The organism is Sphingobacterium sp. xlx-96, assembly GCF_011007365.1.
In the GTDB taxonomy this organism is placed as follows: domain Bacteria; phylum Bacteroidota; class Bacteroidia; order Sphingobacteriales; family Sphingobacteriaceae; genus Sphingobacterium; species Sphingobacterium luzhongxinii.
The window spans coordinates 230,687-288,357 of sequence record NZ_WFKM01000007.1 but is presented as its reverse complement, the minus strand read 5'-3'; the positions used below and the strand labels follow the sequence as shown (position 1 = coordinate 288,357).

Sequence of the window (57,671 nt, the reverse complement as noted above, 5' to 3'; positions counted from 1 at the left end):
TCTTATCGTACACGAACCTATCGGTGTCGTCGCTCAGATTATCCCGTGGAACTTCCCTATCCTGATGGCGGTATGGAAATTAGCCCCTGCTCTTGCAGCTGGAAATACCGTTGTATTGAAGCCAGCAGAAAGCACTCCCACCTCGATAATGGTGTTAATGGAGTTGATTGGAGATTTAATACCTGCAGGGGTTATTAATATAGTCAATGGATTTGGCTCCGAATTAGGGAGAGCACTCGTTACAAATCCTAAAGTATCCAAAGCTGCGTTTACAGGTTCTACCGCAACAGGACGTATGGTTATGCAATACGCTACGGAAAATATTATCCCAGTGACACTGGAGCTAGGGGGAAAATCGCCCAATATATTCTTTAGCTCTGTCATGGATGAAGAAGATGCTTTCTTAGACAAAGCCATTGAGGGCGCCGTACTATTCGCGCTCAATCAAGGAGAGATCTGTACTTGCCCGTCCCGCCTTCTTATCCAAGAGGATATCTACGACCGCTTTATCGCTAAAGTAATTGACCGGGTCAATCAAATCAAAGTTGGAGACCCTCTAGACCCTACTACGATGATGGGAGCACAGGCTTCGAAAATCCAAAAAGACAAAATCATGTCTTACATCCAGTTAGGCAAAGAGGAAGGGGCCGAGGTGTTGACTGGTGGGGATCAGAATAACGTAGGCCCAGGCTTTGAAGAAGGCTATTACATCAAGCCGACCCTATTTAAAGGCCACAATAAAATGCGCATATTTCAGGAAGAAATCTTCGGTCCTGTTCTTGCCGTCACTACATTTAAAGACGAAGAAGAAGCTATTGCACTAGCCAATGACACGATCTATGGTTTAGGTGCAGGCGTATGGACACGAGATGCCCATCAGTTATATCAGGTACCTCGTGCTATTCAGGCTGGACGTGTATGGGTCAACCAATACCATTCATATCCTGCAGGAGCACCTTTCGGAGGTTATAAGCAATCAGGAATAGGCCGTGAAAACCATAAAATGATGCTTGCCCACTACAGGCAAACAAAAAACATGCTGATATCCTACAATAAGGAAAAATTGGGGTTCTTTTAATATACTATATATTGTCCCTCGTTGTATCGCGAGGGACGATATATACCTAAAACTATTACATCATGATTTCACGATTAGCTATTACTAAAAAGGCGCTGCAATTGGTAGAGAGGCTTGAACAAAAACATGGCCCACTCATGTTTTATCAAGCTGGCGGTTGCTGCGAGGGAACACAACCCCAGTGTTTTGAAAAGGGAAGCTTTTACCCTCGTATGAACGATGTATTAATCGGTCATATTAAAGACTACGAATTCTGGGTAGATCGCAATTTATTTGAATATTGGCAACATGCTCACTTCACGTTGGATGTACTTGAAGGTTTTGGCCCAGGCGGATTTTCATTAGAAAGCCCTCTGGGAAAAACCTTCAAAGTACATTATAGGCTCTTTACAGAACAAGAGCTTAAAGATTTATCACCTATAATACGTAATAGTTGATCCTTGTATTGGGATGTATTGCCAAAAGCAACTATCCTTCGGCAATATCCAAACCTTCGAGTACCGGAATTGGCTTTTTATTTTCGCCCAAAGCGACAAAAGTGAATAGTCCTTGGATTGCCAGTTCCCGGCCCTCTTCATACATATGCTCCAGGTAGATCTCCACTTTTATCTTTAGACTGGTTCGTCCAATACTATCTACGCGTGCTATAGCTTCGATAATGCTGCCTGAAGGTATGGATTTTTTAAAATCTATACGATCTGTTGATACTGTAACCAACCGTTTGCGACAAAACCGCGTTGCTGCCATAAAAGATACTTCGTCCATTATAGCCATTGCTTTACCACCGAATAAGGTATCGTGATGATTGGTCAAAAAAGGAAAAACCGTTGTACACACGCGGGTTTCGGACGCATTTATCTTTTCTTCAAGTGTCATTTTCGAATAAATTTTTACAAAGGTAGCATTTTATCAACTACCGACTTCAACTCCTATTCCCTTTAATAACAAAGAAGCATTGAATATCGTACACTTTCCTTCTTTCAATTTATAATCAAATAACATCTCTCCATGTTCTACTTGAATGTCAAAATGGTAGTTCTTGAGTACCCCGGTATATTCATCCTGTAGCGATGCCAATTGCAGATCATGTGTGGCGACCATTCCTTTACCGTCCATAGCGATCAATTTCTTAATGATAGCTCTAGACCCTAAGTACTTATCAACAGAGTTTGTACCTCTCAACATTTCATCGATCAGCACAAAGGTATCGTCGCGTTCTGCGACCAGCTCTAGAATAAATTTCATGCGATCCAGCTCGGCTTTAAATGTGGAAGTACTCTCGTTGAGATCATCCTTAATACGCATATAGGACACTATTCTATAAATAGGTAGCTCCAATCTATCTGCACATACCACCGCTCCGGTATAGGCCAGTACAGCATTAATTCCTACCGTTCGCAGAAATGTACTCTTACCAGCCATATTAGATCCTGTTACCAGGGCGATCCGATGATCTTGCGAAGTGTAATCATTTGCTACAGCTTTATCTACAGGAATCAATGGATGATTTATTTTGACTGCTACCAAAGCATCTTTGTGAATATCATCTAGTAAGATCGGCGTGGTCCATTCTGGATGATTACGCTTTAAAACAGCTAAACTGACCAGTGCCTCGAAATCAGCTACGATATCAAACGTATTCAGAATATTATCCTCGTAACTCTTTTTCCATTTAACAATAGCCAAGACCTGCCTAAAATCCCATAGAAATATGATATTCAAAATGGAGCCGATCAAAATATTATTTCGTGCATCGAGCTTGTCAACCAAAGCTCCTAGACGTCTAAAAGCTACAGATAGGTTTTCGTGATTATCTGTTTGCAGACTGGCTTGCAAGGACTTATTCATTTCAGATGCAAACTCTTCTTCCTCAATCATCCGAACCGCATCGGAATAAGCTATCAAGGTAGCACCGATCTTATCTATTCGCGAAGAGAAGTAGCTCACTTTACCCGCTAAAGCGAGCGTCCAGCCTAGGTGAGCGATCCCAACTAACAGTAGAATATTCCAAATAGGAATAATAAATAATGATACAAGTACGCCAATCAATAATAAGTACGGTGCTATCGGTACATAAAACCGAAGTACAGCTGATCCAAAATTAAGCGCTCCATCTTGTAAATACCTCGACAAAAAAGTACGGATATTCGTCTTTTGGCCTAAATTGAAAAGCAGCTTTGTTTGCAATTCCTGTATCCACTCTCCCTTATTATGCAATTCTGAACTCGCTTTCTGACGATCCAAGATCTGTTGCTTACTACCTGCAGCGATAAACCAAGAAGCCAGACGTTCAACACCATCTGCCGTTGCAGCTCGGTTGATTTTTGCGAAAAGAGACTTGGGACCAAATACATCTAAATCTGAAACATAGGGGTGTTTCCCATTGTCGTATATCTCGCCATCATTATACATATTAACCCCGCTTTCATTCAGGCTCACTTCATTCTGATTGACACGTAAGAAAGCTGCAGCTTCTGCCTTAGATTTTTCCAATCGACTTTGTCGGAGTACAAGGTAAGCAAAAGACAATATGATAACGAGAACCGCAATCAGTAGAAACCAAATGTTGTTCAGTTGAAATATTTTAAAAAGAACTCCACCTCCAATCAGGATGATTGCTAATCGCAATAAGCTATTCGTATTTATCTTCTTCTCTAAAGAAGAGAGCTCTACCTCAGCTCGTTTTATATTTTCATGATAAAGATCTTTCATATGTATACAATTTGATTTTCAATGGTCATATGGAATATCCAAAGTATTTTCATTCTTGTTTGTGCAGCATGTGCTATATGGATATTTCATATTTAATTGCTTTTACCAGGCTTTGTCCCCCACCAGAGGAACAAATCTAAAAGTATCTAATTCAATGCGTTCGAAGTCGTTTTCACCGACCCGAAGTATGGTTACCATTTTCTGAGTTTTCTCGTCTCCAACCGGTATCACCAAAAGGCCGCCTAACTTAAGTTGCTGCAACATCACTTCCGGCACAAATGGAGCTCCTGCCGTAACAATGATTTTATCATACGGCGCATGTTGCGGGATGCCTTTGGAACCGTCACCGAGGAAAAAACTAGGCTTATATCCCATATAAGGAAGAACCTGAATCGTTCTGTTGTACAAACTTTCCTGACGTTCTATCGTAAACACAACTGCGCCAAGCTCCAACAGGATACAAGTCTGATACCCCGACCCTGTGCCTATTTCTAATATTTTATCCCCCTTTTTGACGTGGAGTAGCTCGGATTGATAAGCCACAGTATAAGGTTGGGAGATTGTCTGCCCATCCCCTATCGGAAAAGCGATATCTTTGTAGGCTTGGTTCCAGAAAGTCTCGTCAAAGAAAAAATGTCTAGGCACCTTTCCAATGGCCTCCAGCACCTTTTTATCTTGAATCCCTCTACTTTCAAGATGCTTTACGAGTTTATTTCTCGCCCCCTTTTCCCTGTAATTATCTACGAACTTATATGCCATTATTCTTCAAAAATACCCTAATTAACGGATATTTTAAGGAATAAATACAAAATGTTTGAGGTCAGCATCTTTGTAAAAAAACAGGCTACCGTAGGATTATTTTATTTAAGTTGCGTATCTTCCTGCTTTCAAAAACACAAAAGAATGTACAGACTCTTTCTTCTTTCGCTCTTAATCTTAGGTATCTCATGCAACTCTCAATCGGGTGACGCCAATTATAACAATGACTATAAAGCCTCCTTTGACTCTATCTTAAACAGTTATGATCTGACCGGGAGTATACTCATCTACAATCCTCAACAAAAAGATTACTATTCGAACGATTTTGAATGGGCCAACCGAGGGTTTCTACCAGCTTCTACTTTTAAGATTCCAAATGCTATCATTGCTTTAGAGACTTCCATAATAAAAAGCGATACTTCAATACTTAGGTGGGATGGCAAACAGCGAGATTTTGACAGTTGGGAAAGAGATCTGACTTTACGTGAAGCTTTTCAGGCATCCTGCGTTCCTTGTTTTCAAGAAATAGCAAGAAAGATCGGCACCACGCAAATGAAGACATACCTCAATAAACTCCATTATAACAATATGGACGTTACAGCAGAAAATATCGATTCTTTCTGGCTCAAAGGTAACTCCCGCATATCCAGTTTTGACCAGATCAATTTTCTAGAACGATTTATCTTAAAAAAACTCCCCATTCTCAACTCCACGAGAGAGTCGATGCTAAAGATCTTTACCATTGAAGAAAATAATATCTACAAACTATCGGGCAAAACGGGCTGGTCTTACAACGAGAAAGACAATAACGGCTGGTTTGTGGGATTCCTCGAAAAAGACAACAAAATATATTACTTTGCACTAAATGCAATCCCCAAAGACCCGAACAATATGGAAAAGTTTACTGAGGGGCGAAAGCAGGCTATTTATGATACATTTAAACTTATGAAACTACTATAATAATATTATGCATAAAATCACCCTAACCCTAGTCTCTTTACTGTTATTTACTCAAATTTCATTTGGACAGCATTTAGATACGCTGAAAATATTGGCCATTGGCAATAGTTTTTCTGAAGATGCAATAGAAAACTACCTTTATGACCTCGCAAAATCCAGCAACAAAAAAATGGTAATTGGTAATCTCTATATAGGTGGAGCTTCTTTAGAATTACATGTCAATAATGCGACTGCCGACAAAGCCAGTTACAGTTATAGAAAGACCAATCTCGATGGAACCAAATCTTCCACCAAAAACACAAGTATATCGCAGGCTATAAAAGACGAGGACTGGGATTACATCAGTCTACAGCAAGCTAGTCCTACCTCGGGCAAATACGACATCATTATGAACAGTCTACCTGCCTTGGTTTCTTACGTGAACGGATTGAAAGCAGAAAAAACGAAGTTGATCTACCACCAAACCTGGGCCTATCAACACGATTCGGACCACAAGGGCTTTGCCAACTACAACAGAAGCCAACAGGCCATGTACGAAGCTATAACTAGTGCGACTAAACGTATCAAGAAATCGAAAACATTTACCTTTATTGTACCTTCAGGCACTGCTATACAAAATGCACGCACATCAACTATAGGCGACAAATATACACGCGATGGCTACCATCTACAGTTAGATTATGGAAGGTTTACTGCTGCTTGTACTTGGTATGAAATGTTGTTTGGAAAAGACGTGCGTGACACGAGTTATAAACCGGAAAAAGTAACCGCTGATCAAAGTAAAATCGCAAAAGAGGCCGCCCACAAAGCAGTGAGAAAACCATTTAAAGTGTCTAAAATAAAATTGTAATTATTTAATCCTATACAGTTCATAGAGCTCTCCACAAGGGCGAGGTGACGTTATTAAGAAGCCTTTGACCTCTTAAGAATTCGCTAATACGGATCTACATCAATCTGTATACGTACGCCTGCATTCAGCTTGTCCAATTCAAAAGAAAGGATTGCTGTGCGTACCAACTCCTTCACCTTCGCGATACTGACATTACCTCGTTCGATTTTTAAAGTGATCGTCTGTATATAGTTATTACGGACTCTAGCTACCAGGGGAGGCTCCGGCCCTAACACTCTATTTCCGAGTGAGAATCGCAACAAGCTCGCTAACTTCTGTGCTGAGTCAAGCGTTTGCTGTTGGTCCGGATGTTTTACATCCAATCGGATAAGTCTATAAAAAGGGGGATAATAAAAATTCTTACGCTCGGTCACCTCCTTCATAAACATCCCCTCATAATCATGTTGCACCACTTGTTCGATGACACGATGATTTGGCGTATAGGTCTGAATCACCACTTTACCTATTGCATCTCTCCGTCCTGCTCGGCCTGCTACCTGCGAAAACAACGAAAAAGATCGTTCATATGCTCTAAAATCCGGAAAGTTAATAATCGTATCTGCATTGATAATACCAATAAGGCTCACCCGACCAAAATCCAATCCTTTTGCGACCATCTGCGTACCGATCAACACATCATATTCATGTTCGTCAAATGCGGTGATAATCTTATCAAAACCATGCTTCCCTCGCGTCGAATCCAAATCTAAGCGCCCGATACGTAAATCCGGCATTAAGATTTCCAGTTCTTCCTCTACCCTTTCCGTCCCAAATCCTTTGCTTTCCATATGCGGCATCCCACAGGCCGGACAGACATTTATAGGGGCTTCAGAATGTCCACAATAGTGACAGTGGAGCAGGTGGGATGTCTTATGATAGGTAAGACTCACATCACAATTAACACATTTGGCCACATATCCACAGGTATTACATTGCACGAAAGGGGTATGTCCACGGCGATTTTGGAAAAGAATAACCTGTTCTTTACGTGCCACAGCCTCCTTAATCCCATTTAGTAACGTTTCACTAAAATAAGAATGCATCTTATTCTTCCGACTTTCTTCCGGAATATCGACAATTTCTATTTCTGGCAATTGTGCCTCACCGAAACGCTTTAATAACTGCACCAACCCATATTTACCGGCCTTTGCATTATAGTAACTTTCCACAGATGGGGTTGCCGATCCCAATAGTACCTTTGCTTGGTGCAAGTGTGCTAGATATATAGCCGTGTCACGTGCGTGATAGCGAGGCGCCGGATCAAACTGCTTGTAGGAATTTTCATGTTCCTCATCGACGATTATAAGGCCAAGCTCTTGAAAAGGAAGAAAAACAGAAGACCGAGCTCCAATGATAACTCTAAATTCGTTTTTCAAGACCTTATGCCATACTTCGGCCCGTTCATTATCGTTAAATTTGGAGTGATAAACACCCAATTGATTACCAAAGTGAAGACGAAGACGCTCAGTAATCTGCGCGGTAAGCGCAATTTCAGGCAAGAGGTATAATGCATTCCTACCCGTAGCGAGCACCTGCTCAATTAGCCGAATATAAATCTGTGTCTTACCAGAGGCGGTGACGCCATGTAGCAGCACCACATCTTTTTCCTGAAAGTTCGTATTAATTTCATCAAAAGCTCCCTGCTGCAGTTTGCTAAAAGCAAACTCCTTGGTCATCAAGAAATCGGTTCCTTCAAACCGACTAATCACTTTTTCATGAGCCTCAAACACCCCCTTATCAATCAACGCCGTTATTGCCCCCGCACCACAGGCGGACACCTCTATGACATCTTGCCGACTGATATCTTCTTTGGTCTTTGTCAATTGTAGGTACCCGAGCACAGCATCTTGTTGCTTTGGTGCCCTATTGAGGCTATCCAACAACAATCGCTTTCCTTCATTATCATTATAGATGGAAGCCAGGTGTAAGAAAGACTTTGTCTTCGGTTTATATCGTTCTTTAATCTCCTCTGAAATTTGAATAAATCCCTTCTCAAAAAGAGATCTCAATAGCGGAAAGACAGATTTTTGTCCCAATATCTTGGTTACATCTGCCACCCGCAGTTCACCTGCGACATCTAGAGCCTCAAGAACCAAGTAAGCTTTATCAGAAAGGGTTGTACGATCCAGTTCGGGATTTTCAGAAGCTATAATTTTTGTTTCGGAGGCCATTTTAAGCGCTGCAGGCAAAGCCGCCTGCAGCACCTCACCGAGCTGACACATATAGTAATCGGACATCCATTCCCACAAGGCCAACTGCCCCTTATCCACGATTGCAGTATCATCAACCACATCCATAATGTACTTGGCTTCGTACTTTTGAGGCGCTTCTGTGGATACTGTTTTTACAATTGCAGAATACACTTTATTCTTACCAAACTGAACGATGACACGCACCCCCACCCTTATCTTTTCATTCCATTCGAAAGGGACTCTATAGGTATAGGTCTTGGCAATCGATAGCGGCAATACCACTTCGATAAAAAGTGTTTTACGTTCGGCAAATAAATCAGGATTATGCATCTAACAAACTTAGATAAATTGCCTTTTATAAGCAATGATAATTGCGTCTCATAGCATAACAATTTATCGATCTCGCCTCTATCCTAGAAAACAACGTGATAGCGGATATATAAATTACAGTTAAGCTCTGTTTTTTACAGCGGCCACAAATAGCCCCACCCAACCGACCATAAAGCAAAGTCCACCCAATGGGGTAACTGGACCTAATAAAGAGGCTCCCTCGATACCCAATAAAGAGCGAACACTCAGTAAATATAGTGATCCTGAGAACAAAAGGATACCTATCGTAAACGCGATATAGGAGACACGTATAGACTGGCTCTTAGCCCTCGAAAAAGTGGAGAGGAATAATAATGCAAAGACATGATAGAAATGATATTGATTTGCGGTCTTCCATGTATCTAAGTGATAATCACTAATTTTTCCTTCAAGACCATGTGCGCCGAATGCTCCTAAAACCACGGCTATCAAACCAAAAAAAGAAGCAGTCAAAATTATTTGCTTATTCATGTATTTTTATTCAGAAACCACTTATGTTGAATTATTGTTTATAAATGTATAAAATATCCCCTAGAAACAAAAGATCATGAAAAGTTTTTGTTACGTTATTAACGAAATAGAAGTGAAATAAGTAGGTTTGCATTATGCGAAATACGATTATCCTTTCGGTTGTTCTGTTTGTAGCTGTCGTAGCTGCCACTTTATATTATTTCCGCAACCTCGATGGCGAACATAATCGCGCCGCAAAACCGTTACGCTATCTTCCAGACAACACGCTTCTTATCACTGCTATTAGCAACAATGAATTGTCCGATAATATCTTTAAAGATTTTGAAGTTTTTGAGGCCATGCTCGGCCATCAAGAGTTCGAGGTGATGAGCCAATTCAAGACCAAGCTACTCCGCAGCGAAGCTCTTAAAAAATTTGTTGACGATTCCGAAGTCTATATATCATTCCATCCGCAGGACAAACAGATCGAAACAATATTGACTATACCGACCTCTACGGCAATCACGCAAACAGAATTTCCGGCAATACTCAATGAATTGAACAAACAGTACAAAATTAGCACGACAGATACCTTAGATCACAAAATATACCAGTTGCAATACGGCAGTAAGGACTCTTCTCTTTATTCAATTTATTACAACAATGTTTTCTTTGCATCAAAATCTATGCACCTCTTGACCAAAATCCTGGACAAGCACAGCAAACACCTACCCGATGACCAAATCGATTTCTTCTTAAAGGGAGATTCTAGAAATACGGCCTTGAGCGTTTACTTCCCACACCAACAATACGACAGCATCGTGAATTTGTACCAACGCAAAAACACTGGCACCTTTTTGGACTTCTTCAAAAACATGCAAGGCCAGTCGGTGTGGAATATAAATTTCAAGCAAGACGCACTCATGCTTACCGGAGAAAGTGAACTGGATCAATATTCGGAAAATTATGTTTCCCTGTTTAAAAATCAAGAAAAAACTTCACAGCACCTCTATACTTATTTCCCCTCCAATACCGCTGTATATATGGAGTTCAGCATCAGCGATCGTTCTAGGTTCCAGCGAGACCTAAAAGATCTTTTTAAAAGAAGGAAGGAAAAAATTGCTGAAGAAATAGATACAACAGGTGTACAGGAGCAACTTACCACCCTATTGGGCAATGATATTGCCTTGGCAGAAACAACAGGGAGTAATTTACTAGGGTTTATTACGCTCAAGGATAAAAATACCTGGTCTACATTGGAAGGCAAGTTTTTAGAAAATCTGGAAGACTCAATTTATCGATTCAAATCTTCGGGGCTACTATATCGTCAATATGGCGATCTGTTCCAAGAATTTCCGCGTCCATATTTAACAAAAGTAAATGATGTCCTTATCCTAGCAAATAGCAGCAGGACATTGAAAGACTATCGCAACGCTTTTGAACAGCGTGATTTTTTAACAGGAACATTAGGCTTTAAAAATTTTGAAAAGCTACAGGGCAATGAAGCGAACGTCACGCTCTTTGTCCACACAAAAAATGCCAATACCAAGATCTTAAATTCGCTTAATCCACCTTTCCAGAATAATTTTAAGGACAAGGAAAACTTTGGCTTTCAGGATTTCTATTCCTGGTCGGTCCAGCTGTCTGGCAACTCTGGAAAATTCATCTCGCAGCTCTACGCTATATTTAAAAGTAAAACAGCCTTAGGTTCAACCCCTGAATGGACTTATGCTTTCGAAAACAAAGCAATAACAAAGCCGTACGTCTTTGAACAGTCTGATACGAGTCAGTTTATACTCATCCAAGAGCTTGATCACACCATGCACGCCATCAGTCCGAAGGGTCAACAACTATGGTCTACGGTATTTGCCGGTAGAGTCGTTGGGGATATTCAGCAACTGGAAGACCGCAGCCTATTACTGGTCACGGACCGCAATAGACTTTATCGTTTTGACACCAACGGGCAGACCTTAAAAGGATTTTCAATCGGCATACCAGACGAACCCATCTCGCAGCCTACTGTGGTTACACTTCAAGGCCAAAAAGTAATTGCAATCCCGACACGAAAAAAAGTCTATGCGTTTAACTTGGATGGAACACCGGTAAGTAACTGGCAAACTTTCGAAGCCGAAGGAAACCTCCTAGGCCCGATCCTCGTTACCGGCAATCAACTTGCTATAGGTACTAGTTCTGGCAAAATATATGGATTAGGTCAAAACGGACAAAAAGTACGTGACTTAACTATAAAACCCAATATACAGCTTAAGAACCCTATCGGTGTCTTAAAAGGAAATGTACAGCCCGGTGAATTTCTTGCAACAGATACTGCGGGATACCTGTACCGTATTCCCTTCGAAGGTGCGTCTACATCATTCGCTTCGGGCAATGCAGGAGGCGTAAATTTTGGCGACTTTGTGCATATAAACTCATCACCCCATGTAGCATTATTGGTTTCTATCAACAATTCGCTGCTCCGCGTGTACGAAATTGCCGATACTACCCGCGTACTATTTGAATATAACTTTACCAAGGAAATCAATGATCGTCCACAATATTTCCAAACTCCCAATAGCAGTAACTTACAAATAGGTATAGCCTCAAAAGCGACAAATTTACTTTATCTATTCAAAGAAGATGGTGCTTTACAGGATGGATTTCCTGTTGAGGGACAACCGTTATTTCATTATGGGCGGATAAATTACAATGGCGATACCTATCTGTTATGTATGCGTCGGGATCACAAGTTGTATGCTTTTAGACATCAAAAATAATTTTCTTGCCACCCGAATAATTTGTACGTTTGTAATCTTATATTTTTTATGTTACGAGGAGAAGATAATTTAGCGTTACTGACCGAGCCTAGACGTATTGTAATTACAACACATCATAAACCAGATGGAGATGCATTAGGCTCTTCATTAGCACTTTACCATTGGCTTAAAAAGCGAAATCACGATGTTTCAGTGGTCTTATCTTCTGATTTTCCAAGTTTTTTGGATTGGATGCCTGGACGGGACGATGTAATCATTTATCCTACACAGTCCGACAGGTCTAGCAAACTATTGTCCGAGGCTGAGATTGTATTCTGTCTAGATTACAGCGCTTTATCCCGCACCAATATCTTGGAGCCACTCATTGCTAGTTCCCCTGCTCAGAAATGGATGATAGATCATCATTTAGATCCAGAAGACTTTGCTTCTTTAGTTTACTGGGATTCGTCTGCTGCAGCCACGGCACAGCTCATCTATACCTTCATAGCCGATGTTATAGGAGCTAGCAAAGAAATCGATGCCGATATGGCGACATGTATGTACGCAGGTATCATGACTGATACAGGTTCGTTCCGGTTTCGCTCGACCACTGCAGCAGTACACCATATTATCGCCAACCTTATAGAAGCAGGGGCAAGGAACTGGGAGATTCATGAGCACATTTACAACAGTTCAACAGAGCGAAGGCTGAAGTTCCTGGGCTATGCTTTATTAAACTGTCTCGAGGTAATACCAGAATACAATACGGCACTTTTTGCGATAAGCAAAGAAGATCTTGCTCAATTTGATATCACCACAGGAGACACAGAGGGATTGGTTAATTACGCTTTATCCATAAAAGGCATCCGGTTGGCTGCTTTAATTATCGACAGAACCGAATTAATTAAATTATCTTTACGCTCAATTGGTGAAATACCTTGCAATGAGATCTGTAGAAAATATTTTAACGGTGGGGGCCATCTGAATGCTTCGGGAGGGAGCTCATCCGAAAGCCTAGCTGATGTTGTCAACAAATTCACATCCATATTACCGGAATATAAAGATATATTAACATAGTAAATAAGTATTAAACAATAAAATGAAACCATCACGATTTATTCCTTCTATCATCAAGAAGAATAATTCGGACAGCTTTATCACAATTAAAAAAACAAGTTTAAATAGATGAAAAAATCAGTATTATTTTTATCGGCAGCTGTTATGTTATTAGCTGCTTCATGCCAAAGCTTCAAAAAAGGTGATGGTGGTCTAGAGTACAATTTAGTGGACGACGTGGCCAAAGAAAAGGCTACTGCAGGAGATTATTTATCTGTTGATTTAACAATCAAATCAGACAAAAATGATTCTTTACTAAACAGTACATATGATTTAGGCTTACCTCAGATCGTAAATATTATGTCTGACACTATTCCTGGAGCATACAAAGGTGACTACAACTCGATGTTCAGAATGTTGGGCGAGGGTGACTCTGCCGTATTCAAATTGAACATGGATACCATGGCCGCAAAAACTGGCCAACCAAAACCAGAATTTGCAGACAAGTTCGTTACGTTTACTGTTAAGGTAAGAAAACACTTCAAAAAAGGTCAATTGACGGACTCCGCCTTGTATGCGCAAATCGATGGTTACTTTAAAGGTGAATTAGAAGGTTTGAAAAAAGCTGAAGAAGGAAAAATTTCTAAATATATCGCTGACAAAAAATTAGAGCCTAAGAAAACTGCTTCAGGTTTACAATATGTTGTCACTGAAGAAGGTAAAGGAGCTAAACCAGCATTAGGAGACACTGTAGTTGTTAACTATACAGGGATGTTGACTAATGGTACTGTTTTCGATTCTTCCATCAAAGAAGTAGCCACTAAAAACAACTTGGCTGTAGATCCAATGCGTACATTTGAGCCATTGCGTTTTAGTATCGGAAACCAACCCGTTATTCAAGGATGGACTGAAGGTCTTCAATTGTTTGGAAAAGGCACAAAAGCCACCCTTATCATTCCTTCGTCTTTAGCTTACGGAGACCGTCCTGCAGGACAAAAAATCCCTCCTTACGCACCATTGGTGTTTGAAGTGGAGTTAGTTGATGTTATCAAAGGTCAAGGAATCGCACCAGCGCCAGCTATGCCTGGTATGGGAGCTCCTACAGTAACAGAGCCTACGAACTAAGTTCCGTAGAATTCTCATAAAGTAAAGAAGAGCGTCCGAAAAAATCAGACGCTCTTCTTTATTTTATGAAGATCTGTCTTCAAAAGAATGCGGCCGATCTTAGCCAAACCTATTAAGCTTTAGTGAGAATAAAACGCAAATCTTTAACATTTTCAAAAATAAAACTCAATTCTTTTAAGGGAATCACTTTTCTTGGGCTTAGATTAGTCTTATTATTGACAATTTGCTATTTTTGAGCAATTAAAAATTAAGCTGATCATGCAATCACCCTATACCCTAACCGATACGCATACGCATTTTTACTATAATATACACACGGAAAAGATAGTGGAACAGATCCGACGATGTCTAGATCACAACATCGAGCGACTCTTCCTACCCAATGTCGATAGCGAATCTATAGCAGCGGTGATGGATACGGTAGCCGCCTACCCGGAGCACTGCTTCCCCATGCTAGGCCTACATCCTTGTAGTGTAAAGGAGAACTACAAAGAGGAATTGGCCACAATCGAAAAGGCAATAGCGAAACATAAAATCTACGCTATCGGAGAAATCGGAATAGACCTTTACTGGGACAAAAGTACTTTAGCCTGGCAACAAGATGCATTCCGAACACAGGTAGCTTGGGCGAAGGACTTGGGACTACCGATTGATATCCACTGTCGGGAGGCTTTTGATGAGACATTTGAACTGTTGGACGAGTTGCAGGACGATAAGTTATTCGGCATATTCCACTGTTTCACGGGCAACCTGGAACAAGCACATCGGGCAATCGAGCTGGGCTTTAAGCTAGGGATTGGTGGTGTGGTCACTTTCAAAAAAGCAGGACTCGATGTTGTGGTAAAAGAGATTCCACTGGATCATCTAGTCCTAGAGACAGACGCACCTTATCTCGCCCCTGTACCCTATCGTGGAAAAGAAAATGAAAGCTCGTATCTGCACTATATCGCAGAGAAAGTCGCTGATCTCCACGAAACCAGTATCGAAGAAGTAGCGCGGATAACTACACTAAACTCTAAATCAATTTTTGGCATCTAAAATAATCATGAACATATTCATTATATATACAGGCGGCACAATAGGTATGGTTCAGGATGAATCTGGGACGTTTATCCCTTTTGATTTTGATCTCATCAAAAGTAACCTACCAGATCTAAGTCGTGTAGACTATAAGCTGACAGTACACTCCTTCGACCCTATTATTGATTCATCGAATATGAATCCAGAAATATGGTTGAAGATGGCGCAACTGATCCAAGATAATTACGACCACTACGATGGTTTTGTAATCCTGCATGGCTCGGATACAATGGCTTTCAGTGCCTCTATCCTCAGTTTTCTGTTGGAAGGCCTGCAGAAGCCTGTTATACTTTCCGGATCACAGCTACCGATCGGTGAAATCCGGACAGATGCGCGCGAAAACATGATGACAGCACTTGAAATCGCTTCGACCAAACACAACGGTGTCTCTGTAATCCAAGAAGTATGTATCTTATTTGATAATAAGCTGTTTAGGGGCAACAGGGCCTTCAAATACAATTCCGCAAAGTTTGAGGCTTTCCGTTCTCCAAACTACCCCGTTCTTGTAGAAGCAGGGATACATCTTAAATATAATTTTGAGGCTCTCCTCAATAATACAGATAAACAACTGGTACGTCATCACAAGCTGGATGACCATGTCGGTGTACTCAAACTCTTTCCTGGTATCCGTCCCGAGACGATCAAGGCTATACTAAACGCAAATGTACGCTCGATTGTAATGGAAACATTCGGCTCGGGCAATACAACTACAGACCAGTGGTTTCTAGATTTATTACAAGACGCTATACAAAATGGTAAAAACATTTTAAATATCTCGCAGTGTAAAGTAGGTTCTGTCGAACTTGGTCGCTATGAAACAAGTCAGGGATTGAAAGCGATTGGTGTCCTCAATGGTTACGATATGACTTTCGAAGCCGCTATCACCAAATTAATGTATCTACAGGGCGAATTTGAAGACCAAGAACGTGTAGCTTATTGGGTAGAAAAAGATATCCGTGGGGAGCTGACTATAAACGACTAAGTACACAACACTTAGTCGTTTTTTAATTTGTATAGAAAAACAAAAAGCAGCCAATTGTTGTTATTATCTTAAAAACAGTAATATGTATAAATTAAGCATGTGTATCGCTTGCCTAATGGCAACACTACTGATAGCAAGCTGCTTTCCCAAAGCGAGCCAAGCCATCCGATCGCTTCCTGTAGAATCTAAAGAACAGATCCTAACACAGTACAACCAAGACCAAATCACGCAAGGACAAACACTATTTGCAAATAGCTGCGGCAACTGCCATAAGCTAAAGCAACCGGAAACAAGGACGGCTGAACAGTGGAATAAAATTGTAAAACGGATGATCCCAAAAGCGAAACTAAGTGACGAAGAAGGAAAATTGGTAAGGGCCTATGTCATCGCAAACTCGAAGACAATATAGAAAAATTCAACTGTTTTTTATTTAAGTTTGGGTAAACAAAAGAACCCCCATGCTCAAAGTTATTTTTTCACTACTACTTGTTATTACCATAATATCCCCGATACAAGCTCAGGACACGCTCTATTTTGATAAAGATTGGAAAGAAACAAAAAAAGGCGGGCACACTTATTATCGTCCCTTACCGATGAGAAAGGTTGGAGAGCTGCTCTTTTTACAGGATTATTACCGAAATGGTCTGCTCCAAATGCAGGGCTATGTACGTGCTGACAATCCGGAAAGCTATGTAGGAGATGCATACTGGTATGACGAAAACGGATTTGATTCGGATATACGTCAGCACCGAAATAAAAGTACGGTGAGAGAATTAGATTACTATCACACTGATGGTAGCTTATGGCAGAAGATAACGTATTCGAGTAAAGGTGAGAAAGAAAAAATAACAACCTATTTCAATGACAAAATAATCGCTGTAGGGCATATATCAACTGCCGACAAGTTTTCTGGCACATTCAGTTATGCACAACCGATAGTTCACTATGAAAGTAATTTATCGGATGAAGATCCTTTTATAGAGACAACTACGCCAGTGACATTGATGAATGAAACGAAGCAAAAGAAAACTGAACCTGACTTTTATTTCATTACCGTATTTTGGAATAATGGAAACAAAGCGAGTGAAACAAAGGTCGTATATACACCCTATGGAAGTACCACTGAGGTTTATAAAAAACACTGGGATAAGGCCGGGAAATTCCTCTCGGAAAGAAAATATGATAACGACGACCAGCCCTCATCTTATATAAAACAAGATTATTACACTAAAAACTATTTTGCGAGCAGTCTTGCGGAGAACATCCCCTACAAAGACGGTGAAAAACATGGTATTTCTATCATCTATGATACAAATGGGGATACATTATACCGTTCTGTGTTTTCACATGGCTCCCTAGAGGAGGTCAACATATATCAAAATAATAAGACGACTCAAAGGAATACCTATCGAGAGAACAAACCCTATGATGGTGTATTCACGGAAGAGATGGGGGGAGTCTCTAGAACTTTTAAATTACAGAAGGGCGTAAAAATAGATGAAGAGGTATTAATAGAGACAGAGAGTTCAAAAACTATTGCTAAAGGCACATACAAAAATGGGCTACCTTGGAGCGGGAGTTTCTATCATGAAGCTGATCTATATGAAATTCTTAGTTACGAAAATGGGCTGCAGAATGGGGTTCAACGTGTATACAGCAACCTCTATTTTGAAGACATTAAAGAGGAATATGAAATGAAAAATGGTATTCGCGAAGGATATCGGAAAATTTATGAAGCGGATAACCTCATCGAGGAAAGTGTTTATAAAAATAATCAAATCGTGTCAGGAACTATCCAAGAAGGTGATGCCAAATTAACCTATGTGGACGGAAAACTCAAAACCCGTAATCTCTTCAAACAGGGTATTGATAACAGGCCTTCAAGTAAAGAGGAATTCGAAGGTAATGCATTGAAATCTATCAGCTATTTTGATTTCAGCATAAAAGAAAACCCTAAGGCTTCCTACACAGGTTATTTTAGAGACGAAAAACCTTTTGATGGGTATTTCAAACTGGACACTTTAATAGATGAAATCCCGCTTGTAGATTACTACGAAAATGGCGTTCTGAAATATAAGTACTCGTTTGAGTTTATAGATCAACTGGAAAGTTACAACCATTATACCTATACGCAAAAAACAAGTTACCTCGACGATAAAGTAATAAGTGGTCCATTGTATAAAATGGTTGGAAGAGAAAGGCTGATCCGAATTGACTATGCCAATTCGAAACTGACAGGATTTGATGTCAATTTATTTGCAATGCATTTCTTTTCCCGTATATCATTCCAACTGGAGCAAGATATATTAACGATTTCAGCAATAGATTCCCCCATAGCGATCAAAGTATACCGCAGCAAAAATGAAAATATTGTAGCCGATCTCTATAAAGAAGGTAAATTACTAAGGAAGGGTGATGAGTTAAAACAAGTCGAGGCAGGAAGTCCAAACTCTAGAACCTTTTATTATGTACGGGATGGACAGATAAAGACCTACGTACTTTCGATTCTGCCCTTTTTAGATGCAGATATGGAACCGAATACTGTAATATCGACATTATATCCAATGTTTCCGATGCAAGGTGTGTCAGACATGTCGACACTCCTAATTCAATTATTAGACAAATTTCAATTAGAAAATATAGAAGAGGCCATGTACTCGAGTATCGGTAATAACTTTCCCTTTCAAACAGAACAGCTACTGGCATTCGTAGATTTTGATGAAAACGGCAAAATATCTTTTGGTATCCGCCCAACAGTTCAATCTGGCGGCAGTGTTCTAGTTGAAGGCATTGAAAATAATATCGTTAGAAAAAAAATAATTTTCAAAAACATAGAGGAGATGCTGGCAAATGATAAAGAAGCGCTCCAGAATCTTGAACATAAATTACTCAACGATCCAAATTAATACCTCAGCAGGAGGAATTACCACCTTCCTCCTGCACCACCACCGCCTGAAGAGCCACCACCGAAGCTCCCACCTCCGCCACTGGAAGACGAGCCTCCTCCAGATGAACCACTACCACTTGACGATCTGCTTTTCACGGGTATGGTGAAGAAACCAACATGTCTAAAATAATTACAGTTCTGGCAAGAGTCAAACTTCTCTCCTTCTCCAGACAAGGAATAAGTAGCAGAACGAATTGTCTTCGTCTTATTCACCTCTAATGTAAAATAATGACATTGCGGGCAATCTCGAAAGTGCGAACTCTTCTCCCAAGGTAATAAACGGACTTCATTACTGGATGTATTCTTCCATATCTCATACCGTAAGCTCTTTATTGATTCTTCTTTCTTTTGGCCAGGATCCAGGTATTGATTGGGCTTGGCCTTACTATCGCTACGATTGACCCTTATCCAATTGTTCGTATTATCAGGAGGTGTGAATCGTCCTACATTGCGCCGAAACCGGTTCAAGATTCCCCATAAATCAAACCAAGCTAATGGAGTCAATAACATAGGTAAGACTAAATATTTCACATAACTCTTTAAGCTTCGCTGTAGATCTTCTTCATCTTTAAAACTTTCCACGATCTTGCTTTTTCCATTTGAAATCTTCGTGGCAAGTATCAATGCAAGAAGTATAAACATGAAGTAAGGAAGGTTCTTGATTTGATAGATTTCTTCTAGATTGTTAAAGATAAATACAAAAATAAAAAGAGTTATAAACATCAATAGCAGCATACATCCCATACCCCAGAATACAGGAGCTATTAGCTGGGGTTTACTTTTGGTATCTTTTAATATACGGACTGAAATAAAGTGTACATAAAGATACAACGCGGCAAAAAAAGCGAGCATCAATAACGTATTGAGTAAGATCGCATTTCGAAAACTCCAAAAAGATACAGGCTCCGGCATCAGTCGTTCCAGTTCTGCTATAGAATCGGATGACTTCAGTACCTGTTCAATAAATTGCGAAGCTTCTATTATACCTTGATCATAATCTCCGTTCCGAAAATTCGGAACCAGGTACTTTTCACCCACACGCTTTAAATAAGCATCTGGAAAAATACCTTCCATGCCATAACCTGATATAAAGCGGTATTCATGTCTGTCTTTCGCAATAAACAACAGCAGGCCATTATCAGCACCTTTCTTGCCTATCCCCCAAATGTTAAAAAGCTCAAGTGCGAATTCAAAATCGCTATCCCCTACATAGTCATTGACCACCACAATAGCATATTCTGCTTTGGTCACGCTATCGATGCTTTGCGAAATATCATTCAGTTGGGATACGGTATAAGATTCCAAAATACCATCGGGATTACTCACAAAATGTCTTTGTCCCTCGGTCTTGGGGTTAGGTAGGTTCTGAACTGTATACTGTGCCTGCGCTGACATCCTGCACACAACAACGAATAAAAGGGTAAGCAGGGATAGTTGTAGACGCATTTAAATCAAAGTTTGTATTCTAAAAATAAGTAACAAACCTTGATTTAAAAAATGTTTTTGAGGTCAGAAACCTTCTTCCTTATTTCCTTTCCAATCCATTTGCTTAAAAATCTGAAATTTACCATCAACGTTTAACTGTTGTAATAGATTTCCCCGAAAAACAAGTTGCATATTGTTTCTTAAGGTACTCTCCACTTGAAATGTGCGTAACACTCCTGTAGCACCATATAAGACAACCTCGTATTTCAATGGCACAGCTGTAGTATGGATACCCATAAACTGATTAAAGATCAATTGCTTGTTCGTGTTAAAATCGGCTGCAATTTCCACATCACTCTGATCTAGAATAGGGTTTGCTAATTGCGGACTAAACGGCGCATAGAAAAATGGATCATGTTGTTGACTGATTCCAATTTTTTCAACGACAGATAAATCTGCCGCATCGGTAAACTCGAACTTTACCTGACTGAATAGGCGCTGCAATCTGATCTCAATCTCGGAATCTTCACTCACCTCGAGATCACCAACATAGCCGAAAATATCGGCATTAGAATTAGCAAAAGTATTTCCGACATAAAAGTTTGATAAGGTGGGAGACTCGGGCAATAGCAGATCATGAGCAGATTCATTCGAGACAAAAAAAGTCGAGTAACTTCCCTTGGCGAGGTTTAACACGAGACTTGACGCTTCTTCATAAGCAACACTCCCTGTAACAACAATGTCGGGATTATCTTTATGAAACAAGAAATAATGAAGCTTATTAATGGGGCTCCCTACCTGTGAGGGCGACATACCCACCAAGCGAATATTGTCGAAACGCCAAGTACCTGTTGATACCTTATATTCGGCTCCGCCATCCCGTCGAGTGCCTGCTTTAGGGATAAATTTAAACCAAAGCTCGGCTCCAACAATATTTTTATCCGATAGCTGATACGTGTAACTATTCTTAGGCGCACCTTCTCCATTCTTTAAAAACTGATTAGTTGCCTCTAACACTTCGTATTTTACCCCTTCATCTATTGAATAATATATCTCAAAATCTTTAGGCCCTGTATCTGAGCTCCCAGTATCAAAACCAAATTGCGTTATCTTCTCTACACCTCCTATTGGTAGTTTTACAACAACCTCGGTAGCTCCTTTTATAGAAAGAGAGCTAATAGCTTCATAATTCTCAAATGAATATCCCCCAACATAAGAATTAGTCCCGTCTGAAGTTATAATCGGGCTTAAGTCCTTCTGATAAGCTATGTCAGGGTCTAAATTCTCTGCATTAAATGACCAGAAATACAAATATCCTTCGATGTAATTCTGTACGTTTGAAGGTTTCGTATTTGATTGTGCTTGATTTTTTACACCCGAGGCTTTCAACGAAGCATCAGAGCTACTAAAACCTGAAATTTTAAAGGTAACTGATTGTAAACTCTCATTTTGTTCATCTATGGATCCTTCTTTTTTACAGGAATAAATAGTTAATAAAATGATGAAAAAAAATGAAAGTCTACCTATTTTAGAAAATAGACAATTCATTATATATTATAATTAGTTATAAAAAAACTGCGATTAGCGAACCGCCAACCGCAGCAATTTACATAAAACATTTTAAACCAACAAATTAACCTTTCACCCTATAGATTACCTCCTTGCCTTCAATAACAACGCGAACCTTGTCCCCTTTTTTACCTTTAATCTTATAGGACTGCACTTTCCCGTCTTTCCAGGTGATATCGACAAGCCTATTACCCCGAGCACGAAGCCCCTTGACTGTCCCCTCCTTCCAGGCAGTAGGTAAGGCCGGAAGTAAATGGATGTAACCATCCTGACTTTGCAACAACATCTCGGAAATACCTGCCGAGCCACCAAAGTTTCCATCGATCTGAAACGGCGGATGTGCACAAAATAGATTCGGATATGTACCCGCTCCTACTTTGTCATTCCGCAAAAAAGCCGGCTTCAACAACTGCCGCAAGATCTCTAAAGCATGGTCACCATCATGAAGTCTCGCCCAAAACAATATCTTCCATGCTCTAGACCATCCAGTACCTTCATCGCCGCGTACCTCTAATGTTTTCTTGGCCGCTGTCGCCCAATCAGGTGTCGTCACCGGCGAGATAAAAGCCGCAGGGTATAGCCCGTACAAATGCGACACGTGTCTATGCCTAGGCTCTATCTCCCGATAATCCTCCAGCCATTCCATAACACGGCCAGATGAACTGACGCGTACAGCAGGCGGAATATGCTTAAGATCTGTACGCAATGTCTGGGCAAAACTATCTTTAAGTCCTAGTATGGAGTCTGCTGTAATAACAGCACCGTAAAGTTCTCTTACAATCTGATTGTCGATGGTAGGTCCCATGACAACAGAAGCCGTCTTGCCATTAGCTAACTTAAACCCATTTTCGGGGGACACTGAAGGTGAGGTAACCAACCATCCTGTTTTAGGGTCCTTAACTAAGGTCGCTTGGTAGAATTGTGCTGCACCAGCCAATAATGGATATACTTCCCTTAGATAACCTTCATCGCCACTAAAAAGATAGTGTTCCCACAAGTGATTACATAGCCAGCCAGAGGCCGTACTGGCACCCCAAGAAGCATTCTCTCCGGGAGCAGAATATCCCCAGATGTTGGTCATCATATACACTACCCAGCCCGGAGCATTGTAATAAGCCTTGGCTGTTTTTTTGCCTTCCTTAGCTATTCTTTTAATCAACGCTATAAAAGGCTTGTGATATTCTGGAAGATTACCGACCTCTACCCCCCAATGGTTCATTTGCGCATTGATGTTTAAGTGATAATCACCATTCCAGGGTGTCTGAATCTGATGTGCCCAAAGCCCCTGTAAATTGGGAGGAAGCGCCTTTTCATATTTCGGCGCAGCACTAGAAATCATTAGATACCGTCCAAATTGATAATACAATGCGGCCATACCGTTGTCTTCTTCTGGATGTTCGAAAAAGTCTTTGATACGTTGATCGGTAGGTAGATTCGCTTTGGAAATCTGATCTTTCAGCGTTAATCCGACTCGTCCAAAGGTACGTTGGTATTCGCGCAGATGCGCAGCAAATAGTTTATTGTAGCTCCACTTATCGGCATCTCTCAAATTATTCGATACATCTGTCTTCGGGGAACTATCGTAATAACTTGTGGACGCTGTAAAATAGATCAACACCTCGTCAGCTTCTTTAATAATCACTTGATTGTCATACAACTGCTGCTTCCCTCCTTTGGCTACCACCTTAATCTTACCGACAAACTCGAGCCCGTCTCCTCCTAATCCATTTGGCAATCGGCCTGTTACGGTGATTTCATCCTGTTGTAATTGATAGTCTTTCACATCCTTGTCGCGGTAAAAGTGAAGCGCAAAACCTATAGACTTTTTCTTGCTTGCCGATAATCTCACGACACCGACATTCTTATCCTGTGACGTGAAATACTCCCGTAGATAACGAATTCCATTTGCCTCAAAGCTCGTTTCTGCTTTTGCAGTCTGTAAGTCTAAACTTCGTCTATAATTGGAAAAATCGCCTTCTATGAAATGAATAAAATTCAAAAAGCCGAAGCTCTGAAAGCAACCATACGGAACCGTCGCTCCATTTCCGAAGCCCGAACCTTTACCGCTACAGACGAAGTTTTGATTGACAAGTTTCTCGGCCTCGTCATTCTTTCCTTGAAAAAGCAGTTGTTGGATCTGTCCAACGCTTTTGTAAGCATCGTAGTTATTCGGATCCTGTTCCGAACCCGACCACATGGAGATTTCGTTGAGAACGATTTGCTCATCCTTAACCCCGCCATAAGGCATCATTCCTATACGGCCATTGCCTAAAGGCAGGGCTTCCTCCCACTTGACAGCGGGTTTGTCGTACCACATCCTAAGATCTTGTCCATGGACAATAGACAAGGTGCAGAAAACTGCAACGACTACACAGATATTCTTCATTATTGATATAAGTTAAATTCTGCTACAGCAAATGACTCAGCGATTGTTTCATTCGGTACAAATTTCAGGTATGGACTACTTAGCAAAGTATCAAATGTAATGATCTGCTCTGTTGGATTGGCCTTTATGTTCGAAAATTCTCCAGTTTTTAACAACTGCCATTTTTTACCATCTTGACTGTGGTACACCTTATATTTGGTCACCATTCCTTCTTTTACACCGTCTTGTCTAGGCATATAGCCCAATGCACGAATCGGCTCCTTCAACCGCAATATTACTTCGCTCTTGGCATTCTTTAGCGATACGGAACTATATATATCCCCATCGAAGGCTTTTTGAAAACTGTGAGATAAAAGTGTATGAGCAGCGTTCCCTAATTTGTTCAAGCCAACATTGGAGTCGCCGAAACTAAATGGCTCTTCATATTCTTTAAAAAGTCCTATATCACTCAGTGTAGGTACCACTGGAGCGTAGAGCTGTACCCTTAGTTTAGACGCCACAACGGGTTGATCTAATTTGATAAGTCTATTGGCTCCAATACTGGTAGCCGAGGCTAATCGTTGCCAAGTATCACCGTTGGGTACCGAAACGACCACACTATCCAAACGCTGGCCAAGCTTAATATTCTCCCGCAAACGAATGATATCGAATATTACAGCATTCGGCAAGGTAACTTCAATAACGGGATTTAACACCCCTTCATCGGGAGCATAATAGCTATAGCGATCATCATCAAAGAGATTGCTTAATGCAAATTCGGAGGATTTACCTCTATTACTAGACGTCGTTGCCCTTGCATTTTTAGCTAGATTACTTGAAAATGTCATTTCAATCTTCTTGCCAAATGCCGCTAATGAAAGAACATCATTAGCATGCAAAATACCTTCGGGCATAGGCGCCAGTCCTAAATTCATATTGGCCCCTCTCCCTACCGATTTAAGATATATTTCGAATAATTGTGCAGGAGTTTTGACCTTCAGATCTTGGTTCTTATGGTAAAACCATCCTGGTCGTTGTGGTACGTCACATTCCGCAGGAATCCAATATTTACCATCACGATCTCCCGTAGGAAGATTAGAATCGTCCAGTTGTCCCGGCACGGGTTTACTCCCATCTTTTGTTTTTGGTGTAATGGTCGCCCAGGAAGTCTCTGCGGCAAAGCCATGCTCATTGCCGACCCAACGCATATCAGGACCGATATCAGAGAAAATCATAGCCATAGGTTGATAACGGCGCACAATAGGCCAGGTCTTTTCTTCCCAAGCATAATAGGTCGTCCTATCTATCGTTCGCTTCTCACTCTTTCCTCCATAATAACCATCGCCCCCATTAGCACCGTCGTGCCAAGACGTAAATAGCTTACCATATCCTGTCATGAGTTCTTTCAACTGTGCCCGATATGCATCGGCATATGCTGGTGTGCCATATCTTGTATCATTTCTATCCCAAGCCGATAAATAAACACCAAATGCCATACCCTGGGCATGACTCGCCTCCATAAATTCTTTCACCATATCTCCCTTTCCATCCTTCCAGGGCGAATATGCTATATTATAACTATTCGTTTTTGTAGGCCAAAGACAGAATCCATCGTGATGTTTGGCTACCGAGATCAGCCCTTTAAAACCGGCTGATGCAGCTGCTTTCGCAATTTGACTGGCATCAAAATGACTGGGGTTAAAAATCTTGGGATCTGCATCTCCGTAACCCCACTCTTTATCCTGAAAAGTCGTAGGCGTGTAATGGATAAGACAGTACATCTCCATCTCGTGCCAAGTCAACTGTCTAGCCGAAGGTAAAGCCCCATAAGGTTCGGGCGCCTTTTGCGCGAAAGAAAACAGTGGGCTTAATAATAGTAATCGAAGTAGGTTCTTAGTGTTCATAGGTGTATGATCTGTTTTTTATCTGTCATTAACTTGTCCCGACTAGTCGAGATGGAATATCCAAACCGAGTATAACGAGCTCACGAACTAAGTATGTTCATTCGTGGATGTACAGTTCTGCTACTGGATATTTCAAATTAAACGATTTAGGTTTCGTACATAAAGATACTATATATCGGTGAATTTACCGTCAGCAACCTATACTGAAAATTAATAAAAAAACAACCCAACTATAAAGTTTAACTATACGACATCATTTTTAACGATGGGAACTTACCAATATTTTCGTATAATTTTGGAAACAAAATCAACGTTAAGATATTTATTATATATAATATAAACAGCTATGGAAGAGAACAAGAAAAAAATTACTACCGCGTCAGGCAATCCGGTGCCATTTTATCAGGATTCTATGACTGCTGGCCCAAGAGGTCCAATTTTGTTACAGGACTTTTTTCTTCACGAGAAATTAGCTCACTTCAACAGAGAACGAATCCCGGAACGTATCGTTCATGCAAAAGGTTCGGGGGCCTATGGAACTTTTACGGTAACTCATGATATTTCAAGATACACAAAAGCCAAATTCCTAAACCAGATCGGTAAAGAAACACGTGTCTTTTTACGATTTTCCACCGTGGGCGGCGAAAGAGGATCTGCTGACTCCGAGCGTGACCCACGTGGTTTTGCAATGAAATTTTATACTGAAGACGGGAACTATGATTTAGTGGGCAACAATACCCCTGTTTTCTTTATCAAAGACCCACGTAAATTTCCGGACTTTATTCATACGCAAAAAAGAGATCCATACACGAACTGTAAATCGGCTACAATGATGTGGGATTTTTGGTCATTAAATCCTGAATCTCTTCATCAAGTGACTATCCTGATGTCTGATCGTGGAACTCCTTTTGGATACCGACATATGCATGGGTACGGCTCACATACTTTTTCCATGATCAATTCGAATAACGAAAAAGTATTTGTAAAATTTCACTTCCGCACACAACAGGGGATCAAAAACCTTACGGGTGCCGAGGCTGATCAAATGAGAGCAGAGGATATGGACTATGCACAACGGGATCTTCACACTGCCATTGAGAAGGGAGACTTTCCAAAATGGAAACTGTATATCCAGGTGATGACGGACGAACAAACAAAAACTTTCCGTTGGAATCCATTTGATCTGACAAAGGTATGGTCTCAAAAAGATTATCCACTGATCGAAGTTGGTGTACTCGAACTTAATGAAAATCCTGACAACTATTTCGCACACGTAGAACAAGCAGCATTTGCACCAGCTCATGTCGTAGACGGAATTTCTTTCTCTCCTGACAAAATGTTGCAAGGGAGAATTTTATCTTATCCAGATGCGCACCGCTATCGTTTGGGAGCCAATTTTGAACAGATTCCTGTTAATAGATGCCCATTCATGGTAAACAACTATCAACGTGACGGATACATGCGCGTAGACGGAAACGGTGCCTCTTCACCAAATTACTTCCCTAATTCATTTGACGAGAGTCGTGAAGCTCGGGAATATGCTGAACCAGCTCTACACCTAGACAGCCCTATTGCTGATCATTATGACAGAAATGCAAATGACGATGATCATTATACCCAACCAGGAGATCTTTACCGTTTGTTAGATCAAGAACAAAAAAGTCATTTAATTGGAAACATTGTAGGTGCTATGTCTGGAATTGAAGGCCCTAAACGTGATGAAATTGTGATGCGTCAATTATGCCATTGGTTTCGAGCAGATATGAATCTAGGTATGGGAGTCGCCAAGGGATTAGGTTTTTCCATGGACAAACTAAGTGAATACATGCCCAAATAAAAAACACAAAAAAAAGCTACTAAAAAGGTAGCTTTTTTTTGTATAAGCAGCAAATAGGTTTTATTTTTATAAAAAAATTGATGAAGCTACCATGGTTCTCCTATTGGAGGATCATAGTAGCTTCATCACCTAAAAAACAAACCGATCCGCCAGCTGTCGGATCATGAAATAATTGTATACGGATGAAAAAAGATCAATCCCGAATAATCAGAGAACAGGCACCTCGTTCCGCTACAAGAGAACACTCTGTCCCACTTTATTTGACCTCAAGCTTTATATTTGACAACGCAGAGCAAGGTCGAGCTATTTTTGCAGAAGAAGAGGAAGGGATGGTTTATTCTCGTTATGCTAATCCAAATACTTCGGAATTTATAAACAGGGTATGCGCACTGGAGTCTGCCGAATCCGGATTAGCTTTTTCTTCTGGAATGGCTGCCGTTTTTGCTTCCTTTGCAGCATTCGTTGAAAATGGCGATCATATTGTATCCAGCCGGGCGATTTTTGGTTCCACACATCAGTTATTGACCCAGCTATTACCAAGATGGGGAGTCACAACAACTTATGTAGATAGTGCAGACATTAGCGTATGGGAAAATGCAATACAACCCAACACAAAAATACTTTTTCTGGAATCACCTTCTAACCCAGGGCTCGAGTTATATGATTTAGAGCAACTAGGTACACTAAAAGCAAAGTATCCAAATATCATTTTCTCGATAGATAATTGCTTTGCCACGCCGTATCTTCAAAAACCCTTAAAATATGGTTTTGATCTCTCCATACATTCAGCGACCAAATACATGGATGGACAAGGACGCGTATTAGGTGGGGTAATTGTTGGAAACACGACGTTAATGAATAAACTCATGTTCTTTATCCGTCACACAGGACCAGCAATGTCGCCTTTCAATGCATGGGTATTGTCCAAAAGTCTAGAAACCTTAGGTCTCCGTATGGATAGACATTGTTCTAATGCATTGGCTGTAGCGGAGGTTCTGGAAAAGCACCCTGAAATAGAAACGGTAAAGTATCCATTTCTGCCATCTCACCCGCAATACACATTGGCACAAAAACAGATGAAAGCAGGTGGCGGTATCGTCACTTTTGAAGTGAAGGGAGGCAAAGAACGTGCCTTTGAATTTATTGACGCTTTGGAAATGATCTTGTACACGTCGAACTTAGGCGACTCAAGGACCATTGCGACGCACCCTGGCTCAACAACACATTCTAAACTAACAGAAGCAGAACGCGAGAATTTAGGAATTAAGCCTGGCACTATCCGTCTCTCTGTTGGACTCGAAGACAAAGAAGACATTATCGAAGATATTCTACAGGCGATAAGTAAATCGCTGATAAAATAAAAGGCATGATGATCCACCAATTGGTGGATCATCATGCCTTTTATTTTATATTGGTTAATCTGCTCTTTTTGAAAAATTAAAAACAAGATGTCCTTTTGAACCGTTATCCAAAGGGATTGGCATTTTCAACACCATCGATTCTTGGTCTGCAAAAGATAAACCTAATCTATATCCACTCGTCACGTTTGCAGCCTTATCACCTGCGTATAACTTTTTGAATTGAAATTCTGGTTCACCCCCCATTTTCCCTGGATCATAGATAGACCAGATAATAGTACGGACAGCACCATCTGCACACAGTGTACCTGATGAATTAAATGATATACTTCCTCTATAATTACCTCCCGGCAAATGCCACACACTGCCGATAAAACATTCAACAGGAGCTTCGTCGAAAATATTTTTGATCGTATATGAATCTGGTATATCTTGACGAGTCACCGAATTTAAAACCCAGGTCCCCTTAACTCCCGAGCGCCATTGCGAAGCAGATGGTCCGGTTGATGCAGTCGCAGAAGAACCATTATTGACGTTTGATGCTCCTTTTTTCTGAGCTCCACATGAAGTGACCAACATAATCACTGTAAAAAGTGACAACAGGGAAAGAATACGTTTACGCATAATATAATTATTAAGTAATCTATGATGTATATTTGCAAAGATATAAAACTTGATATCTTAATCAGCGATGGCATCCAAAAATCATACCATAAGTAGAATAGTAGCTAAAACTTTAGTTCGCTTACTTATTATTATCCTAGCATTTTCCATTTATCTCTATTTTGCAAAGGGAGAACAAATGGCTTCTACTGTACATTTTGAGAACATGTGGTCTATAGCATTCCCGATTGTATTGTTTATAATCGTATTTGTGCTTCTATTCCTTGTCTTGAAACACAAATTTATACATGGTGATGTCAATTGGCTATTTTCACTTTCCTGTATCTTTTTAATAGTCTATCTTATTTTACTATATTTTAGAATTTATCCGCTATTATAAAGAGAACCAATACTAATTATAAAAATCAAAAAGTGATTTTACATGAAGAATAAGAACGCACAAAATGTTGCAAAGAATATATTTAAAATTATAGTAACGTCCGGCGCGCTATATTGGGTTTCAAGGAAAATTGATTTCCATGAACTTAAAAAGGCTTTGATAGACTGTGACTGGTGGTATCTTTTCCTGGCAATATGCAGTTATTCAATCTCTATTTTGATAGCCTCATCTAGATTAAATTCCTTTTTTAAAACCATAAAATTAAATCTAAGTGAGCGATACAATCTTAGATTATACCAGCTAGGGCTTTTATATAATTTTTTCTTACCAGGCGGAATCGGTGGAGATGGGTACAAGATCTATTTCTTAAAGAAAGCACATCAAATAAAGGGGAGAAAGTTACTAAGTGCAATCTTTTTCGATCGTCTTAGCGGCCTTTGGGCACTCGCTGTCATTATCTGTGCGTTGATAGTTTTCATGCCCAGATTAGCAATCCCCAATTACGTTACGATTACAGCTGCATTTGTAGGCACCGGAAGTTATTATTTCTTTTTACATTCCTTTTTTAAAGATTTTGCTAGGAGATTCCTCCAAACACACGTTAAGGCTTTAGCTGCTCAGGGATTTCAAGTCATTACAGCGATTCTTATATTATACTCGCTTAATTTTGACGGCAAATTCTCACCTTACCTACTTATATTTCTGGTTTCTTCCTTGGTTGCCATTATCCCTTCTATTGGAGGCGGAGTTGGATTGCGCGAACTCGTATTTATTTACGGAACTGGATATTTTCAAATAGAACAACATACAGGCGTATTATTAAGCTTGTTTTTTTATATTATTTCACTAGTTGTTGCCTGCTCAGGAATATACTATATCATCAGGCCACAACGATTAGGTGCTGACAGGCTACCTTCCGCAGCGGAAGTGGAAAAAGAAATTGACAAAGAAACTTTAGAAGAAAACGCATAATGGCAAATATTATAATTACAGGTGCCAGTAGTGGTATCGGCTTTGAAGCGGTACTAGACCTCACTGCAAAAAAAGAAAATAATGTAATCGCACTGGCTCGATCTGCAGATAAATTGCGTAAGCTGCATGAAATTGCTTCGTCTTTAAATCACGACGGTGGGAAACTATACCCTGCACAATTTGACATTGTGTATGATAATTACCCCGAGTCTTTGGTTCCATTTATAAAATCGAAGTTTGAAAAAGTCGACATACTAATCAATAATGCTGGAGCATTAATTAACAAACCATTTTTAGAGAGTTCTGCCGAAGACTTTGCGCAAATGCTGCAGAGCAATTTATTGGGACATATAAATATGATCAAACATGTTGTCCCTTTGATGACCGATGGGGGGCATATTGTAAATATCAGTAGCATGGGTGGTTTTCAAGGATCTGCAAAATTCCCAGGCTTGAGCGCTTATTCTACCAGCAAAGCAGCACTCGCTGTATTGACAGAGTGTCTTGCAGAAGAGTTTAAAGAAAAAGGGATTAAGGTTAATTGTCTTGCATTGGGTTCTTCACAAACGGAGATGTTTGAAGCAGCCTTCCCTGATGCTGAAGCTGGAACCTTAGCTTTTGAAATGGGACGTTATGTAGCTGAATTTGCCCAAAATGGCGCAAAATACTATAATGGAAAAATACTCCCGGTAGCAAATACAACACCATAAAAAAGGAGCTTTAAAAGCTCCTTTTTATTTTACAATCCCTTTATCCAGGTTGCTATATCCTGCAATACCTGTATATTCATCGTTTCTTCTATCTCAACATATTCATCCACACGACCGGTTTTAGCTTTTTGAAAAAGATGATTCAGCCCGTCGTATTCTTTTAATACATTTTTCTTATTTGGCGGCAACAGGTCGAATAAACTCTTCAGGTTTACGTCCGCAGGTACTTGCACATCCAAGGACCCAAATGCTGCAAAAACAGGTACATTGATCTTGCTTATATATTTTTCAGGTTCTATACGAAGGAAATAACGGTAAGCAGGCGCCAGCATAGTCATTAATTCTGTTCGCATTTGGGCATTTTGCTGATTTTCAGATGTAATACCCAAATTCTTCATTAATGTCTCATAGGCAGTTCTTGTATCTAAATCTCCCTTCACCACTTCAAAGTTCTTTATATTGATCTGTTTGGCTACTTCAAGATTCAAATCGGACATCCCATTCGCCTTTCCTATCGCATACAATTGTGCAACCATAAGATCGTCAATAGCAATTGCGGGTCCCGCAAGAGAAACTATAAAAGACAAATCAGGCAATCGCTGCCCCGCAAGTAATTGTGCGATCAGCCCGCCTTCACTGTGACCTATAATGCCTATCTTTTGAATATCAACTTGCTTTTGCCTTTTCAAAAATGCCAGTGCCGCAATAGCATCTTTACTAAAATTTTCAATCGTACTTGTCTCAAACACTCCTGTACTCTTTCCTACCCCACGATCATCATAACGTAATACTACAATCCCTTGCTTCGTCAAATAATCGGCTAACACCTTGAATGGTTCATGTCCAAAAAGCGCCTCATTTCTATTTTGCGGCCCAGATCCTGTCAACAACACAACAGCTGGATAACGCCCATTTTTCTTGGGAAAAGTCAGCGTACCCGCTAGTGCTATTTTATCATAGTCATTTTTAATTTCCACATCCAATGTATCGTAGCCATAAGGAGGTTTGGGCTCCTGTGGACGCTTAAATGCTTTTATTGCTTTATCATTTCCATTTTTGCGAACAAGGATAAGTGGCAATTCAGCCCCATTTTGTGCAAAGGTAGTTTTAATACTATCAGGGCCACACAATCTCCCCATAACCTTTATCCCGCCTTGCAGCTGGACAAAAATAGAATCCCCCTTGACGTCCACGTCGCCGGGAATTCCACGAACCCCCTGTTTGGGACTATCTGCAGTTACTTTCCACTGACCATCGGACTGCTGTAAATTCAAAATAAAAGGTAACGTGGCACTTCCAAAACGAAGTTCTCCTTGCCAACTACCCTCATAAGTCTGCGAAAAACCTATGCAAGACTGAAAAAATAGAATGCATAAAACAACAATTCTCTTCATTAATTTATTGATATATATTTAAAAACTGTAATGCGGTATTCCAAATAAGAACTAACAGAACTATCACAATAGTATCCGACTGCTTTTTACTATTTATTGCAATTTTCATTCCTTTTACCAATAACGTAAAAAAAAGAACCAGACATCCGATAGAGAACGCGCCAAAAACCACCATCAAAAGTACTTTATCCTTGGGAAGTGCAGTAGGATTGTCTATATGTTCCAAAACTAAAAACTCCATTGATTTCAAGAAATCCGCGACAATAGGGGTCACGGAAACCAGAAGCAACAGAAACATGGCAATGTGCGCAATTAATACGGTATTTAATACATCTACAAATCGTGTTTTGGAAAATTTCAAGATAGCAAAAAGGTACAGTAACAGCGCATTGCTAAGTACAGTCACACTTAAATTATAAAGAGAGATATACCAAAGCTTCGGTTTTGCGTTTACAATCTTTAAGGCTCCCAGCATCAATATATCGTTGTAATTAGTTATACAAACGCTCAACATGAAACAGAAAAGTCCAATCAGAAGTAACTTCTTCTCTGAATTGTTCACAAAAGGATTCAAAATATCCATCATCTTTTTTATAATAGCGCTATATTTAAACATTTAAATCATTGATTTTCATAATCAAATCATCTAACCGATTACGGACGGTAGGATAGCTTTTTCCCAACTTACCCGCCATCTCTTTTATACTACCCGAACTCAACAAAAACTCCATGACAAAATCTTGTTCTTCTTTATCAAGCTGCATTAATACAGGTAGTTCATAAACGCCGGAAACTTCCGTATTACAGGTAGAACAAGTTAATTTGGCGACTTTCAGCCTTTCTTCACAACTGGGACAACGTATAGGTAACTTCATCGGGACAAAACAAACAATTCAAAAATAAATATAATCAAATCAAAAATAAACATTATTAAAAATAAATTTAAATAAATTAAAAAAACAATCAAAACATCCGTTAAATAAAAATTTAAAGAGGCGCAGTACAGTTCCCAAGCTACAGTATAATATTGCATATAAGCACTAATTTATCTAAGTTTGCTGCTTTACTTTTTGTATGAAAAAAATTATTGGATATTTCCTCACACCTATTTTTTATCTCTGTTTTTCGGTGCTCCTTTTAATCTTCCATCCTATTCAATGGCTATGCCTTAAACTAGGTGGTTATTCAGCGCATAAAAAGAGTGTTGATATTTTGAATTTTTTCCTTACAGCTTGCAATTATACTTTATTCAATAACGTACGATTCACCGGTCAGGAGAAACTGCCCACAGATATACCGATTATCTTTGTTGCCAATCATCAGAGTATGTTCGATATACCAGCCATGATTTATCATTTGAGGAAACACCATGCAAAGTTTATTTCAAAGATTGAGCTTGCACAAGCTGGAATTCCGAGTATTTCCTTCAACTTGCTCCACGGAGGAGCAGCCAATATCGACCGAAAAGACTCCAAACAGTCTATTTCTGAAATATTGAAGTTAGCGAACAATATGAAACAGAAAAATTGGTCAGCAGTGATATTTCCAGAAGGTACTCGTACCAAGAACGGCAAAATGAAAAGTTTTTCTATAGGAGGGATTGCGACTTTGTTAAAGAAAAACCCACATGCACTAGTCGTGCCGATAGCGATTAGGGGTTCTTATAAGATGGTTCAATACGGCATGTTCCCTTTGCAACCATTCATTAACATCTCTTGGGAAGTATTACCTCCCGTCCAAACAGAAGGGCTGACAGCAGAAGAGATCGTTAAAAAAGCAGAAGATATAATCAGGGAAAAGGTAGAAAACTAATTCACCTGTCTCCCTTTCCAATCGTATTTACCAGAATTACCTGCGATACCAATGTATACGATATAGAAACTATGAACAATCGATAACATCGGAACAAACTTTAACAGGTCCCTTCTCCCCATGAAAGAGGTGATTGGCACCATAAAAATAAATTCCACAATAATCTTTAGCCCAAAAGCTGTCAGAAGAATCCAATTAAATTCGGGTAGACGCAAGAAAAAAAGAAGCAATGACACCAAAAGGGCTAAATTGAAAGCCCAGATACTAACCCCTAGTGCTACAACCTTCTTGTCCTTATATTTCGTACTCTTTGAAGCCCAACGTTTCCGTTGACTAATAAAAGACTTCAAATCAGGTTTAGCATCGGTATATACAATTGCTTCTTTAGATTTACAAAAGCCTATACGGTCTGCATATTTTGCAGCCACTTTATGTAAGAAAAGCTCGTCATCCCCAGAAGCTAGATTCTCTATACCTTTAAATCCGTCCATTTCATAGAAAACAGATTTTCTATAGGCAAGATTTGCTCCGTTACAAGTGGTTGGAGAGCTGTTACCGATGCCCGCTGCTCCCAAACCAATGAGGTACATAAATTCCAACGTTTGTAATTCCTCGAAATGGGTCTTTTCTTCGGAATACATCACCGGGGATGACACCAAGTAACTTTTGTTCGTCTCGAAATACTGCGCTACTGTTTTTAACCAGTTTTTTCCCATCCTACAATCCGCATCTGTCGTCACAATGATATCACCCGTAGACATTTCTATAGCCTTAGTAATAGCATATTTTTTGTAGGAATTCAGCTTGTCTCCAACAGAAAGCTGCAAGAGCTTGACGCCCCTATCCGAATATGACCTTACGATGTCCGCTGTACGATCAACAGAATGATCATCAACAATAATAAGTTCTAAATTTCCCCTTGGAAAATTCTGATTTAATACACAATCTATAGTCCGCGCAATATTTTCCTCCTCGTTTCGTGCAGCAATCAGTACAGAAATTTTTTCCTGAACTAATTTATTTGACTCAAAAAAAGAGATACGCGACCAGCCTTTACGCATGTAAAGAACGAGAGAGACATAGATGATAGCACAAAAAACGAGAGCGGAATTAAGAATTATTATCACTTAAATAATTAACATTCAGTACAAAAAAAGAACCAATAATTGCGGGCAAAATCAAATTAACAAACCAGATGCAAGAAACGATGGCCATCACCGCGATTTCTTGCGTGGTCACATAACCATACAAATTGCTAGCGACAAAACTACGGACACTGAAGTCAAATATATCCAATGACGGTACAGCTGCCTGCACAAAGAAAAGAATAAAAATCATTAAAATCATAGACACCAATGGTATTTCCGGCAAAATCACCATCATGAGAATCACATATTGTGAAGTAAAAATAATAAACCTCGCCAAAGAGAGAAGCAGAACATAAAGAAGATCCCTGAAACGAACATCTTTAAGTACAGAAAAAAATGGACTTACCTTACGTAGCCATTTTACCCGAGCGACGAGCTGATCGACCCAATGTACATTGAAATACAACAAAAGAAATACAAAAGCATAAATTATGGCAATCATCCATACCGCAAAGATTACAGAAGTCGGCGCATCTATAAAAACGCTAATAAACCATGCGATACTTAGCGCTCCAAAAAAACTGGTCAAAACCAATTGCGCAAATAGCCCTACTCCCATTAGCACTGCTCCCTGAGCGCGATTCTTTGGTTCTAACAGTAATACACGCCCCCCGTACTCACCTATTCTATTGGGTGTAAATATAGCCCAGGTCAAACCACAGAACACCGATTGAATGGCCTTCCAATAGCTTAACTGTTCCAGACCTCGACTCAAATATCGCCATTTCACAACCTCTAAAAACCAGTTGCACAACATAAAAAAAACAACCACACAAAGGGTTATGTACATGGTTGTGGCAGGGATACTCTTCAGTAATGATGTAAATTCAAACAGGTTTTGTTGGTTGCTGACCTTGCTAATGATAAACCATATTGCTAGACCGACAATACCAAACTTGATGCCGTAATTAATATATTTTCGTTGTCCTTTTGTCAATTCAAAAAATTAGAAAGCACAATTTTAAGCATATTTTACGTAAACACGTCAATACTCGGTAAAAGATAGTGAGCAATTACGTAATTTTGAGGTATGCAAAAAGAAAAAGCCAAAGAACGAGTTATCTTAGGGATAGATCCCGGAACAATCGTGTTAGGCTATGGGATAATAAAAGAAGTAGGTAAAAAAATAACATTGGAGTCCCTTGGGGTTATAAAAATGGGACATCTCGATGACCACGGACTTAAATTACAACGTATATTTAAAAAAACATTAGCTCTGATTCAAGAATACAAACCTGACTGTGTAGCATTGGAAGCCCCATTTTACGGAAAGAATATCCAAGTAATGCTCAAGCTCGGCAGGGCACAAGGTGTAGCAATGGCTGCTGCACTGAGCCAGGATATACCCATTTTTGAATATGCTCCACGAAAAATAAAACAATCTGTAACAGGAAACGGAAGTGCCAGCAAAGAACAAGTCGCTGCTATGTTGCAAAACTTATTAGGCTTCAAAGAAACGCCTGAGTTTCTAGATGCTACCGACGGTCTTGCGGTAGCTGTCTGTCATTCTTTTCAACAAAATAGCAGTACAGGCAATAAAAGTTATTCCGATTGGTCGGCATTTATAAAAGATAATAAAGATCGAATACGCTAGAGCTGTACCTGCCGGATTACATTCTTAACATTCAGTTCTACAATATCTGTCATACTCTCACACTTAAAGTAACTTTCATTTGCATAATACTTAGCGTACCCTTCTCTTAATTGATGAATATTCTCCGTACTGGAGAGTTGTTGAGATTGTGAAGCGTCTCTTAAATCCTTTATGCGGTGCCTTTCGCTACGAACGCGGTGTACGATGGAAGAACGCTCTTCTTGCTGATATTGCAGCACCGTTCTATCATTTAGATATTCTATACATAACTTGACATACGGAAAGTTTTCTTTAAAAAACTGAGGCATATATACTTTTGGATTGCCTTCGTAAAATTGCTGATCGAAGTCGATCGCTCTTATGCGAAACTGGAAATCATCAAAATCGGGTGTTATCTGCATGACAAAATTGTAAGCCCTCATATCGCCTAACAAAGAGATGATACAACGCTCATTAAACTTGACAAACTCCTTTGCTATGCGGGTTTGATTATAATCAGGTGTCAGAATCCGATCTTTGCTAAAGACATCCCCAGGAATACCTACGATATGCTCTTCGACAAGTGTGTCGCGATCGTATACATAGTTGACTTGATTTGGAGATAAGATTTCTTCCAATTCAAGACCGTAAATTCGAGAAGCATCAGCTTGTTTTATATAAAAGTAATCATACACGTCATTAAGTCTATTAACGATACGTATCCGGAATGGTTTTGTATTTCCGAAAGCGCAGTACTCAATTCGATCAATGATTTTATGTTCTACAATACGGGTATTTCCCGAAGCCTTAAGTACAGCATACACAACTTTAAGACCTTCATATAGCTGATCCTGAAGATGGGGGGGATATAAAGGCGTCTCCCAAAAGGTATCATTCCCATACTTATCCATCACGGGAACTGTCTCTTGAAAATGCAGCAAATCATAGTACGAGATAGGTAGCCTGGCTTCCCGTTGATACATTTTCAAGTATTTTAATAGCCCCTGTCCAACAGAAAACAGCGGTTTCTTTCTCGAAATCTTTACGTCGTCAATCTCCATAAACAGCTACTTAAATCTTTAATTTTTATAAAGATAAATAAAAGAGTGAGCCTATAGAAATGGATATATTATTAAAATATTACAAAATACAATTCATTTTTTTTAAAAAATAAAAATACAATATGATTTTTTGTTATTAATTTTGAAAAAAATTGAAGTTAAAAAAAACAGCTTTTTATAAATCTATTTTTTTCAACTATCTTATGGGTATGGGAAAAGCTATAGAAAGTCTTCATAATACATTTAAACACACGATAACAATAAAACAAAAGCATAAATTTACACTTTATGGAAAAAAACTATTCAAATTACGATTTAGATAATCTTGACGTTCAGATTTTATCCATTTTAATGGAAGATGCATCCATTCCTTACACAGAAATAGCAAAAAAACTCATTGTCTCCGGTGGAACTATTCATGTCCGAATGAAAAAAATGGAGGAATTGGGTATTATACACGGCTCTAACTTAATCATTAACCCTCAAAAAGTCGGTTTTGATATAACAGCTTTTTTAGGCATTTATCTCGAAAAAGGCTCTCAGTATGTCGATGCAGTAGAACAACTTAAACAAGTAAAAGAGGTTGTAGAATTACACTACTGTACCGGTCAATACAGTATGTTTGCTAAAATAATCTGTAAAGATACCGCACATCTTCGTAAGGTACTTAATGAAGATATACAGGGACTTAAGGGGATCCAGCGGACAGAAACCATTATCTCTTTAGAAGAAAGTATTAAGAGACAAATCACCTTATAATAACAATAGCTTATGGCAGATCGCAACCAACCATCTGCCATAAGTTAAAATGCTTGCACTAGCCAGCTAAAAGCCATAATTGATATCACACATGAAGGTTTTTTCGTAACTTCGCATCGTATGTCTGATATTATTCAATTACTTCCAGATTCCGTTGCCAATCAGATCGCAGCTGGTGAAGTGGTTCAGAGACCCGCTTCGGCAGTGAAAGAACTTATAGAAAATGCTATTGATGCTGGAGCAGATAGAATTAAGCTTATTGTTAAAGATGCGGGAAAAACATTAATTCAGGTCATAGACAATGGCTGTGGAATGAGTATAACTGATGCCCGTCTGTGTTTTGAACGCCACGCTACCAGTAAGATCCGAAAAGCGGAAGATCTTTTTGCAATTCGCACAATGGGCTTTCGGGGCGAAGCTATGGCCTCAATTGCCGCGATAGCACAAGTAGAATTAAAGACCAAACGTGTAGAGGACGAACTAGGTACCATCGTGAATATTGAAGGATCAAAAGTTATTGATCAACATCCTGAAGCTCTTCCCTCTGGAACTAGCATCGCAATAAAAAATTTATTTTATAACATCCCGGCCCGCCGAAACTTTCTGAAAAGTAATTCTGTTGAAATGCGTCATATAATAGATGAATTTCAGCGCATATCACTAGCTAATCCAAGCCTATTTTTTAGTCTCCACAGCGATAATAATGAGATCTTTCATCTGTCACCAGGAAGCTTAAAACAGCGAATTGTTCACCTATTTGGCAATAACTACAATCAAAAACTAGTCCCAGTAGAAGAGGAAACAAGTATTATCAATATTCAAGGATTTATTGGAAAACCAGAATACGCAAAAAAAACAAGGGGCGAACAATTTTTCTTTGTCAACAAAAGATTCATCAAGGATCATTATTTGAATCATGCTATAATGAATGCCTATGAGGAGGTGTTGACAGCTGATAGTTTCCCGCTTTATGTCTTGTTTATTGAAATAGATCCAGCAAAGATTGATATCAACGTACACCCCACAAAAACGGAGATCAAATATGAGGATGAAAAAGCTATATATGCCATCCTACGTTCTGCAGTCAAACGTTCTTTGGGCAGATATAATATAGCGCCTTCACTTGATTTTAACCAAGAGACCAGCTTTAGTAACCTGATTTCAGCCAAGCCTCTCGACGAAATCCAAGCGCCAACGATATCATTCAATCCTAACTTCAATCCATTTGAAGGAGGAAGTGAACCTTCTACGTTGTCTAAAACTTCCCGGGCAGAAAGTTATTCCAAGGGTCTAGAGAAAAAAATCGGGATACCTCAAAATTGGGATACCTTGTACCAAATTGCTGAACAAGAAGATCCTATTCAACTACCGCTCCTTCCAGCAGAACCCGATACCGATGAGGTATTTCAATCCAACAGTGACAACAAGAAGGTCTTTTTTCAATTACACAACAGGTATATTCTTTCTCAAATTCACTCGGGTTTTATGCTTATCGATCAACAAGCAGCCCACGAACGGATCTTATTTGAACAGTACAAGGAACATTTGGAAAACAACAAAGGTTCAAGCCAACAAAGTCTTTTTCCGAGTACCCTTGAGCTTTCGGCTTCTGATTTCGCGTTAATGGGCGAACTTCTACCTGAGCTTCAGACATTAGGCTTTCAGTTACGACCATTCGGAAAGACAACATACATCATCGATGGAATTCCAGCTGACCTTGGAACTAACGTTAATGAAGCTAAAATTGTCGATCAATTGTTGGAGGATTACAAAAACAATGCCTCACAACTTACCCTTACAAAAAGAGAGAACCTAGCGAGGAGCTTAGCTAAAAATGCCGCGATCAAACCGGGCACACCACTAGATAACGAATCTATATCCGATTTGATCGATGCACTATTTGCATGTGAAAGTCCTAATATTTCTATACATGGAAAACCTACAATTGTGACTATCACGTTGCAGGAATTGATGGAAAAATTCAACAAAATTTAAAGAAAGCATAGATGAATAACTTACTTGATAACCTTACGCCAGTAGTCAAAAACCTACTAATTATAAATATCATATGCTTCATAGGTTCATTAATTTTTGAACCCGCAACCAGATGGTTTGGTGTGTACTATCCCGACTCTCCATTCTTCCACGTATGGCAACCTATCACCTATATGTTTATGCATGGTGGGTTTAGCCATATTTTCTTTAACATGTTTGCATTGGTTATGTTTGGCCCAATTATCGAACGCATGTTTGGATCAAAACGTTTCTTAAATTATTATCTTATCTGTGCTTTAGGTGCATTAGTTCTTCAGTACGGAGTACAGGCTGTAGAGGTACAACAGATAACAGGAAATATGAGAGCGAGCACCTTTCTTAATTTTGACTTTGCACAAGACCGTGTATCTACTTCTTTACCTCTTACCAAAGACAAATTTGACACCTTAATCTCTATCTATGGAACACCCATGGTAGGTGCTTCCGGCGCAATATTCGGATTATTACTTGCGTTTGCCTACTTATTCCCGAATATGCCTTTGTATTTCATGTTTATACCGGTACCCATAAAGGCAAAATATTTTGTCGGCGCTTATATTCTTATAGAAGTTTATCTTGGCTTCAACAATTCAGGTTCTTCGATAGCCCATCTAGCCCATGTTGGTGGAGCATTATTTGGCTATATATTGATCAAAGCATGGAAGATAAAAAAGGGTTATTATTAGCGAATGGTGATGCTTCAAGGATAAAGGGCATATAACATAAATAAAATGACATGAAGGAAAATGTCTTAAAATCATTTATTAGAGACACGTATAAAAACACGTCACCTATCCCTTATATCATCACGGGACAGGTTTTCATGTTTGTTTTACTTCATATTTTCGAACTACTAACATTTGACGAAATCGTATCTTTGGATCTTTTCAAATGGACATATGAGCACCTAAGTCTCCCTATGTCATTCAAGGCATTCATTCAACAACCATGGACAATAGCAACACATGCGTTTTTATACCAAGGGATTTTTAACCTTCTGTTCGATTGTCTTTGGTTATACTGGATTGGCAATATTTTTCTAAACTTTCTAAACAACAGGCAGTTTCTCACTGTATTTATAGGCGGTATATTGCTGGGTGGATTAGTTTTTCTAGGGATAGGCTCATTGCCTTATTACTCCAATCAAACAGCTTACTGGAACACTACAGCACTTGGATTAGCCGCCTTGATCAGCAGTGTGACGATATTAGTTCCCAATTTAGAGGTACGTCTATTCATCTTTGGGAATGTCAAGTTGAAAACAATAGCGTTAATATATCTTGCGCTCGAGTTTGGATTTCTGATGGTAAGTAATCCAGTTACAGCGGTTGCTTATCTATTCATGGCCGGTTTTGGTATATGTTTTATGTGGCAACTCCAAAAAGGAAATGATTGGAGCAAATTTTTCAAAAGAGGTAAACCACGCCAGCATCTCAAAGTCGTACAGGGTCAAAAACAACAACATATTGTCGAAAAAAGAAGACACCATTCAGATTTACCCAATCAAGAACTTATTGATCAAATACTGGACAAAATTTCTATAAGTGGTTATGAAAGTCTAAATTCGCAGGAGAAAGAGGTGCTTTTTAAAGCCAGTAAGCAGGATCAGTAATGACAAATCGCTCATTTTTCCGCAAACGACTTGGGTATTTTAGCAGAACGATATTTATTACAAATATTCTTGCTATAATCGCTTTATTATTGAGCTATTCAGCCTCTTTCATTGACCCTCAACAATTTTGGCCCATTGCTTTTTTCGGCCTAGCTTTCCTTCCTATTTTAATTATCAATATGGGCTTCATTATTTATTGGTTATTAAGAAAAAAAAGATATATCCTGCTTAGTTTACTAGCCATTATATCAGGTTGGACCCTATTGGGCAAACATATTAATTTCAGAAATAGCAACGACAAAATTGTTGTTAAAGCGGACACGACGCTAAGAGTGATGAGCTTTAACGTACATCTTTTTGAAAGATATGACAGTCCAAAGGATAATTTTAAGGAAGAAACAGCAGAACTAGTTAATACTGTCAACCCGGATATTGTTTGCTTTCAAGAGTTTTACAGTCGCATCAGAGGATCTCGTCAATTCACCAAAATATTAAAAGAAGAATGTAAATTTGAAGATTATTACTTCGAACCCGTCTCAAAAAATGACTATGAGGGCTATGGCCAAGCTATATTTTCAAAATTCCCCATCATAGATCATGGAACTATCTTTAAAAACGGCTATGGTATCAACCGGATTATATTTGCAGATATCAAACGAGAAGCAGATACGCTGCGCGTATATAACGTACACTTGCGCTCGTTTGCCTTTCAAGAAGAAGATAAAGAGTTTATACAAAAGTCGGCTACAGCACAACTTAAAGATGAGCAGAAAACAAAACGTGTAGGGCGTAAGCTCAAAACAGCATTTACCAACCGCAGTGAACAAGCTAAATCATTACGCAAACACATTGAATCGTGTCCCTACCCTTACATAGTGATGGGAGACTTTAACGACACCCCCATGTCGTACAGTGTCAATACCGTCGGACAGGGTATGTACAATGCGTTCGAAGAGAAGGGGTTTGGCTGGGGAGTTACCCATTTCGGATTACTGCCATTATTTCAGATTGACTATATCTTTTGCGAAAAATCCATTACCGTGGACAATTACGGAATTGTTAACGAACGACTATCTGATCACTATCCCATATGGGCAGACCTTATTCACTAACTATTGGTTGATGAAACTGACGAAGCAGGGACCAATAGCTCAACAGCCTTCCTTACATACTCATCTTTTCGATTCTTCACTTTAAAATAAGCCTCTCTACCAAAGTAATAACGGCCAACGATAGCTTCAATATCGGATTGAATAAGTTTTAAAAGTCCCTTACTTCTTTGCTCATTCACAATTATATTTCGATCCTTCAGATACAGAATGAATTTATCGTATTCTAACTGGGGTAGATGATATCCCTGAATAAAGTTCTCAATAGAATAAGCTGGTAACTGCTTGGTAAATCGTTCATAGACAAACTGCTCCAGATAACTTGACTTTACAATATCTTGATACAAAAGACTGACTTCGTTAGAATCTACAGAGATATTAACATCAGGCTTTATTCCCCCTCCACTAAACAACTCTCTACCGGCCAGCGTTTTGTACATTTGGGCATTTGCAAATGTGGTATCTAAGACCCATAATCCTTTATACATGCTCGCATAGTCAATCATATTTGACCAGTTGGCCGTGTATTTCTTTTGTATGCTCCGTCCTAATGGGGTATAGTATCTGGAAATACTCAGATTTATTCTCGAACCATCCAAAAAGTCAAACTGTTCCTGAACGATACCTTTACCATATGACCTTCTTCCGACAACGGTAGCCCTATCCCAATCCTGTACCGCACCGGCCACTATTTCCGATGCCGAAGCCGTCCCCTCGTTAATTAATACGATTAGCTTACCCTCTGTATACTCGCCTGCGCCCTCCGAGTAGTATTCTCGTTTATTCTCATGGGCCCCCTCGGTGTATACTAACATTTTACGATCATTAAAAAACTCACTCGCAAGACGTAGCGCAACATGAAAATAACCACCACCATTATCACGAAGATCTAAGATCAGATTTTGAGCGCCCTGCTTCTTCAGTTCTTTAATACTTGCCTTAAAATCTTCAGCGGTCTTCAAGCCAAATCGCCGTATCCTTACATACCCAATAGTAGGCCTCACCATGTATGAAACATCAACCGAACTAACTTTGATTTGATCACGCACTACATGAAAGGGCGCTCTCCTCTCATAATTATCTCTCGCCACATATATAGCAACAGAAGACCCTTTCTTTCCCCGAATCATTTTGTCAACTGTATTTTGTCCGACTTTGCGCCCCGCCACATGAATAGAGTCAATTCTAAGAATGCGATCCCCTACTTTCAATCCTGCTTTTTCTGCCGGTCCATCAGCGATAACCCCTACGACTAATAATGTATCATTAAGGTTAAAAAACTCTAAACCGATCCCTTCAAACGTCCCTTCTAATGCTTCGGACTGAGCTTGGGATTCATTGGGCAATAAATAAGATGAATACGGATCCAAGTGGGCGACTATATGATTTATCGCACCGTTCTGTAAAGAGTCAACATTTAAACTATCCACATAGCTGTTAGATAGTAGATCAAGAACTTGTTGAATCTTATATGAATTATCAGACAATCCTATAGGTACCAGCGAACTACCTGGATTATTACTCTGTTGGTCTACATAATTTTGTCCGAGAATTAATCCTAAAAACAAAGTTGCCGCATAAGTTGCAGCTACAAAAATATTCCGTCCAGTACCTTTTTGCATTTATTTAACCCGTTGCAATTAAACTAGGATTTAAACTGTTGTAAATTGGGGGGTTCCCTCAAAAAAACACAACATACAAAGATACCAAAATAACTCCCAAACTATTAAAAGTCAACAAATAATTCCCAACATTTTCATAATTCTTAGAAAATAGGATGAAGAGTGAGAATTACATTGCAGATAAAAACGAAATTATTTAGGTTTGGGAAATTTTTAACAGCTATGCACGAGATCGAACCTTATTATCAATGGCGAGATGATTATATTGCTTCAGAAGACGAAAAATCGCCATTTTTTGGAACGATCTATAGTGAATTTGAATTTGATAAACAGATCTACAATTTCCTCCTTCATCCGCAATGGGATGATTTTGGCTCTCAGACCCTCTATCTAAAAATATTATTCGTCGATTACGAACATGGCTATGCTATCATAGAGCTCATCGGCGAATGGAATGATGCTATCTACAATGACGTTATGCTCCTTAAGCGAGAGATTATTGATGTATTGGGACAAGAAGGTATTACAAAATATATACTTATTGGTGAGAATGTACTCAATTTCCACGCTTCAGATGACTCTTATTATGAAGAATGGTTTCAAGATATCGAAGAGGGTTGGATAGCTGGATTGCATTTCCGTGAACATGTCATACAGGAGTTTCAGTGTGCAAATATAGATTACTACATCAACTTTGGGGGCCTTTTAAACGAAATACCATGGCGAAGCTTAAAGCCAAAGCAACTGTACCATCATATACGTGAACATCTACAAAAAAGACTAGAGCTATAAATAACTGTAAGCTCCAATTGCAACAAATTAGCTAAAATTAACCAATCTACTGCTGTTTTTCCATTTTATAACTTGCCTATTCTCTGTATTATTAACTAACTTTGTCTCCAGGGATTTCGGACGGCAAGAAGAAGGTTGCGAAATCGTATTTTTGAATTTTAATTTTTTACTTTAACATTATGGCTTTCAGAATAGAAAAAGATACCATGGGTGAAGTTCAAGTACCTGCAGACAAGTACTGGGGCGCACAAACAGAACGTTCACGCAATAATTTCAAAATAGGCCCATCAGCTTCAATGCCCCATGAGATTATCGAAGGCTTCGCTTACTTGAAAAAAGCAGCTGCTTACGCCAACCATGAATTAGGTGTACTTCCTATCGAAAAACGCGATGCTATCGCAACTGTTTGTGATGAAATATTAGCCGGGAAATTAGACGATCAATTTCCATTGGTGGTTTGGCAGACTGGATCTGGAACACAATCCAATATGAACGTTAATGAAGTTATCGCCAATCGTGCCCAAGTCTTGGCAGGCAGAAATATAGGAGAAGGCGAACCTGTCCTAAAAGCAAATGATGATGTTAACAAATCACAATCATCCAACGACACTTTTCCTACAGGCATGCATATCGCTGCTTACAAAGCTGTGGTAGAGATAACAATACCAGGTGTTGAGAAGCTTCGTGACACGCTAAAACGTAAATCAGAAGAATATATGAACGTGGTCAAAATAGGTCGTACGCACCTTATGGATGCTACACCATTGACATTAGGCCAGGAGTTATCTGGGTACGTGGCGCAGTTAAATTATGGGATTAAAGCTGTAAAAAACACATTAGAACACCTGTCTGAGGTGGCTTTAGGTGGAACAGCAGTAGGAACTGGTCTGAATACACCTAAGGGATATGATGTCACTGTTGCTAAATATATTGCAGAGTTTACAGGCCATCCGTTCGTTACTGCAGAAAATAAATTCGAAGCACTGGCTGCGCATGATGCTATCGTAGAAACACATGGAGCTTTAAAGCAACTTGCGGTATCATTAAATAAAATTGCAAATGACATCCGCATGTTGGCTTCGGGGCCTCGCTCTGGTATCGGAGAGATATTAATCCCAGAGAATGAACCGGGCTCTTCTATTATGCCAGGAAAGGTAAACCCTACGCAATGTGAGGCTCTTACTATGGTCGCAGCTCAGGTTATGGGCAATGATGTAGCAATCACCATTGGCGGTACACAAGGTCATTATGAATTGAATGTTTTCAAACCAGTAATGGCTGCTAACTTCTTACAATCAGCTCGCCTGATTGGAGATGCATGTATTTCCTTTGAAGAGCACTGTGCTATAGGGATCGAACCTAACTACGCACGTATCAAGGAACTTGTAGATAACTCATTAATGTTAGTTACTGCCTTAAACACAAAAATAGGCTACTATAAAGCTGCAGAAATTGCGCAAACCGCGCATAAAAACAACTCAACCTTAAAAGAAACAGCAATAGCTCTAGGTTATGTTACAGCTGAGCAGTTTGATGAATGGGTAAAACCAGAAGAAATGGTGGGTAGTTTATAATAACCGGGTGGAAAAACGCTTAAAATCAAAAAATAACAAACAGGCATGCTTAATTTTTTTATTAGGCATGTTCTCTTTGTTTACTGCCTGTCAACGTCATTCTGAAATGCAAACCAAAGGAGTCTCCTTTCTTCAAGGGGTATGGACACAAGACAGTATTCCTCAACAGGATCAAATGTTGACTTTTGCATTACATGAATTCACCTTCACCTGTGATTCTATATACACCAAAATGCACGTAAGATCTAAAACTAAAACGATCCCCGACAGCTGCTTCGGCGATGGGTTTTGGAGCGAGTACGCCAAAGGTGTCTATGTATTACGTGGAGACAGTATTATAGTAGAAGGTATCTATACAAAAGAAAACGGAAAGCAAAAGATATCCGGCTGTTACAAAAGTGGTCAATACCTCCCGAGATTTAAATTAGTATACCATGATAAAGACTCTTTAGTATTGGAAAATAAATTTGATTCCCGTCCAATCATTCTACGAAAAATTAAAGATATCACTTGTGTGCCTAAAAAACGCTGGGAGATGTAAGAAAACTAAATGAGCCGCAATTCTGTTGCGGCTCATTTAGTTAATTGATCAGCTTCGATTCGTCCGAAGATTTCAACAAGTTTGCTTTTAATTCATTTTCAGACTGTAATAACTCCTGCTCTACTATTTTGCGTTTTTCTCTTCCGTCTCGTTGTATCTGTAGCACCTGCTCAATCGTACTGATAATATCCACATTTGCTTTTTTTATCGTCTCTATATCGACAATCCCACGTTCTGTCTCCCGCGCCACATTGATCGTAGACTCTTTAAGCATTTCTGAATTTTTACGTAACAGTTCATTGGTTGCATCCGTGACAGCCTTCTGCGCATCCAGTGCACGTTGGGCATGAGCAATACCTAAAGTGAGTACCATTTGGTTTTTCCATAACGGCAAGGTATTGACAATACTGGATTGAATTTTTTCCATTAAAGAGCTGCTATTACTCTGGATCATCCGAATTTGTGGAGCTGTCTGCAACACGACCATTCTCGTAAGCTTTAGATCATGTATCTTGCGTTCAAAGCGTACAACATGCTGCTCCATATCTTTGTAAGCCTGTATTTTGTGTTGATCACCCGTAGATTCCGCTTCCTGCCGAAGCGCAGGTAAAGTAACATTGCGTACTTCCTGAAGCTTCTCCTCTCCAGCAGCAATATGTAAAGATAACTCTTTGAAATAATTTTGGTTTTCGATAAAAAGCTTGTCAAAGATATTAACGTCTTTCAATAAAGTTTTGTAATGTCCTTCCAACTTGAGCTCGATCTGATGGATATTCTTTTCCACCGAAGCATACTCTGTCCGCATACGCTGTATCTTCTTCTTCAAGCTATCAAAAAAGGGGATCAAGGGTTTTTTATTCAGATTCTCGTCAAATGATTTGATATCTGAACGGAGATTTAATAGGATCTCTTCCGCCCCACCCATATCTTTTGTACGAACTTGCTTCAATATTTCATTCGAAAAATTACTGACTTTCGTCTGGCTAGCTACACCAAACTGTATAATATCAGTTGTCGAATTCAAATTTATCTTCTCTCTGTATTGTTGGATCAGCGCCTTCTCTTCGTCAGAAAAGTTCACTTGCATATCTTTACTTTTGTCTTGGTTATTATCTTCGTAGGTTGTCAGATCAATAGTAGCCATAGTTTATTATTTAATCTTTTAAAAGGTTCTTATTTCTTAAGGTTTGCAGATAAACATCCGATTCAGCGGAAACATCCAGTAATCTTGATTTTATTAAATTGGTCACATCCAATTCAATTGCTGAGGCAGCTTGCGCTAAAACGGCTTCTAATTTGTTCTTAGAATCTAACGTAATCTGATTATGTAATCTTGTGTTTTCTAAATCATCGTATTCACGAAGTACATTTACAACAGTACCATGTCTTACCAAAAACTTCTCGGCCTCCTGAATATCCCTCTGTTCCAATAAATGGAACAGACGTACTATTTTACCGACATATTCTTGTATCCCCCTATGATCTATTTCTTTCTGATAATACATTAATTTCGTCACAAAAGACTGAGGTGTTTCTATTTGGGCCTGTGCTAATTCAAGACGACGCTGGTCTGCCAACGTATTAATCCAAGTCAAGGGACGTACCTCAGCCAACTCCAATCGTTGCAAATAGGATTTGGATTGATTGAGCAACAATCCATTTCCAACTATATATGAAGAGATATACCCACAAATAGTGAACAGCATTCCCTGTGACATAGCTCCAGCAAATAAGTAAAAGGAATAGAGAAGACCGACCTGTAGAAAAAGGAGAAGCCAAGATAATGCATACCACGATCTTACTTTACTTTTAGACGCCTGTGCCATCATCACCAAGGGATGAATTGGAGGAAAGAACATCAAAATAGACAGGAAAGTCCATTTTAACCGTCCAAATTCCCAACGTTTACTCTTTTTTGTCGCCCAACCCATAATGCAATTTAATTATTTTTTTTGGTAAATAACCAACTATTCATTTCTTCAAAGAATCTATTCTCAAGTCGTTATCCAATTCTTGTTCCAATTATCCTATTTTTGCGGTATGGCAGACAAAAACAGTTACATTATATACCTACGTGTCATTGCGACAGTCTTTGTTGTCCTAATACACGCCTCCACAGGTTTTCTCAACCATATTGACACGAATGCATTCGACTGGAATTATGCCAATTGGATAAATGCAGCAACACGATGTTCTGTACCTATATTTGTCGTCATCTCAGGAGCTTTGTTACTGCAAAAAGATGAAAATACGTTGAAATTTTATAAAAAACGTACTCCAAAATTAATCTATCCCTTTCTCTTCTGGACGTTCGTTTATCTCCTATACTATTTTTATCGTTATACTAATTTCGAATCCTTATCGCTTGAAAGAATATTGAGCATTACCCTAGATAAGATACTTCATGGTGCTAATGCTCATCTGTGGTACTTATACATGATAATAGGCTTATATCTTGCCATTCCTTTTCTCCGAAAAATCATAATTCAATCCTCCATTAAAGAGATTGAATTGTTCTTGTTTTTCTGGCTTTTAGCTATGCTAATTTCAAATAAGGGCCTTTATGCTGTAATGCCTAAATTCGATCTCACCTTCTTTTCTGGCTATGTTGGCTACTTAGTGTTAGGATACTATCTTAGTGTCAAATCGTTTAATAAAAAAAGAATCGTATACGTTGTTGGCTATTTTCTTATGATTATAATCATTGGATGGGGTACATATCTGCTCAATAAGGATGCAAAAAAATTAAATGCTTTTTTATACAACTATCTATTTCCTACTACCGCATTGGCTACTAGCTTTCTCTTTTTATGGATCAAGGAGTGGCAAAAAGAAAACAACAATACTCCGAAATGGATCACGATAATTGACAGATATAGCTTCGGCATTTATTTAAGCCACATTATCCCCTTGAATTTTCTACACCCGCTATTATCCCAATACATGAGCACGGTTTGGGTCATTCCCTTAGCGACGATTACCACGATAATCGCTTCGACTGGAATAACGTATTTACTCCGAAAGATCCCTCTGGGAAGACATGTTAGTGGCTAAGTTCTAATTTGGAGGTAACAAGTCATTATCAAAACAACTGATAATAAAATACCGCGCCAAACCAAACGTAATTTCATCTTCACTCAATGTAGAGAGTACGACTTCGCAATTATTTAAAATCCTTCCCATAGCATATGTTTGGATTTGCTGTTGAATGGGATTCGTAATCAAAGTAGCAGCTTTTGCAAAATTTCCTCCTAGCACTACACGCTCCGGATTAAAAATCTGAACAAAGAGTGCAATCGCCTTACCTAAATTTTTCCCCAACTCTGTAATCAATTCAATGGCGTACTGATCTCCTTCGAGGGCAGCATTTATAATATGTTGAGGTTGTATATTATCACTGTTGAATTTTTTAGACAACAATGTAGGCACATTATTCGTGATATCTTGACTAGCTTTTTTTACCAACGATATCCCCGAAGCCACCGTTTCTAAACACCCTCGCTTACCACAATAGCACAGCTCACCATCTTCAATAAAACTCATATGTCCCATTTCTCCGGAGAAACCATTTTTACCCATATAAATCTCTCCCTGAGCGACTATACCTAAAGCCATCCCCCAATCCATCAAAATAGTTAAACCGTTTTCTACCTGCTTTAAAGCTCCAAAATTTTGCTCCGCATAAGTTGTCAATTTCACATCATTCACAATATATACCTTCTTAGCAAAGGCTTCTTCCAGATGATCTTTCAAATCAAAATCTGACTCGAAAAAGAAGGAATAATTTTTACCATTTGTCTTATCAATCAATCCTGGCATAGAAATAGCAACCCCAGATACATCCGACCAACTCACTCCATTCTGCATAGCGTACGCTTTAATCACTCCTTCAAATTCCTTTAAGCCCTCTAAATCTCTAGTCAGATGATTTTCATATATTTGAGATGGTGCCAAAATCTTACTATTATTATCGACAAAAGAAACCTTTACCGAAAACCTATTGACCTCAACACAGAGTACTTTAAAAATCCCATCATTCAATTGATATAAGTTAGGTTTTCGCCCCCCGATAGACTCTCCTCTTTCATTTTGAATGAGTAACTTTTGATCGATCAATTCCAAAATCAGCGTATTCAATGTAGGGAAACTTATTCCCAATACCTTCATAAGTTCATTAACAGATATGGCATCTTTAACGTATACTGCACGGAGTAGCCTATTCTTTTTCTGCATGGCACGAATTTGCTTCGGATCTGATAAATTCAACAAAAGGCTTTCTAATACACTCATAAATAGGTTTCTTAACTAAATTGACAATTTATCCATCATCAACGGCTTCTAATATACAATTTAAAACAAATAATAATAAATATAACCTTAAAAATAGAAGTTTATTAAATTATTAGCATAAAGTGCATGATGAAATTTTAAAAAATAGACAAACTAAAAAAGCTATTCCAATGGAATAGCTTTGTAAAATCTGATATCGAGCGGCCTTAGAACGGCAAATCATCATCATCCGCACCAGAAGAACTGATATCTACCGGAGCAGGCATATCTGCATAACCTGGAGTTGATGCAGATGATCCCGTATTTGCAAGCTTAGTTACGCGCCAAGCTACTAAAGAATTAAAATAAGTTGTAACTCCCTCTTTATTTGTCCAAGGACGTCCGCGAAGGTTGAATGAAACTTCAATCTCCTCACCTACGGCCAAATTATCAAAGATGTTAACTCTATCTTGTGTCGCTTCAAAGCGAATATACTCTACAAACTGTGGGTTCTCGGCGTATGCAACAATAAGATCTCTTTTCTTGAAAGACTCTGTAACCTGCTGTAAAGCACCAACTTCATGTACTTTTCCTCTGATTTCCATATTCAAAATTATTAAACGATAAAATTACACATTTTTTGCGTTCTAGATTAACTAACTTTGTAGAAATATGAAGGAAGTTTTCAACACCCCGAAAAAGGTGATCGTCACATGCAATAAAAGACTATCGCCGTACCTACAAGAAGAAGTAGTCTCCCTAGGCTTTGAGATCAAACGCGCATTCAATACGGGAGTCGAACTATATGCATCGGTGAACGAATGTATTAAGCTTAATTTAAACCTACGAACAGCAAGTCAGGTCTTGTATGAATTGGCCTCTTTCCGAGCCAACGACCCGAAGGAACTTTACGATGGTTTGATTAAAATTGAATGGGAAAATATCATCCCTTTTGATGGGTATTTTTCAGTAACCTCAAATGTTCATAACGAAACGATAACAACTCCGCTCTTTGCTAACGTGAAAGTAAAAGATGCCATAGTTGATCGTATCAAAGATAAAAAAGGGGTACGGCCGAATTCCGGGCCCGATTTTTTCAAATCTGTCATCCATCTGCATTGGATGGAAGACCGGGCTGAGATATTCTTGGATACTTCTGGTGAAACACTGGCCAAACATGGGTATAGAAAACATCCTGGCAAGGCCCCCATGCTGGAAGCATTAGCAACTTCGACCATACTGGCTACTAAATGGGATGGCAAATCCCCTTTTGTCAACCCTATGTGTGGATCTGGCACATTAGCAATTGAAGCCGCGTTAATCGCGCAGCATAGAATGCCGGGACTGCAACGTATGAATTATTCCTTTATGCATTTTATAGGGTATGATGAAAATATTTTCTTTGCTGAACGAAAGCTACTCAAAGAAAAGGCTGACAAATCACAAGTCCCTACGATCATAGCTTCAGATATAGCCGAACAAGCCATAGAAATTGCGAAAATCAATGCAAAAACAGCAGGCGTAGAACATCTTATTGATTTTCAAGTTTGTGATTTTGCAGAAACAACAGTACCAAGTGAACCGGGAGTCATTATGTTTAACCCTGAATATGGAGAACGACTAGGTACCCATACAAAACTGGAAATTACGTACAAACGGATCGGGGATTTTATGAAGCAAGAATGTAAGGGATACCGCGGCTATGTATTCACAGGAAATCCAGATCTTGCCAAAAAAATTGGGCTGAAAGCATCTAGACGTTTTGAGTTTTTTAACGGGAAACTTGATTGTAGGCTCCTGCAGTATGAATTGTACGACGGCTCTAAAGAGAACTAAAATGCAAGATATTATAGATCGTACAGCCATTTTTGTGCAAGACACACTGGAAGGAGCGGAAGCAGGTCATGATTGGTGGCATATTCAACGCGTGTGGAATAACACAAAACTAATTCTGGAAACTGAACAAGCCGATCGACTAGTATGTGAGTTGACTGCCCTATTGCACGACATAGCAGACAGTAAATTTCACGATGGCGATGAAAATTTAGGACCGCGTATAGCTGGCGAATTTCTAGCTTCTATAGGTGTAGACAAGATGATTATTGAGCATGTGCAAAATATCATTCTCAATATGTCTTTTAAATCCTCTTTGGGTAAAATAGAATTTAACTCCAAAGAATTGGAAATCGTGCAAGATGCAGATCGTCTTGACGCCATTGGTGCCATTGGCATAGCACGTGCATTCAACTATGGTGGCTTCAAGAATAGGGAACTCCACAATCCACACATCCCAATCCAATCCTCGATGGATAAAGAGGCCTACAAAAACACAAAAGCGCCAACCATAAACCATTTTTATGAAAAGCTGCTTTTGTTAAAGGATAAAATGAATACGGTAACCGCAAAAGAAATCGCCGAACAAAGACATCGCTATATGGAAGATTTTCTGCAACAATTCTATGCCGAGTGGAATGGTCTAAAATAAGTTAACTATTTCTTAACAAAAGATACCTAACTTAGGCAGTATGAAAAATAAACATACTGCCTTTTCTTTACTTATATTTTTTCTTTTTTGGGGGGCAAAAGTTCACGCTCAAAATCCAGATTCTGTCGAATTCTCAAAAGTTGAATGGCAAATTCACCCCATAAAGAAAGGAGTTGTCTGGAAGCAAGCAAATATCCAGGGAATTTTCAAGAGTCAGCAAGAGATCAATATTATAGAAATTAACTTAAAAAAGCACAGCAAAAAGATACATCTTGCTGCCTTGCCTAAAAGTAGGGAGAAGACATCTACATTAGCGCGACGACACAATGCTATATTGGCACTCAATGGAGGCTTTTTTGATATGAAAAATGGTGGCGCCGTAGATTTTACAAAGGTAAACCACCAAATTATTAATACAACCGTAGCCAAATCTGCCCGTGCCAATGCTTATCTAGCATTTGATGCTAAAAAACTAATAATCACGGATGATTCCACTCAAACCAATGATTTCCCGAACGTCCTATTAGCAGGACCTCTCCTACTAAAAGATGGATCATCCTATCCTCTTTCAAAAAACCCATTCAATGACAATAGGCATCCTCGAACCGCGATTGCCCTAAAAGAGAATACACTAATTCTTCTAACAGTAGATGGCAGAAATGCTAAATCACAAGGACTTACTTTGGGTGAACTGGAAAAAATATTGCGTTGGTACGGTTGTCAATCGGCAATGAATTTAGACGGTGGAGGCAGCACAACCATGTACATTAAAGGACAACCAGACCACGGTATTGTCAACTATCCCAGTGACAACAAACTATTTGACCATAAGGGCGAACGCGCCGTATCAAACATTATCTATTTAACAAATTAAATCTGACCTAAAATTAACTATGAAACTGTTATCAACTTTCTTGCTCTTGGCTTTTACATTAAATAGTGTATGTGCCCAATCTTCAAAAATCATTGCCCACCGTGGTGCATGGAAACACACAAACGCCCCACAGAATAGTATTGCCGCTTTACAGCAAGCTATCAAACAAAAAGTCTGGGGCAGTGAGTTTGATGTACATATGACCAAGGACGAGATATTGGTCGTAAACCATGACAACGATTTTTATGGGATGGACATAGCGTCCTCTACCTATGCCGAACTCTTAACAAAAAAGCATCCCAATGGAGAAAGTATTCCAACAGCTGAGGAATATCTTAAAGAAGGTCTAAAACAAAAAGAAACAAAATTAATCTATGAGCTTAAATCCAACCGCCTAGGGGTCGATAAGACGATCAGATCTGCCGAGCTATCGTTCGTACTTATCCAAAAACTGAAGGCAAACAAAATGGTAGAAGTGATAGCTTTCAGCTGGGACGCTTGTCTAAAGTTCAGAGCTCTG

Annotated in this window: 51 protein-coding genes (2 of these 51 running past the window's edge); 30 read left to right on the top strand and 21 right to left on the bottom strand. The window is 39.3% G+C overall.

What is annotated here, in order from left to right; translation table 11 throughout:
- Together G7B20_RS11385 and G7B20_RS11380 are read left to right on the top strand one after the other, a co-directional pair.
- On the top strand, window positions 1-1,078 hold the 3' portion of the coding sequence (locus G7B20_RS11385; RefSeq protein ID WP_164111360.1) for an aldehyde dehydrogenase family protein. Its footprint begins 425 nt before the window's first position; the window shows 1,078 of its 1,503 coding nt (coding positions 426-1,503); its start codon lies off the left edge, out of view; the stop codon is at window positions 1,076-1,078.
- A gap of 62 nt (window positions 1,079-1,140) precedes the next feature.
- Window positions 1,141-1,515 (top strand): DUF779 domain-containing protein, encoded by a 375-nt coding sequence (locus G7B20_RS11380; RefSeq protein ID WP_164111358.1) that lies wholly within the window; start codon window positions 1,141-1,143, stop codon window positions 1,513-1,515.
- A gap of 31 nt (window positions 1,516-1,546) precedes the next feature.
- Here the strand turns inward: G7B20_RS11380 and G7B20_RS11375 are convergent, their stop codons facing one another.
- From G7B20_RS11375 to G7B20_RS11365, 3 genes are all read right to left on the bottom strand, one after another.
- On the bottom strand, window positions 1,547-1,954 hold the full coding sequence (locus tag G7B20_RS11375; RefSeq protein ID WP_164111356.1) for an acyl-CoA thioesterase: 408 nt from the start codon (window positions 1,952-1,954) through the stop codon (window positions 1,547-1,549).
- A gap of 33 nt (window positions 1,955-1,987) precedes the next feature.
- Window positions 1,988-3,790 carry a MutS-related protein gene (locus G7B20_RS11370; protein ID WP_164111353.1) on the bottom strand — a complete coding sequence of 601 codons (1,803 nt, stop codon included), beginning with the start codon at window positions 3,788-3,790 and terminating at the stop codon, window positions 1,988-1,990.
- A gap of 102 nt (window positions 3,791-3,892) precedes the next feature.
- Window positions 3,893-4,549 (bottom strand): protein-L-isoaspartate(D-aspartate) O-methyltransferase, encoded by a 657-nt coding sequence (locus tag G7B20_RS11365; RefSeq protein WP_164111351.1) that lies wholly within the window; start codon window positions 4,547-4,549, stop codon window positions 3,893-3,895.
- A gap of 144 nt (window positions 4,550-4,693) precedes the next feature.
- Between G7B20_RS11365 and blaOXA the strand changes: the two genes are divergently transcribed.
- Together blaOXA and G7B20_RS11355 are read left to right on the top strand one after the other, a co-directional pair.
- The gene (gene blaOXA, locus G7B20_RS11360; protein ID WP_164111348.1) at window positions 4,694-5,509 is read left to right on the top strand and encodes a class D beta-lactamase; all 816 of its coding nucleotides are present in this window, start codon (window positions 4,694-4,696) and stop codon (window positions 5,507-5,509) included.
- Between the two features lie 7 nt (window positions 5,510-5,516).
- Window positions 5,517-6,359: a DUF4886 domain-containing protein gene (locus G7B20_RS11355; RefSeq protein ID WP_164111346.1), complete on the top strand. Its 843-nt coding sequence runs from the start codon at window positions 5,517-5,519 to the stop codon at window positions 6,357-6,359.
- Between the two features lie 83 nt (window positions 6,360-6,442).
- On the opposite strand, the gene priA is transcribed toward G7B20_RS11355, so the two are convergent.
- Window positions 6,443-8,920: a primosomal protein N' gene (priA, locus tag G7B20_RS11350; protein WP_164111343.1), complete on the bottom strand. Its 2,478-nt coding sequence runs from the start codon at window positions 8,918-8,920 to the stop codon at window positions 6,443-6,445.
- 120 nt (window positions 8,921-9,040) lie between these two features.
- Window positions 9,041-9,430, bottom strand: a complete 390-nt coding sequence (locus G7B20_RS11345; RefSeq protein ID WP_164111341.1) for a DUF423 domain-containing protein — start codon at window positions 9,428-9,430, stop codon at window positions 9,041-9,043.
- 134 nt (window positions 9,431-9,564) lie between these two features.
- Here G7B20_RS11345 and G7B20_RS11340 point away from each other — a divergent pair, with 134 nt between their 5' ends.
- The 7 genes from G7B20_RS11340 to G7B20_RS11310 all read left to right on the top strand — a co-directional run bounded on the left by G7B20_RS11340 (window position 9,565) and on the right by G7B20_RS11310 (window position 19,308).
- A complete protein-coding gene (locus G7B20_RS11340; protein ID WP_164111339.1) occupies window positions 9,565-12,180 on the top strand; it encodes a PQQ-binding-like beta-propeller repeat protein in 2,616 nt (871 codons plus the stop codon).
- A 48-nt stretch (window positions 12,181-12,228) separates the two neighbouring features.
- Window positions 12,229-13,236, top strand: a complete 1,008-nt coding sequence (locus tag G7B20_RS11335) for a DHH family phosphoesterase (protein ID WP_164111336.1) — start codon at window positions 12,229-12,231, stop codon at window positions 13,234-13,236.
- Between the two features lie 108 nt (window positions 13,237-13,344).
- On the top strand, window positions 13,345-14,340 hold the full coding sequence (locus G7B20_RS11330; protein WP_164111334.1) for an FKBP-type peptidyl-prolyl cis-trans isomerase: 996 nt from the start codon (window positions 13,345-13,347) through the stop codon (window positions 14,338-14,340).
- A 258-nt stretch (window positions 14,341-14,598) separates the two neighbouring features.
- Window positions 14,599-15,378, top strand: a complete 780-nt coding sequence (locus G7B20_RS11325; RefSeq protein WP_164111332.1) for a TatD family hydrolase — start codon at window positions 14,599-14,601, stop codon at window positions 15,376-15,378.
- A 4-nt stretch (window positions 15,379-15,382) separates the two neighbouring features.
- Window positions 15,383-16,402: an asparaginase gene (locus G7B20_RS11320; protein WP_164111387.1), complete on the top strand. Its 1,020-nt coding sequence runs from the start codon at window positions 15,383-15,385 to the stop codon at window positions 16,400-16,402.
- A gap of 82 nt (window positions 16,403-16,484) precedes the next feature.
- A complete protein-coding gene (locus G7B20_RS11315) occupies window positions 16,485-16,811 on the top strand; it encodes a hypothetical protein (protein WP_164111330.1) in 327 nt (108 codons plus the stop codon).
- A 49-nt stretch (window positions 16,812-16,860) separates the two neighbouring features.
- Complete coding sequence (locus tag G7B20_RS11310; RefSeq protein WP_164111328.1) at window positions 16,861-19,308, top strand: hypothetical protein; 2,448 nt, start codon at window positions 16,861-16,863, stop codon at window positions 19,306-19,308.
- 17 nt (window positions 19,309-19,325) lie between these two features.
- Here the strand turns inward: G7B20_RS11310 and G7B20_RS19325 are convergent, their stop codons facing one another.
- From G7B20_RS19325 to G7B20_RS11290, 4 genes are all read right to left on the bottom strand, one after another.
- Complete coding sequence (locus tag G7B20_RS19325) at window positions 19,326-20,795, bottom strand: TPM domain-containing protein (RefSeq protein WP_205600207.1); 1,470 nt, start codon at window positions 20,793-20,795, stop codon at window positions 19,326-19,328.
- Window positions 20,796-20,858: 63 nt separating this feature from the next.
- Entirely contained in the window at window positions 20,859-22,322 is a 1,464-nt protein-coding gene (locus tag G7B20_RS11300; RefSeq protein ID WP_164111326.1) for a hypothetical protein, read from the bottom strand.
- Window positions 22,323-22,407: 85 nt separating this feature from the next.
- Window positions 22,408-24,729 carry a glycosyl hydrolase family 95 catalytic domain-containing protein gene (locus G7B20_RS11295; RefSeq protein WP_164111324.1) on the bottom strand — a complete coding sequence of 774 codons (2,322 nt, stop codon included), beginning with the start codon at window positions 24,727-24,729 and terminating at the stop codon, window positions 22,408-22,410.
- A complete protein-coding gene (locus tag G7B20_RS11290; RefSeq protein ID WP_164111323.1) occupies window positions 24,729-26,612 on the bottom strand; it encodes an alpha-L-fucosidase in 1,884 nt (627 codons plus the stop codon). Before G7B20_RS11290 ends, G7B20_RS11295 begins: the two co-directional genes overlap by 1 nt.
- A gap of 346 nt (window positions 26,613-26,958) precedes the next feature.
- On the opposite strand from G7B20_RS11290, the gene G7B20_RS11285 reads away from it, so the two are divergent.
- Both G7B20_RS11285 and G7B20_RS11280 read left to right on the top strand, forming a co-directional pair.
- Window positions 26,959-28,449 carry a catalase gene (locus tag G7B20_RS11285; RefSeq protein WP_164111321.1) on the top strand — a complete coding sequence of 497 codons (1,491 nt, stop codon included), beginning with the start codon at window positions 26,959-26,961 and terminating at the stop codon, window positions 28,447-28,449.
- Between the two features lie 182 nt (window positions 28,450-28,631).
- Window positions 28,632-29,810: a trans-sulfuration enzyme family protein gene (locus G7B20_RS11280; RefSeq protein ID WP_164111319.1), complete on the top strand. Its 1,179-nt coding sequence runs from the start codon at window positions 28,632-28,634 to the stop codon at window positions 29,808-29,810.
- A 54-nt stretch (window positions 29,811-29,864) separates the two neighbouring features.
- Here the strand turns inward: G7B20_RS11280 and G7B20_RS11275 are convergent, their stop codons facing one another.
- Window positions 29,865-30,431, bottom strand: a complete 567-nt coding sequence (locus G7B20_RS11275; protein ID WP_164111317.1) for a hypothetical protein — start codon at window positions 30,429-30,431, stop codon at window positions 29,865-29,867.
- A gap of 421 nt (window positions 30,432-30,852) precedes the next feature.
- Between G7B20_RS11275 and G7B20_RS11270 the strand changes: the two genes are divergently transcribed.
- A complete protein-coding gene (locus G7B20_RS11270; RefSeq protein ID WP_164111315.1) occupies window positions 30,853-31,782 on the top strand; it encodes a lysylphosphatidylglycerol synthase transmembrane domain-containing protein in 930 nt (309 codons plus the stop codon).
- Window positions 31,782-32,492 carry an SDR family NAD(P)-dependent oxidoreductase gene (locus tag G7B20_RS11265; RefSeq protein WP_164111313.1) on the top strand — a complete coding sequence of 237 codons (711 nt, stop codon included), beginning with the start codon at window positions 31,782-31,784 and terminating at the stop codon, window positions 32,490-32,492. Before G7B20_RS11270 ends, G7B20_RS11265 begins: the two co-directional genes overlap by 1 nt.
- 29 nt (window positions 32,493-32,521) lie before the next feature.
- On the opposite strand, the gene G7B20_RS11260 is transcribed toward G7B20_RS11265, so the two are convergent.
- Genes G7B20_RS11260 through G7B20_RS11250 form a run of 3 tightly spaced genes read right to left on the bottom strand, consistent with a single transcriptional unit; the run spans window position 32,522 to window position 34,761 of the window.
- Window positions 32,522-33,886: an alpha/beta hydrolase family protein gene (locus G7B20_RS11260; protein WP_164111311.1), complete on the bottom strand. Its 1,365-nt coding sequence runs from the start codon at window positions 33,884-33,886 to the stop codon at window positions 32,522-32,524.
- 4 nt (window positions 33,887-33,890) lie between these two features.
- On the bottom strand, window positions 33,891-34,502 hold the full coding sequence (locus G7B20_RS11255; RefSeq protein ID WP_164111309.1) for a hypothetical protein: 612 nt from the start codon (window positions 34,500-34,502) through the stop codon (window positions 33,891-33,893).
- Window positions 34,495-34,761, bottom strand: a complete 267-nt coding sequence (locus tag G7B20_RS11250; RefSeq protein WP_164111307.1) for a DUF2089 family protein — start codon at window positions 34,759-34,761, stop codon at window positions 34,495-34,497. The genes G7B20_RS11255 and G7B20_RS11250 overlap by 8 nt, the downstream gene beginning before the upstream one ends.
- A gap of 199 nt (window positions 34,762-34,960) precedes the next feature.
- Here G7B20_RS11250 and G7B20_RS11245 point away from each other — a divergent pair, with 199 nt between their 5' ends.
- Window positions 34,961-35,698, top strand: a complete 738-nt coding sequence (locus G7B20_RS11245) for a 1-acyl-sn-glycerol-3-phosphate acyltransferase (RefSeq protein ID WP_164111305.1) — start codon at window positions 34,961-34,963, stop codon at window positions 35,696-35,698.
- On the opposite strand, the gene G7B20_RS11240 is transcribed toward G7B20_RS11245, so the two are convergent.
- Both G7B20_RS11240 and G7B20_RS11235 read right to left on the bottom strand, forming a co-directional pair.
- Window positions 35,695-36,759: a glycosyltransferase family 2 protein gene (locus G7B20_RS11240; protein ID WP_164111303.1), complete on the bottom strand. Its 1,065-nt coding sequence runs from the start codon at window positions 36,757-36,759 to the stop codon at window positions 35,695-35,697. The two genes, G7B20_RS11245 and G7B20_RS11240, sit on opposite strands and share 4 nt — an antisense overlap.
- A 49-nt stretch (window positions 36,760-36,808) precedes the next feature.
- Complete coding sequence (locus G7B20_RS11235) at window positions 36,809-37,783, bottom strand: lysylphosphatidylglycerol synthase domain-containing protein (RefSeq protein ID WP_164111301.1); 975 nt, start codon at window positions 37,781-37,783, stop codon at window positions 36,809-36,811.
- Window positions 37,784-37,876: 93 nt separating this feature from the next.
- Between G7B20_RS11235 and ruvC the strand changes: the two genes are divergently transcribed.
- Window positions 37,877-38,440: a crossover junction endodeoxyribonuclease RuvC gene (ruvC, locus tag G7B20_RS11230; protein WP_164111299.1), complete on the top strand. Its 564-nt coding sequence runs from the start codon at window positions 37,877-37,879 to the stop codon at window positions 38,438-38,440.
- Here the strand turns inward: ruvC and G7B20_RS11225 are convergent.
- Complete coding sequence (locus G7B20_RS11225) at window positions 38,437-39,480, bottom strand: hypothetical protein (RefSeq protein ID WP_164111297.1); 1,044 nt, start codon at window positions 39,478-39,480, stop codon at window positions 38,437-38,439. The two genes, ruvC and G7B20_RS11225, sit on opposite strands and share 4 nt — an antisense overlap.
- A gap of 288 nt (window positions 39,481-39,768) precedes the next feature.
- Between G7B20_RS11225 and G7B20_RS11220 the strand changes: the two genes are divergently transcribed.
- From G7B20_RS11220 to G7B20_RS11200, 5 genes are all read left to right on the top strand, one after another.
- Window positions 39,769-40,239, top strand: coding sequence for an Lrp/AsnC ligand binding domain-containing protein (locus G7B20_RS11220; protein ID WP_164111295.1), 471 nt, complete (start codon window positions 39,769-39,771; stop codon window positions 40,237-40,239).
- A gap of 120 nt (window positions 40,240-40,359) precedes the next feature.
- Entirely contained in the window at window positions 40,360-42,234 is a 1,875-nt protein-coding gene (gene mutL, locus G7B20_RS11215; RefSeq protein WP_164111293.1) for a DNA mismatch repair endonuclease MutL, read from the top strand.
- Window positions 42,235-42,245: 11 nt separating this feature from the next.
- On the top strand, window positions 42,246-42,959 hold the full coding sequence (locus tag G7B20_RS11210) for a rhomboid family intramembrane serine protease (protein ID WP_164111291.1): 714 nt from the start codon (window positions 42,246-42,248) through the stop codon (window positions 42,957-42,959).
- A gap of 50 nt (window positions 42,960-43,009) precedes the next feature.
- Window positions 43,010-43,885, top strand: a complete 876-nt coding sequence (locus G7B20_RS11205) for a rhomboid family intramembrane serine protease (protein WP_164111289.1) — start codon at window positions 43,010-43,012, stop codon at window positions 43,883-43,885.
- A gap of 179 nt (window positions 43,886-44,064) precedes the next feature.
- The gene (locus tag G7B20_RS11200) at window positions 44,065-44,997 is read left to right on the top strand and encodes an endonuclease/exonuclease/phosphatase family protein (protein WP_240452873.1); all 933 of its coding nucleotides are present in this window, start codon (window positions 44,065-44,067) and stop codon (window positions 44,995-44,997) included.
- Here G7B20_RS11200 and G7B20_RS11195 read toward each other — a convergent pair.
- Entirely contained in the window at window positions 44,994-46,616 is a 1,623-nt protein-coding gene (locus G7B20_RS11195) for a S41 family peptidase (RefSeq protein ID WP_164111285.1), read from the bottom strand. The two genes, G7B20_RS11200 and G7B20_RS11195, sit on opposite strands and share 4 nt — an antisense overlap.
- A 222-nt stretch (window positions 46,617-46,838) precedes the next feature.
- Between G7B20_RS11195 and G7B20_RS11190 the strand changes: the two genes are divergently transcribed.
- From G7B20_RS11190 to G7B20_RS11180, 3 genes are all read left to right on the top strand, one after another.
- Complete coding sequence (locus G7B20_RS11190) at window positions 46,839-47,408, top strand: hypothetical protein (protein WP_164111283.1); 570 nt, start codon at window positions 46,839-46,841, stop codon at window positions 47,406-47,408.
- A 179-nt stretch (window positions 47,409-47,587) separates the two neighbouring features.
- Window positions 47,588-48,982, top strand: a complete 1,395-nt coding sequence (fumC, locus tag G7B20_RS11185) for a class II fumarate hydratase (RefSeq protein ID WP_164111281.1) — start codon at window positions 47,588-47,590, stop codon at window positions 48,980-48,982.
- Window positions 48,983-49,088: 106 nt separating this feature from the next.
- Window positions 49,089-49,523, top strand: a complete 435-nt coding sequence (locus tag G7B20_RS11180; protein WP_240452872.1) for a fumarate hydratase — start codon at window positions 49,089-49,091, stop codon at window positions 49,521-49,523.
- 40 nt (window positions 49,524-49,563) lie between these two features.
- Here G7B20_RS11180 and G7B20_RS11175 read toward each other — a convergent pair whose 3' ends face one another.
- A complete protein-coding gene (locus tag G7B20_RS11175; RefSeq protein WP_164111279.1) occupies window positions 49,564-50,667 on the bottom strand; it encodes a toxic anion resistance protein in 1,104 nt (367 codons plus the stop codon).
- Between the two features lie 10 nt (window positions 50,668-50,677).
- Entirely contained in the window at window positions 50,678-51,454 is a 777-nt protein-coding gene (locus G7B20_RS11170; RefSeq protein WP_164111277.1) for a hypothetical protein, read from the bottom strand.
- Window positions 51,455-51,563: 109 nt separating this feature from the next.
- Between G7B20_RS11170 and G7B20_RS11165 the strand changes: the two genes are divergently transcribed.
- On the top strand, window positions 51,564-52,577 hold the full coding sequence (locus tag G7B20_RS11165) for an acyltransferase (protein ID WP_164111274.1): 1,014 nt from the start codon (window positions 51,564-51,566) through the stop codon (window positions 52,575-52,577).
- 3 nt (window positions 52,578-52,580) lie between these two features.
- Here G7B20_RS11165 and G7B20_RS11160 read toward each other — a convergent pair whose 3' ends face one another.
- Together G7B20_RS11160 and G7B20_RS11155 are read right to left on the bottom strand one after the other, a co-directional pair.
- Window positions 52,581-53,813 (bottom strand): ROK family transcriptional regulator, encoded by a 1,233-nt coding sequence (locus G7B20_RS11160; RefSeq protein WP_164111272.1) that lies wholly within the window; start codon window positions 53,811-53,813, stop codon window positions 52,581-52,583.
- 206 nt (window positions 53,814-54,019) lie between these two features.
- A complete protein-coding gene (locus G7B20_RS11155) occupies window positions 54,020-54,397 on the bottom strand; it encodes a DUF3127 domain-containing protein (RefSeq protein WP_164111270.1) in 378 nt (125 codons plus the stop codon).
- A gap of 67 nt (window positions 54,398-54,464) precedes the next feature.
- On the opposite strand from G7B20_RS11155, the gene G7B20_RS11150 reads away from it, so the two are divergent.
- The 4 genes in view from G7B20_RS11150 to G7B20_RS11135 are tightly spaced (at most 40 nt apart) and all read left to right on the top strand, a layout consistent with a single transcriptional unit that may run on beyond the window.
- On the top strand, window positions 54,465-55,628 hold the full coding sequence (locus G7B20_RS11150; protein ID WP_164111268.1) for a class I SAM-dependent RNA methyltransferase: 1,164 nt from the start codon (window positions 54,465-54,467) through the stop codon (window positions 55,626-55,628).
- Window position 55,629: 1 nt separating this feature from the next.
- Complete coding sequence (locus G7B20_RS11145) at window positions 55,630-56,277, top strand: HD domain-containing protein (RefSeq protein WP_164111266.1); 648 nt, start codon at window positions 55,630-55,632, stop codon at window positions 56,275-56,277.
- 40 nt (window positions 56,278-56,317) lie between these two features.
- Window positions 56,318-57,151, top strand: a complete 834-nt coding sequence (locus G7B20_RS11140; RefSeq protein WP_164111264.1) for a phosphodiester glycosidase family protein — start codon at window positions 56,318-56,320, stop codon at window positions 57,149-57,151.
- 19 nt (window positions 57,152-57,170) lie between these two features.
- Window positions 57,171-57,671, top strand: the 5' portion of a protein-coding gene (locus tag G7B20_RS11135; protein ID WP_164111247.1) for a glycerophosphodiester phosphodiesterase. The gene runs 264 nt beyond the window's last position; only the first 501 of its 765 coding nucleotides appear in the window; its start codon is at window positions 57,171-57,173; its stop codon lies beyond the right edge, outside the window.

Bases quoted from the DNA above. Each gene is read 5' to 3' on its own strand.
- G7B20_RS11380 (WP_164111358.1), top strand. From the start codon at position 1,141: ATGATTTCACGATTAGCTATTACTAAAAAGGCGCTGCAATTGGTAGAG.
- G7B20_RS11375 (WP_164111356.1), bottom strand. From the start codon at position 1,954: ATGACACTTGAAGAAAAGATAAATGCGTCCGAAACCCGCGTGTGTACA.
- G7B20_RS11370 (WP_164111353.1), bottom strand. From the start codon at position 3,790: ATGAAAGATCTTTATCATGAAAATATAAAACGAGCTGAGGTAGAGCTC.
- G7B20_RS11365 (WP_164111351.1), bottom strand. From the start codon at position 4,549: ATGGCATATAAGTTCGTAGATAATTACAGGGAAAAGGGGGCGAGAAAT.
- blaOXA (WP_164111348.1), top strand. From the start codon at position 4,694: ATGTACAGACTCTTTCTTCTTTCGCTCTTAATCTTAGGTATCTCATGC.
- G7B20_RS11355 (WP_164111346.1), top strand. From the start codon at position 5,517: ATGCATAAAATCACCCTAACCCTAGTCTCTTTACTGTTATTTACTCAA.
- priA (WP_164111343.1), bottom strand. From the start codon at position 8,920: ATGCATAATCCTGATTTATTTGCCGAACGTAAAACACTTTTTATCGAA.
- G7B20_RS11345 (WP_164111341.1), bottom strand. From the start codon at position 9,430: ATGAATAAGCAAATAATTTTGACTGCTTCTTTTTTTGGTTTGATAGCC.
- G7B20_RS11340 (WP_164111339.1), top strand. From the start codon at position 9,565: ATGCGAAATACGATTATCCTTTCGGTTGTTCTGTTTGTAGCTGTCGTA.
- G7B20_RS11335 (WP_164111336.1), top strand. From the start codon at position 12,229: ATGTTACGAGGAGAAGATAATTTAGCGTTACTGACCGAGCCTAGACGT.
- G7B20_RS11330 (WP_164111334.1), top strand. From the start codon at position 13,345: ATGAAAAAATCAGTATTATTTTTATCGGCAGCTGTTATGTTATTAGCT.
- G7B20_RS11325 (WP_164111332.1), top strand. From the start codon at position 14,599: ATGCAATCACCCTATACCCTAACCGATACGCATACGCATTTTTACTAT.
- G7B20_RS11315 (WP_164111330.1), top strand. From the start codon at position 16,485: ATGTATAAATTAAGCATGTGTATCGCTTGCCTAATGGCAACACTACTG.
- G7B20_RS11310 (WP_164111328.1), top strand. From the start codon at position 16,861: ATGCTCAAAGTTATTTTTTCACTACTACTTGTTATTACCATAATATCC.
- G7B20_RS19325 (WP_205600207.1), bottom strand. From the start codon at position 20,795: ATGCGTCTACAACTATCCCTGCTTACCCTTTTATTCGTTGTTGTGTGC.
- G7B20_RS11300 (WP_164111326.1), bottom strand. From the start codon at position 22,322: ATGAATTGTCTATTTTCTAAAATAGGTAGACTTTCATTTTTTTTCATC.
- G7B20_RS11295 (WP_164111324.1), bottom strand. From the start codon at position 24,729: ATGAAGAATATCTGTGTAGTCGTTGCAGTTTTCTGCACCTTGTCTATT.
- G7B20_RS11290 (WP_164111323.1), bottom strand. From the start codon at position 26,612: ATGAACACTAAGAACCTACTTCGATTACTATTATTAAGCCCACTGTTT.
- G7B20_RS11285 (WP_164111321.1), top strand. From the start codon at position 26,959: ATGGAAGAGAACAAGAAAAAAATTACTACCGCGTCAGGCAATCCGGTG.
- G7B20_RS11280 (WP_164111319.1), top strand. From the start codon at position 28,632: ATGAAAAAAGATCAATCCCGAATAATCAGAGAACAGGCACCTCGTTCC.
- G7B20_RS11275 (WP_164111317.1), bottom strand. From the start codon at position 30,431: ATGCGTAAACGTATTCTTTCCCTGTTGTCACTTTTTACAGTGATTATG.
- G7B20_RS11270 (WP_164111315.1), top strand. From the start codon at position 30,853: ATGAAGAATAAGAACGCACAAAATGTTGCAAAGAATATATTTAAAATT.
- G7B20_RS11265 (WP_164111313.1), top strand. From the start codon at position 31,782: ATGGCAAATATTATAATTACAGGTGCCAGTAGTGGTATCGGCTTTGAA.
- G7B20_RS11260 (WP_164111311.1), bottom strand. From the start codon at position 33,886: ATGAAGAGAATTGTTGTTTTATGCATTCTATTTTTTCAGTCTTGCATA.
- G7B20_RS11255 (WP_164111309.1), bottom strand. From the start codon at position 34,502: ATGTTTAAATATAGCGCTATTATAAAAAAGATGATGGATATTTTGAAT.
- G7B20_RS11250 (WP_164111307.1), bottom strand. From the start codon at position 34,761: ATGAAGTTACCTATACGTTGTCCCAGTTGTGAAGAAAGGCTGAAAGTC.
- G7B20_RS11245 (WP_164111305.1), top strand. From the start codon at position 34,961: ATGAAAAAAATTATTGGATATTTCCTCACACCTATTTTTTATCTCTGT.
- G7B20_RS11240 (WP_164111303.1), bottom strand. From the start codon at position 36,759: ATGCGTAAAGGCTGGTCGCGTATCTCTTTTTTTGAGTCAAATAAATTA.
- ruvC (WP_164111299.1), top strand. From the start codon at position 37,877: ATGCAAAAAGAAAAAGCCAAAGAACGAGTTATCTTAGGGATAGATCCC.
- G7B20_RS11225 (WP_164111297.1), bottom strand. From the start codon at position 39,480: ATGGAGATTGACGACGTAAAGATTTCGAGAAAGAAACCGCTGTTTTCT.
- G7B20_RS11220 (WP_164111295.1), top strand. From the start codon at position 39,769: ATGGAAAAAAACTATTCAAATTACGATTTAGATAATCTTGACGTTCAG.
- mutL (WP_164111293.1), top strand. From the start codon at position 40,360: ATGTCTGATATTATTCAATTACTTCCAGATTCCGTTGCCAATCAGATC.
- G7B20_RS11210 (WP_164111291.1), top strand. From the start codon at position 42,246: ATGAATAACTTACTTGATAACCTTACGCCAGTAGTCAAAAACCTACTA.
- G7B20_RS11205 (WP_164111289.1), top strand. From the start codon at position 43,010: ATGAAGGAAAATGTCTTAAAATCATTTATTAGAGACACGTATAAAAAC.
- G7B20_RS11200 (WP_240452873.1), top strand. From the start codon at position 44,065: ATGGGCTTCATTATTTATTGGTTATTAAGAAAAAAAAGATATATCCTG.
- G7B20_RS11195 (WP_164111285.1), bottom strand. From the start codon at position 46,616: ATGCAAAAAGGTACTGGACGGAATATTTTTGTAGCTGCAACTTATGCG.
- G7B20_RS11190 (WP_164111283.1), top strand. From the start codon at position 46,839: ATGCACGAGATCGAACCTTATTATCAATGGCGAGATGATTATATTGCT.
- fumC (WP_164111281.1), top strand. From the start codon at position 47,588: ATGGCTTTCAGAATAGAAAAAGATACCATGGGTGAAGTTCAAGTACCT.
- G7B20_RS11180 (WP_240452872.1), top strand. From the start codon at position 49,089: ATGCAAACCAAAGGAGTCTCCTTTCTTCAAGGGGTATGGACACAAGAC.
- G7B20_RS11175 (WP_164111279.1), bottom strand. From the start codon at position 50,667: ATGGCTACTATTGATCTGACAACCTACGAAGATAATAACCAAGACAAA.
- G7B20_RS11170 (WP_164111277.1), bottom strand. From the start codon at position 51,454: ATGGGTTGGGCGACAAAAAAGAGTAAACGTTGGGAATTTGGACGGTTA.
- G7B20_RS11165 (WP_164111274.1), top strand. From the start codon at position 51,564: ATGGCAGACAAAAACAGTTACATTATATACCTACGTGTCATTGCGACA.
- G7B20_RS11160 (WP_164111272.1), bottom strand. From the start codon at position 53,813: ATGAGTGTATTAGAAAGCCTTTTGTTGAATTTATCAGATCCGAAGCAA.
- G7B20_RS11155 (WP_164111270.1), bottom strand. From the start codon at position 54,397: ATGGAAATCAGAGGAAAAGTACATGAAGTTGGTGCTTTACAGCAGGTT.
- G7B20_RS11150 (WP_164111268.1), top strand. From the start codon at position 54,465: ATGAAGGAAGTTTTCAACACCCCGAAAAAGGTGATCGTCACATGCAAT.
- G7B20_RS11145 (WP_164111266.1), top strand. From the start codon at position 55,630: ATGCAAGATATTATAGATCGTACAGCCATTTTTGTGCAAGACACACTG.
- G7B20_RS11140 (WP_164111264.1), top strand. From the start codon at position 56,318: ATGAAAAATAAACATACTGCCTTTTCTTTACTTATATTTTTTCTTTTT.